The following is a 56,032-nucleotide window of genomic DNA, read 5'->3' on the forward strand; positions in this document are numbered from 1 at the left end:
GCCGGTCGCCGCCCGCCGGACGCCTTGCGCTTCCGGCCGCCCCCTGTGCTGCTCAAAAGGCCTAATCCGATTCCTACGCTTTATATAAAGAGATAAGCCCTTGCCGGCCGCAACTCTAGGACGCATTTTGCAACCCTTGGGATATAAACTCCACAGCTTGGCGCCTCCCTTCAATATCTGGCGATTTGACAGGGACCGCCCCAGCACCCATGTTCGCCCCGACACGGCGGGCCGCGAGTCTAGCGGAACCCACCTTCAAGTTTTCCCGTAAGCTATTGGAATGACATGAATATCGTCATTGTGGAGTCGCCGGCCAAGGCCAAGACGATCAACAAATATCTGGGGTCCTCCTACGAGGTCCTGGCGTCGTTCGGCCATGTTCGCGACCTCCCGGCCAAGAATGGTTCCGTCGATCCCGACGCCAATTTCCAGATGATCTGGGAGGTCGATGCCAAGGCCGCGAGCCGGCTCAACGACATCGCCAAGGCGCTCAAAGGTGCCGACCGTCTGATCCTCGCAACCGACCCCGATCGCGAGGGCGAGGCAATCTCCTGGCACGTGCTGGAGGTGATGAAGGAGAAGCGCGCGCTGAAGGACCAGAAGGTCGAGCGCGTGGTGTTCAACGCCATCACCAAGCAGGCCGTCTCCGAGGCGATGAAGGCGCCGCGCCAGATCGATGGCGCGCTGGTCGACGCCTATATGGCGCGCCGCGCGCTGGACTATCTGGTGGGCTTCACCCTCTCCCCCGTGCTGTGGCGCAAGCTGCCCGGCGCCCGCTCCGCCGGCCGCGTACAATCGGTCGCGCTGCGGCTGGTCTGCGACCGCGAGCTCGAGATCGAGAAGTTCGTGCCGAAGGAGTACTGGTCGCTGGTCGCGACGTTGCTGACGCCGCGCGGCGATGCCTTCGAGGCGCGGCTGGTCGGCGCCGACGGCAAGAAGATCGCACGGCTCGACATCGGCTCCGGCGCGGAAGCCGAGGATTTCAAGAAGGCGATCGAGGCGGCCCTGTTCAAGGTTGCGACCGTCGAGGCCAAGCCGGCGCGGCGCAATCCGCAGGCGCCTTTCACCACCTCGACCCTGCAGCAGGAAGCGAGCCGCAAGCTCGGTTTCGCGCCGGCGCACACCATGCGCATCGCGCAGCGGCTCTATGAGGGCATCGACATCGGCGGCGAGACCACCGGCCTCATCACCTATATGCGAACCGACGGCGTGCAGATCGCACCCGAAGCGATCACGCAGGCGCGCAAGGTGATCGGCGAGGACTATGGCAACGCCTACGTGCCGGACGCCCCGCGCCAGTACCAGGCCAAGGCCAAGAACGCGCAGGAAGCGCACGAAGCGATCCGCCCGACCGATCTGTCGCGTCGCCCGGCCACCATCGGCCGACGGCTCGATGCCGATCAGGCGCGGCTTTATGAATTGATCTGGAAGCGCACCATTGCGAGCCAGATGGAGTCGGCCGAGCTCGAGCGCACCACCGTCGACATCGAGGCCAAGGCCGGCTCCCGCGTGCTGGAATTGCGCGCCTCCGGCCAGGTCATCAAGTTCGATGGTTTCCTCGCGCTCTATCAGGAAAGCCGCGACGACGAGGAGGACGAGGATTCGCGCCGCCTGCCCGCGATGAGTGAGGGCGAGGCCGTGAAGCGCCAGAGCCTCGCCGTCACCCAGCATTTCACCGAGCCGCCGCCACGCTTCTCGGAAGCATCATTGGTGAAGCGGATGGAAGAGCTCGGCATCGGCCGCCCCTCGACCTACGCCTCGATCCTGCAGGTCCTGAAGGACCGCGGCTATGTCAAGCTCGAGAAGAAGCGGCTGCACGGCGAAGACAAGGGCCGCGTCGTGGTCGCGTTCCTGGAGAACTTCTTCTCGCGCTACGTCGAATACGACTTCACCGCCGATCTCGAGGAGCAGCTCGACCGCATCTCCAACAATGAGATCGCCTGGCAGCAGGTGTTGCAGGACTTCTGGCGCGGCTTCATCGGCGCGGTCAACGACATCAAGGACCTGCGCGTCGCCGAGGTGCTCGACGCGCTCGACGAGATGCTCGGCCCGCATATCTATCCGCCGCGCGCGCGGATGGCGGCGACGTCAGGCAATGCCCGACCTGCGGCACCGGCCGGCTCAACCTCAAGGCCGGCAAGTTCGGCGCCTTCGTCGGCTGCTCGAATTATCCGGAATGCCGCTACACCCGTCCGCTCGCGGCCGACAGCGCCGAGAGCGCCGACCGCGTGCTCGGCACCGATCCCGACACCGGCTTCGATGTCACGGTGAAGGCCGGCCGCTTCGGCCCCTACATCCAGCTCGGCGAGCAGAAGGATTACGCCGAAGGCGAGAAGCCGAAGCGCGCGGGCATTCCAAAGGGCACCTCACCGGCTGATGTCGATCTCGAACTGGCACTGAAACTGCTGTCGCTGCCGCGCGAGATCGGGAAGCATCCGGAAACCGGACAGCCGATCACCGCCGGCCTCGGCCGGTTCGGGCCGTTCGTCAAGCACGAGAAGACTTATGCGAGCCTCGAGGCCGGCGACGAGGTCTTCGACATCGGGTTGAACCGTGCCGTCACGCTGATCGCGGAGAAGATCGCGAAGGGCCCGAGCGGCCGCCGCTTCGGTGCCGATCCCGGCAAGCCGCTCGGCGATCATCCGACGCTCGGCGCGGTCGCGCTGAAGAACGGCCGCTACGGCGCCTATGTCGCGGCGGGCGGCGTCAACGCGACGATCCCGAGCGACCGCACCCCCGACCAGATCACGCTCGCGGAGGCGATCGCGCTGATCGACGAGCGCGCGGCCAAGGGCGGCGGCAAGAAGGCCAAGAAGGCCAAGGCGGAAAAGCCCGCCAAGGCCACGAAGGCCAAGGCAGCAAAGGCTGAAGATGCCGACGGTGACGCCGACGCCAAGCCCGCCAAGAAGGCTGCGTCGAAGAAAGCCGCGGCGAAGCCGAAAACGGATGCGACCAGCAAGGCGCGCGCGCCGGTCGCCTCCGGTGCCAAGACGTCGCCTGCAAAATCATCGGCACCAGCGAAAGCGCCCGCGAAGAAAAGCGCCGGCAAGGCACGAGGATAAGTGAAACGAAAACCCGACCATGGCTTTCCGGGCCGGGACGCCATCGTCGCCTTCATCCGCGCCAATCCAGGCAAGGTCGGCACCCGCGAGATCGCGCGCGAGTTCGGCCTGAAGAACGCCGACCGCGTCGAGCTGAAGCGGATCCTCCGTGAGCTCGCCGACGACGGCACGATTGCCAAGCGCGGCCGCAAGATCCACGAGCCGGCGGCGCTGCCACCGACCCTGCTCGCCGACATCACCGGCCGCGACAGCGACGGCGAGCTGATCGCCACGCCCGCCGAGTGGGACTCGGACGAGAACGGCACCGCCCCGAAAATCCGTATCGAGACGCCGCGGCGGCCGAAGCCCGGCACCACCGCCGGCGTCGGCGACCGCGCGCTGCTGCGCGTCGAAGTCACGGATGAGCAAGACGGCACACCCTATCGCGGCCGCGTCATCAAGGTGATCGATCACGGGCGCACCCGGATCCTCGGCATCTTCCGTGGCAATCCCGATGGCGGCGGGCGCCTGATCCCGGTCGACAAGAAGCAGGCCGGCCGCGAGCTCAACATCGCCAAGGCCGACAGCGGCGGCGCCGAAGACGGCGATCTCGTCAGCGTCGACCTGATCCGCACCCGCGGCTACGGCCTCGCCTCCGCCCGCGTCAAGGAGCGGCTCGGTTCGATCGCCAGTGAGAAGGCGATCAGCCTGATCGCGATCAACACCCACGATATCCCGCAGGTGTTCTCCACTTCTGCGCTGCGCGAAGCTGAAGACGCCAAGCCCGCAACCTTGCAGGGCCGCGAGGACTGGCGTGACGTGCCGCTCGTCACCATCGATCCGCCGGATGCCAAGGATCACGACGACGCGGTGCATGCGGAAGTCGATCCCGATCCGAACAACAAGGGCGGCTTCATCGTCCATGTCGCGATCGCCGACGTCGCCTTCTATGTGCGGCCCGGCTCGGCGCTCGACCGCGACGCGCTGCAGCGCGGCAACTCGGTGTATTTCCCTGATCGCGTCGTGCCGATGCTGCCCGAGCGGATCTCCAACGATCTCTGCTCGCTGGTGCCGGGCGAGCCGCGCGGCGCGCTCGCGGTGCGCATGGTGATCGGCGCCGACGGCCGCAAGCGCTCGCATACCTTCCACCGCGTGCTCATGCGCTCGGCTGCGAAGCTCCATTACGCGCAGGCACAGGCTGCTATCGACGGACGGCCCGACGACATCACCGGCCCCATCCTCGATCCGGTCCTCAAACCGCTGTGGTCGGCCTACGAGCTGGTCAAGCTTGCACGCAACGAGCGCGACCCGCTCGATCTCGATCTGCCCGAGCGCAAGATCCTGCTGAAAGCCGACGGCACCGTCGATCGCGTGATCGTGCCGCAGCGGCTCGACGCGCACCGGCTGATCGAGGAGTTCATGATCCTCGCCAACGTCGCCGCGGCCGAGATGCTGGAGAAGAAGGCGCTGCCGCTGATCTACCGCGTGCACGACGAGCCGAGCCAGGAGAAGGTGCACAACCTGCAGGAATTCCTGAAGACGCTCGACCTGCCCTTCACCAAGCAGGGCGCGCTGCGTCCCACGCAATTCAACCGCGTGCTGGCGCAGGTTGCCGGCGAGGACTACGAGCCGCTGGTCAACGAGGTGGTGCTGCGTTCGCAGGCGCAGGCGGAATACTCCGCCGAGAACTACGGCCATTTCGGCTTGAACCTGCGCCGCTACGCGCACTTCACCTCGCCGATCCGCCGCTATGCCGATCTGATCGTGCATCGCGCGCTGATCCGCGCGCTCGGGCTTGGCGAAGGCGCGTTGCCGACCGATGAAACCGTGGAGACGCTCGCCGAGATCGCCGCGCAGATTTCCGTCACCGAGCGCCGCGCGATGAAGGCGGAGCGTGAGACCACCGACCGCCTGATCGCGCATTTCCTTGCCGATAAGGTCGGCGCCTCGTTCCAGGGCCGCATTTCCGGCGTGACGCGATCCGGCCTGTTCGTGAAGCTCGACGACACCGGCGCCGACGGTCTGATCCCGATCCGCACCATCGGCAGCGAATATTTCAACTACGACGAAACTCGCCACGCGCTGATCGGCACGCGCAGCGGCACCATGTATCGGCTCGGCGACGTCGTCGATGTGCGTCTGGTGGAAGCCGCGCCGATAGCCGGCGCGCTGCGATTTGAGTTATTATCCGATGGTCAGGCAATTCCGCGCGGCAGAAAACGCGACAGCGTAAGGGCCGAGCGCCGTGCCGCCGGATTTGACAAGGGACCAAAACGATCAGGCAAGAAGGCGCACAAGGAGCGGAAATCGCGCAAGAAGGATCGCAAGCCGGCGCAGCAGAAGTCCGGCAAATCAAAGCGAGGCAAGTCATGGAAGTGACACCACCGACAGTGGTCTGGACTCGCGAGGCGGCCGAGCCCGAGAAGCGCGACGTGTGGAGCGCGATGAAGCGCGGGTTCCGCTGCCGCTGTCCGCGCTGCGGAAAAGGCAGACTGTTCCGCAAGTTTCTCAAATGCGACGGCCATTGCCCGGTCTGCGACCTCGACTTCACGCCGCATCGCGCGGACGATCTGCCTGCCTATCTCGTCATCGTTATCGTCGGCCATATCGTGGTACCGATGGCGCTGTGGATCGAGACCAATTATTCTCCGCCGGTGTGGCTGCAACTTGCGATCTATCTGCCGTTCACGCTGTTCGCATCGCTGGCGCTGTTGCAGCCGGTGAAGGGAGCCGTGATCGGCTTGCAATGGGCCCTGCGCATGCATGGCTTTGACGAGAATCCCCCTAGCGACATCCCGCCGGTCTAGCTAAACCGGGCCGCAAGAAGAAATGAAAGGGATGAAATGACTGAAGCTGCCGCGCCCGCCGCTGTCGTCCACCAGGGCGAAAAAGAAGCCGACCATCATGCGTATTTCCGGCCGAAGGATGCGGCGACGCTGATCCTGATCGATCGCTCCGGCGCCAAGCCGAAGGTGCTGGTCGGCAAGCGTCACGACAAGGTCGTGTTCATGCCCGGCAAATTCGTTTTCCCCGGCGGCCGCGTCGACAAGGCCGACAACCGCGTGCCGGTCGCAGCGCCGATCACGCCGGAGCTCGAAGCCAATCTGTTGAAGGGCAGCCCGAAGATCACGCCCGGCCGCGCGCGTGCGCTTGCCAACGCCGCGATCCGCGAGGCCTGCGAAGAGACCGGGCTCTGCCTCGGCCGCAAGGTCGAGAAGCGGCACAAGCTCGACGGGCCCTGGGCACCGTTCGCCGACGCGGGTCTCTTGCCCGATCCGTCCGGCCTGTTCCTGATCGCGCGCGCGATCACCCCGCCCGGCCGCGTCCGCCGCTTCGACACGCGCTTCTTCACTGCCGACGCGTCGACCATCGCGCATCGTGTCGAGGGCGTGGTGCATGCCGACGCCGAGCTGGTCGAGCTGGTCTGGGTCGAGATCGGCTCCGAGCCGCTCGCCGACGCGCATGCCATGACCAAGAACGTGCTCGCCGAGCTCGACCGCCGTCTCGCCACCGGCCCGCTCCACCACGACGCGCCGGTGCCGTTCTTCCATTTCTACGGCGGCAAGATGCAGAAGGACGTGCTGGGGGTGTAGTATGATCCTCGTCATTCCGAGGCGATGCGCAGCATCGAACCCGGAATCCCGAGATTGCGGCGCGAGATTCCGGGTTCATCGCTGCGCGATGCCCCGGAATGACACTGTCGAGAGAGCGGCCAAAAACAAAATAATCTTCCCGATGGCGCGCCGCGAAACGCCTCCCTATCTGTTCCGCTAACGACATCAAGGACGGAACGGGGCAATGGCGAAGCGTCAACTCAAGCTCGGCGCGTTCATGCGGCCGATCAGCATTCACACCGGTGCCTGGCGCTATCCCGGGGCCTGGCCCGACGCCAATTTCAACTTCGACCACATCAAGACGCTGATCCGCAAGCTCGAGGCCGGCAAATTCGACGCCTTCTTCATGGCCGACCATCTTGCCGTGCTGAACATGCCGATCAACGCGCTGAAGCGCAGCCACACCGTGACCTCGTTCGAGCCGTTCACGCTGCTATCGGCGCTCGCCGCCGTGACGGAGAATATCGGCCTGATCGCGACCGGTTCGACCACCTTCGACGAGCCCTATCACGTCGCGCGGCGCTTCGCCTCGCTCGACCACATCTCGGGCGGCCGCGCCGGCTGGAATATCGTCACCACGTCCAATCCGGACGCGGCGCTGAATTTCGGCCTCGACGATCACATGGAGCACGCCGAGCGCTACAGGCGCGCCCGCGAGTTCTACGACGTCGTCACCGGCCTGTGGGATTCCTTCGCCGATGACGCGTTCGTGCGCGACGTCGAGTCCGGACTGTTCGTCGATCCCGACAAGATGCATGTGCTCAATCACAAGGGCAAATATCTCTCGGTGCGCGGCCCGCTGAACATCGCCCGCCCCGTGCAGGGCTGGCCTGTCATCGTGCAGGCCGGCGCTTCCGATGACGGCAGGCAGCTTGCGGCCGAGACCGCGGAAGCCGTGTTCACCGGCGGCGGCAGCCTGGCCGACGGACAGAAGCTCTATGCCGACATCAAGGGCCGCATGGAGAAGATCGGCCGCGATCCCGAGCATCTGAAGATCTTGCCCGGCGCCTTCGTCGTGGTCGGTGACAGCGTCGAAGAAGCAAAAGAGAAGCGCGCGCTGCTCGACAGCCGCGTGCATTACGACAGCGCGATCGCCTCGCTGTCGGTGATCCTCGGCACCGATGCGTCCGGCTTCGATCCCGACGGACAGTTGCCGCCGATCCCCGAAACCAATGCAAGCAAAAGCGGCCGGCAGCGCCTCGTCGATGTCGCGGCGCGCGACAAGCTCACCGTGCGCCAGCTCGCGCAGCGCGTCGGCGGCTATGGCGGGCTCGCCTTCGTCGGCACGCCGCAGACCATCGCCGACCAGATGGAGGAATGGCTGACCGGCCGGGGCAGCGACGGCTTCAACATCATGTTCCCCTATCTGCCGCAGGGCCTGTTCGAGTTCGTCGACAAGGTGGTGCCGGAACTGCAAAAGCGCGGGATTTTCCGCACTGAGTACGAAGGTCGGACCCTGCGCGAGAATTTGGGCCTGCCGCGGCCGAAAAATCAGTTCTTCGAGGGGTAATAGGCCCGGAATCGGGGTGATCTTGGCTCAGAAATCCTTGACTTTGGGCTGTTTCTGGCTAGTTTCCCGGCCAAACGCGGGCCGATTTGGCCGGCTCCCGAATTCCCCCGATTTTCGAGGTTTTGCACATGGCCAAGGCGGTCACCATCAAGGTCAAGCTCGTGTCGACGGCCGACACCGGCTTCTATTACGTTGCCAAGAAGAATTCGCGCACCATGACCGACAAGCTGGTCAAGAAGAAGTACGACCCGGTCGCGCGCAAGCACGTCGAGTTCAAGGAAGCCAAGATCAAGTAAGATCGGCTGCTTCCGACGTTTCAAACGGGGCCCTCGCGGCCCCGTTTTTGCTTTCTAGGCTTGCGTCATCCCTCATGATTCCCGGAGCAGTCCCGGGCGCAGGGCTCAGATGATCGCAACCTTGGACGAGGGAAACGTCGGCGGCTACTCGGTCGCTTACGGCCGCGAGGACATCTACTTTCCGGTCTATGTCACGGCAGCCCTCGCCGCGATCTTCCTGACCGCGACCTGGATCACGGGCGCGATCTATTGGCTGGCGCCGGCAGCGGCAGCGGGCGGCTTCACCTATTACAACATCCCCCTGCTGGAGGCTGGTCGTCCGACGATCGGGGCCAACCAGTACGGCATCTTCATCCAGGCCTTCGGGCTGATCCGCTGGCGCGCCATCACGCGCATCGACCTCGTCGAGATCGCTGAGCGCGCGATGACGGTTCACGAGTTGCAGATCGCGCTTAACGGACCGCTCGGCAGCGCGCTGGTGGCCGATTGGCGCAAGCGGCCGGCCTACCGGCTGTTGATGCGCCTGCCGTGGCGCATGGACCATCGTGGCGTAGTCCGCGTCAATCTGGAGCCATTCGACCGGACACCCGACGAGATCCACCGGACGTTCCTCAGGATGTGGCGTTACTACCGGAGCTAACCCTTGAACGCCTCGTCACGCAGATGCGCGTCTGCGATCTCTGCATCCGGATTGTGTGTGATCGTCATGAACCAAATGAGGCTGAAGAACAGCGACCACGCTGTGTTCCAATAGAACCAGTTCATCGGATCACCTCGAACAGCTTAAATCCGCGCCAGCGGGCGAAGATCGCCGGCTGCGCGGAATGCCGCCAAAGTCTACTGCACGACCTCGCCGTGCAGTGCCAGATCCAACCCTTCGCGCTCGATGTCCCGCGTCACTCGAAGCCCGACGAAGAGATTGATCACGAACAGGATGATCAGGCTCACCACGGCATCATACACGAAAACCGTCGCGACGCCGATGCATTGATTGAGGAACTGCCCGGGATTTCCTTCCAGAACACCTGCCGTTCCACCATACTGCTCGACCGCGAACACCCCGGTCAGCAGCGCTCCGACGATGCCGCCAAGGGCATGGACACCGAAGCAGTCCAGCGCATCATCGTAGCTGAACATGCGCTTCAAGCCGGTGCATCCCCAGTAGCAGCAGACGCCGGCGGCGATGCCGATCGCGAAAGCGCCGACCGGCCCGACGAAACCGGAGGCCGGCGTGATCGCGACGAGGCCCGCCACGGCACCCGAGCAGATTCCGACGACGGTCGGCTTGCCCTTCAACGCCCATTCCACCAGCATCCAGGTGAAGCCCGCCACCGCCGTGGCGATCTGAGTCACCAGCATGGCCATGCCCGCCTGCATTCCGGCCGTGACAGCGGAGCCGGCGTTGAACCCGAACCAGCCGACCCACAACAGCGAGGCGCCAATGAAGGTCAGCACCATATTGTGCGCCGGCCCCGTCTCGACGCGCTTGCCGAGCATGATGGCGCACATCAGGCCCGCGACGCCGGCGTTGATGTGCACAACGGTGCCGCCGGCGAAATCGAGAACCTTGACATACGCAGCGTCGTTGCCGGCCGAGAATATGCCGTCAGGGCCCCAGACCCAGTGCGCGATCGGCGCATAGACGAAGATCGCCCACAGCCCGATGAACCAGAGCATCGCGGAGAACTTCATCCGCTCGGCAAACGCGCCGGCAATCAGCGCCGGCGTGATGATGGCGAACGTCATCTGGAAGCAGATGTAAACGGACTCGGGGATCGTCGCAGCGAGCGGATTGGGATTGCCGATGCCTCCCTTGCCGATGTCGCTCAGGATGTCCTTGAGGAACAGGCGATCGAGGCCGCCGATGAACGGCGTGCCGGCACGAAACGCCAGACTGTAGGTAAGGACGGCAAACAGGATCGTGACCAGGCAGGTGACCGCGAAGCTGGTCATCACGGTATCGCCGACATTCTTCTTGCGCACCATGCCGCCATAGAACAGGCCGAGCCCCGGGATCGTCATCATCAGGACGAGCGCGACTGACGTGAGCATCCAGGCGGTGTCGCCGGAATTCGGCGTGCACTTCTCGAGAATCTTGCCGCCACAGGCAGGCGGCGCCGCCGCATCCTCGGCCAGCGCGAGATCGCCGAACAGCAGGCAAAGGAACGCCACGCCCAACAAGGCAACCACGATTCTCACGAGCTTCTGGCGCGTGTGTGTCGCAGACTCCATCATCGACCTCCCATCACAAGAGAAATGCTGGCGTTCGGAATGGGCGCGGCGCGTTCGCAGCGTGAGCGCCGAAGGACAGCGCGCGTCCGGTTATCGGGATGTCTCGAAGTGCCGCGGTGCGGGTGGCGGGATGCAGCGAAGTCGCAGCGGCATCAGGCCCGACGCAGGGCACAAGGGCCTCCTGCTCGGCGGCGCGGCAAAGGCCGTGGTGCGCGGATGGCTGGAGAATGACGGCGACTAGCCCCATCGCGGCCAGCCCTTCCCAAAGTCCCCAGGCCGGAACCCTCAGCGAGGGTTTCCGGCACGATTTCTAGCCAAATTGAAACAAGATTCGTGCCACCACTGCGCGCCGCGTAACACGTTGAAAACGCTATCGCTTCGATCCGCGGCCGGAACAGCATCGCGCTCCATTGCACGCTCTTGCGGCAAGTGGCCGGTCAAAAACTAGGCAGAATCTGGCGACTGCCCTCGCAAGGAGCAGCCGCCAGCTTCGCAGGGATTCTGCTAAGCGGCCTTCAGCAGCGGCGGCTGCGTCGGCCGGATCAGCGCGAAGGCGAGCTGGATGATGCCGCCGGCAAGGCCCAGCGCGACGCCGATGCGCCAGGCCATGGTGTAGGAGCCGAGCGAGTCGTAGATCAGCCCTCCTCCGTAAGCGCCGAGGAAGCTGCCGACCTGGTGGCTCATGAAGGCGAGGCCCTGGATCATCGCCTGCCAGCGCAAGCCGAACATCTCGGCCACCGCGCCCGCGACCAGCGGACCGACACCCATCCAGAGGAAGCCCATGATCGCGCCGAACAGCAGCGTCGAGCCGGGCGTTGCCGGCAGCATGAAGTACCAGGCGAGCGCCAGCGAGCGCAGGATGTAGATCGCGCCGAGCAGCGCCAGCTTGTTCCAGCGCTGGCCGGCCCAGCCGAAGAACAGCGAGCCCAGCACATTGAAGCCGCCGATCATGCCGAGCGTCTGCGCGCTCAGCATCGGATCGAGCCCGCAGATCGCGAGATACGACGGCAGATGCGTGGTGAGGAAGACGAGCTGCATGCCGCAGACCATGTAGGCGCAGGTCATCACCACGAAGGCTGCGTTGCCGAACGCGGTCTTCGCCGCCGTCGCCGCGGTGGCGTTGCCGATGTCGTCGCCAGCGGGCTTCGGCAGCGGAATCTTGTCGACGCGCCCGGCGTACAACGCCGCCGGGATCATGAAGATCGAGAGAATGACAAAGCCGGCAAGTCCGACGCGCCAACCGAAACCCTCATTGAGCATCTGGCCGATCGGCGCCGACAGCAGCGCGCCGAGCGAGCCCGCGGCGGAGACCATGCCGAGCACTGTCGAGCGTACCGTCTCCGGCACCGCGCGCGCCGAGACCGACATCGCGATCGCATTCGCGGTGCAGGCGAGCGAAAGGCCGATCAGGACACCGGCGCCGATCATGATGGCAACGAGCCCATGCGCCGTCGTCATCAGCACGAGGCCCGCGATGTAGGCCAGCGCGCCGACCACCATGATCGGGCGAAAGCCGTAACGCACCGTCATCGCGCCGGCGACCGGCTGCAGAAAACCCCAGGCGAGGTTCTGCACCGCGAGCGCCAGCGTGAAGTGGGATATCGAGATGCCGATGTCGTGCGTCAGCGGCTGCATGAAGATGCCGAGGCTCTGCCGCAGCCCCATGCTCAGCGTGAGCATGATGGAGGCGCCGATCAGGATGGGAAGGGTGGGACGCAGGACCTGCAACAGGGGCATTGTTCTTATTCTCCCATAACGGCACGGCACGCGTGCCATGGCCTGCGATTCATGCATGTTTTGGTTACACAGACCTGTGTACTTAGGCTATACAGGAGGCTGACTGTCAAGCGAAGAGGATCACGGCTGGCGCATGGCTTACCCGCCTCCCAAACAGACCATGAAGGAGCGGATCCTCGAGACCGCCGACAAGCTCTTCTACCTGCAGGGCATTCGCGCCATCGGCGTCGACACCATCGCGGCCGAGATCGGCATCAGCAAGCGCACGCTCTACAACCACTTCCCGTCGAAGGACGCGCTGATAGAAGCCTATCTGCAACGCCGCTTCGTGCAGCCGCGTCCCTCCGACAAGCCGCCGGCCGAGCAGATTCTCGCAACCTTCGATTCGCTGGAGCGGCGCTTCTCGGCGAAGGACTTTCGCGGCTGCCCGTTCGTGAACGCGGTGGCCGAGCTCGGGCCGGAGGACGAGGATCGCACCTTCAGGAACATCGCAATCGCCTTCAAGGAAAGCCGCCGGCTCTGGTTTCGCGATCTGCTGCGGCGGCTCGGCGTCGCCGATGCCGAGGGACTTGCGACCCAGCTCACGCTGCTGGTCGATGGCTCGATCGCGCAGGATCTGGTGCGCGACGATCCGGCGATGGCGCGCGCGGCCAAGGAAGCCGCACGCGTGTTGCTGGCAAATGCAGGCGTCAAGGTCGGCAGCCCCGCCCCCGCCGGCAAGAAACGCGCCGGATAAATCCGGTTGCGTGCGGAAGTCAGGTTTGGTTGTTAACACCGACCGCAGGCCACGGCATTCCCGGCTGGATATTCCGTCCCGCGAGATTGGCCGCGACCGCGCGAAGACCTGCTACTTAGAAGACTTGCGGCACAACAGGGGAAACGACCATGGAAGATCTGAAGGTGACGGCCATCGGCTATGATTTCGCGCCGGCGCGCGCGGCCATGCAGCGCTACATCGACAACGATCTCCTGTCCGGCGTCTCCTGGACGGTTCTGGTCGGGCGCGACATCGCTGACACGGGCTGCGTCGGATGGGCCGACAAGGAAGCGCAGATTCCGCTACGCACCGATCACATCTTCCGCGTCTTCTCCAACACCAAGCTGATCACCTCCTGCGCGGCGCTGCTGCTGGTCGAGGAAGGCCGCTTCCGGCTCGACGATCCGATCGAGACCTTCATCCCGCAACTCAGAAACCGCAAGGTGCTGCGGCCGGGCGCGACGTCGATCGACGACACCGAACCGGCGCAGCGGTCGATCACCATTCGCCATCTGCTGAGCCACTCGGCCGGCCTCAGCTACGGCCTGTTCGATCCGGGCACACCGATCTTCAAGGCCTACAACGAGCGCAAGATCCTCAATCCGATGACGACGCTCGCCGACATGGTCGACGGTCTGTCCGATCTGCCGCTGGTGTTCCATCCCGGCTCGTCGTGGGAATATTCCGTTGCCATCGACGTGGTCGCACGGCTGGTCGAGGTGGTGAGCGGCCAGCCGTTCGACAAGTTCGTCAAGGCGCGGATCCTCGATCCGCTCGGCATGGTCGACACCGGCTTCCATGTTCCGGAGAAGGATCACAACCGGCTCGTCGCCTATTACGCCGGCACCGATCTGATGGACCCGATGAAGCCCGGGCTGACGCGCACCGACAACGCGCCCTATCCTGGCGCCTATCTGCGCCCGGTGCCGCGCTTCAATGGCGGCGGCGGCCTCGTCTCGACGCTGCATGACATGGTCGCGCTGATCCGCAGCCTCTTGCCCGGCGGGCCGACGCTGCTGAAGCCGGAGACGATCGCAGAGGCGATGACCAACCAGCTCACGCCGGGCCAATGGATCCGCTTCGCGATGATGGGCGAGCAGCCCGGCAAGACCTATGGTCTTACCGGCGGACTGATCCTCAACCCCTCCTCGATCGATCATCCCGACGCCGCCGGCGAACTCTATTGGGGCGGTGTCGCAGGCACGCAGTGGTGGATTTCGCCCAAAACGGGCATCGCCGGCGTCATGATGGCGCAGCGCCAGATGGCGTTCGTCCATCCGTTCTCGTTCGAGTTCAAGCGGATGGCCTATGACGCGGTGAGACGCGGCCGCTAAGGGCACTTCGTAGCCCGGATGGAGCGCAGCGAAATCCGGGAAGCTGGTGCAAGCGGCGCGATACCCCGGATTGCGCTTCGCTGCATCCGGGCTGCGAGATCGCGCTACGCTGCCGCAGACACCACGCGGTTGCGGCCGTCGTGCTTGGCGCGATAGAGCGCGGTGTCGGCGCGCTTGAGCACATCGGTGACCTGCTCGCCCTTGCGCTCCAGCGTGGTGAGACCGATCGAGATCGTGACGGTGATCCGCTTGCCGCCCTTGTCGACGGTGAAGGGCTCGCCCGCGATCGAGCGGCGCAGCCGCTCGGCGACCATGCCGGCGACATGCAGGTCGGTCTCGGGCATCACGATGACGAACTCCTCGCCGCCATAGCGGCAGGCCAGATCAATGCCGCGGATCGACTTGCGGATGCGGACGGCGAATTCGCGCAGCACGTCGTCGCCGGCATCGTGGCCGTAGGTGTCGTTGATCGCCTTGAAGTAGTCGATGTCGAGGATCATCAGCGCCAGCGGCTTGCCGCGGATCGAGGCCTGCTCCGCCAGCGTCGCGAGGTGGCTTTCCATGTAGCGTCGGTTATTGAGACCGGTCAGCGCATCCGTGATCGCCATCTCGATCGAGTTCTGCACATTGTCGCGCAGATGATCGGTGTAGCGGCGGCGGCGGATCTGCGTGCGCGCACGCGCCAAGAGCTCGTTCTTGTCGACCGGACGCAGCAGATAGTCGTTGACGCCGATCTCGAGCCCGCGCATGAGCCGCGTGTTGTTGTCGGCATCCGAGATGGCGAGGATCGGGACCTGGCGCGTGCGCTCCAGCGAGCGGGCCTGGCTGCACAGCCGCAGGCCGTCATAATTGTCGAGGCTGAGCGACACGATCAGCAAGTCGTAATTGCCCTCGGCGGCGTGGAACAAGGCTTCCGACGGATTGATCTCGACGTCGACGGTGTGTTCGGCCGAGAGGATCGGCGCCAGCTTCTCGTAGGACGACGGCCGGTCGTCGACGAGGAGAATGCGGCCGCCGGTGCCCTTGTCGGCGATCGCGCTGCGCTCGGGCGCCTGCATGCCGATCTCGAGCGAGGTGATGGCGCGCATGCGCAGCTCATCGGTCATCATCTTCAGCCGCGTCAGCGAGCGCACGCGCGCGATCAGCACGACGTCGGACACCGGCTTGGTCAGGAAGTCATCGGCGCCGGCTTCAAGGCCGCGCACGCGATCGGCCGGGCTGTCGAGCGCGGTGACGATGACGACCGGAATGAAATGGGTCGCCGGATTCGACTTCAGCCGGCGGCAGACCTCGAAGCCGTCCATGTCGGGCATCATGACATCGAGCAGGATGATGTCGCATTCGGCGCGTGCGCAAATTTCCAGTGCCTCGGTCCCGTTGGAGGCAGTCAACACATCGAAATATTCGGCTGACAGACGGGCTTCCAACAACTTGACGTTCGCCGGAACGTCATCGACCACGAGGATACGCGCGGACATTGCACCACAACTCCCCTATCCGATAAAGCGTCGGACAGTCTCAATAAATTTGCCGACCGAGATCGGCTTGGACAAATAGGCTTCGCAGCCGCCCTCGCGGATACGTTCTTCGTCGCCCTTCATGGCGAAGGCGGTGACCGCGACCACCGGAATTGCGCGCAGATCGGGATCGTCCTTGATCCAGCGCGTGACCTCCAGGCCGGAAACCTGGGGTAGCTGGATGTCCATCAGGATGAGGTCGGGGCGCAGCTTGCGGACAAGGTCGAGCGCTTCGAAGCCATTGCTGGTGCCCGAAGTCTGATAGCCGTGCGCTTCCAACAGATCGCGAAAGAGCTTCATGTTGAGCTCGTTGTCCTCCACGATCAGGACGGTTTTGGCCATCCCGTCCCTCCCAAACCCAGGAGACGGGCCCGGCTGCGGTACCTCACGCACCGCGCTCGGGGCGCGTCGAAAATGTGAATTCAAACTAGCGCCAGAATCGCTCTAACCCGTTAACCCGAAGTCCAACTTCCGCAGCGTGGTTTCCGTTGCTTGAACACATGAGGAAGACTCGGGCATGATGAGCCTCTCAATAGAGACCATAAGTTAACGGAAAGGCAAACCGGCGCGTTGAAAAAGCCTGTTCACAACCCCCGGGAAGTTGCTGAAATCGTTGCGATTCAGGCGCTCGGCTTCATTGCCGGCGATCCCGAGCGGCTGGGCCTGTTCCTGGCTGAAACCGGAATCGGTCCAGAGACGCTGCGGAACGCCGCGTCCAACCCTCAATTTCTTGCGAGCGTGCTCGATTTCGTGATGCGCGACGACGCCACCGTGAAGGCGTTTGCCAGGGCCTCGGAACTGCACCCGACCAATATCGCCGCCGCCCATCAGGCGCTGGGCGACCCGAAATGGGAGCGCGACGTGCCGTGACGACGGCAGCGGCAGCTTCCGACGGCCCCCTCAGTTTCTGCCGAGACTGCCTCGGCGACCTCGATATCAAGGTGAAGCGATGCAGCCATTGCGGCTCGCCGCGGCTGGTGCGTCATCGCGCCCTGCCCGCGCTGGCGCTGGCGCACATCGACTGCGACGCGTTCTATGCCACCGTCGAGAAGCGCGACAATCCCGAGATCGCCGACCGCCCGGTCATCATCGGCGGCGGCAAGCGCGGCGTCGTGTCGGCCGCCTGTTACATCGCCCGCACCTATGGCGTCCGCTCGGCGATGCCGATGTTCAAGGCGCTGGAACTCTGCCCGGATGCGACCGTAATTCCGCCGGACATGGCGAAGTATGTCCGGGTCGGGCGCGAGGTGCGGCAGGCGATGCAGGCGCTGACGCCGCTGGTCGAGCCGCTGTCGATCGACGAAGCCTTCCTCGATCTCGCCGGCACGCAGCGCGTCCACGGCATGATCCCGGCCAAGGTGCTCGCCAAATTCGCCCGCGATGTCGAGCGCGACATCGGCATCACGGTGTCGGTCGGGCTGTCCTGCAACAAGTTCCTCGCCAAGATCGCCTCCGACCTCGACAAGCCGAGGGGCTTTGCCGCGCTCGACCAGGACGAGGCGCGCGAGATGCTCGCCAGCAAACCGGTCGGCTTCATCTACGGCGTCGGCCCTGCGACCCAGGAGAAGCTGGTGCAGCGCGGCTTCCGCATCATCGCCGACCTGCAGCGCGCCGACGAGAACGAATTGATGAAGCAGTTCGCGAGCGAAGGCCGCCGGCTGTGGCGGCTCGCGCGCGGCATCGACGACCGCAGCGTGGTGGCCGATCGCGGCGCCAAGACGATCTCGAGCGAGACCACCTTCGAGACCGACATCCGCGACTTCGCAACGCTGGAAAGACTGCTCTGGAAACTGTCCGAGAAAGTCTCGGCGCGGCTGAAGACCAGCGAGCTCTCGGGCTGTACCATCACGCTGAAGCTGAAGACCGCGGACTTCCGCCAGCGTACCCGTTCGCAATCGATCCAGACCCCGACCCAGCTTGCCGCCAAGATCTTTGCGGTGTCGCGCGAGATGCTCGCGAAGGAAGTCGACGGCACCGCCTTCCGCCTGATGGGCACCGGCGTCAGCGCGCTGCGCCCGGGCGCGCAGGCCAACGATTCCGACATGCTCGACCGCCGCTCGGCGCACGCCGAACGCGCGATGGACAATCTGCGCAGGAAATTCGGCAATGCCGCCGTGATCAGGGGCATTGCCTATGAGGGGCCGCAGAAGAGCGAGGGGGAGTAATTCATCGTTGACGTCGTCCCCGCGCAAAGGCCTCGCCTTTGTCGCTGGAGGCGCGAGCGGAGCGAGCCTTGAAGGATGACCGGAAAGCCTCGGGCCGTCGCCCTTCGAGACGCGCGCGATGCGCGCTCCTCAGGGTGACGGTACTCAGCGTCACGATGCCCTTCTCAATCCGCGACCGCAACCGCCTCGATCTCAATCAGCCATTCCGGCGCCGCGAGCGCGGTGACGCCGACCAGCGTAGAGGCCGGCGGCTCCATGCCCTCAAAGAACGCCGAACGTGCCTTGCCGATGATGGGACGGAGCTCCGGCTTGTAGCCGACGACGAAGGTCGTGATCTTCACGATATTGGAATAGCTGGCTCCGGCGGCCTTCAGCGCCATGCCGAGGTTCTGCATCACCTGCGTCGTCTGCGCGGCGAGATCGCCGGCGCCGACCACGCGGCCCTCCTCGTCGACGGAGACCTGTCCCGAAATGTAGATCGTGCGCGCGCCGGAGGCGACGACGACGTGGGAGTAAGCCGGATTGTGATGCAGGCCGCTGGGGCGAAGGTGGTTGAGCTCGCTCATGAGGTGCCTCCCTGACACGTGCGTTTTGGGAAGCGTACTCGTGTCGGACGGTTCCGGCCAGTGCGGTGTCGTGGAGTGCTCGGGCTTGCTCCGCCGTCGTCCCGACGAAAGCCGGGACCCATCCACCGAAGGTGATTGTTGTGCGACGCTGGGGCCACAGCCCCCTTCAACAACTCACCCCTGTGGTGATGGGTCCCGCTTCGCTTGCCCGGGACGACGCTGAGTGGGTGGCGATAGCCAGCCCTCACTTGCAGGGCTTGGAATCCCTGACGTCGAACTTGTCCAGCGCGCCCGAGATCACGAAATCGTTGTAGTCCAGCACCAGCGCACGGGAGACGCCGTTCTCGTACAGCTCGAACGACATCGCGTAGACCGGCGTCTGCTCGCCGTCCTTCGCGCGCGCGTCGCTGTCGTAATAGCTCACCGTCACCGGCCAGCGCGTCATGGCCTTCATCGCATTGCTCGCCGTCGACGGATCGGGCGATGACGGCGCGCGGTCGCCTGTGATCGGCCGGCCGATCACGGTCAGCGTGTTGTAGATCTTCTCGCCGTTGTCGGAGCCGTCATAGACGGTCTGCTCGAGCACCGACTTGCCGTCGCGGGCGGCAGCGATGATGTGCTGGATCTGCTCGGTCGGGAACACGATCTTGCCGTCGATATTGAACGTCTTCTTCACCGGCTGGGTCAGCTTCACGGTGATATGATCGCCGACCCGCTCGGCGATGCCGTCGACCGGCGACGATTCGCTGTCGTTCATCCGCGTGTCGATCTTGAAGCGGTAGCTTTTGCCCGACGCGTCCTCCCAGGACGTGGAGCGAAGATCGGACAGCGTCACCTTGCCCTCGCCGCTGTCGAGCTCGGACACCTGGCGGAATTCGGAGGTGTAGCCTTCGCAGGAGTTGCCGGAGAAATTGTAGAGGATGCGCCCGCGCGCATCGCTGACCGAGTTGGAGCCGCGCGATTTCACCAGGCTGAGGTCGTAGAGCGCCTGATGCGCGAGAAACGGCCCGCTTGCCGCAGCGACCGCGGGCCCCTGAACCAGGCCGGATCCTGCGGCAACGGCGATCGCAAACACCAGGGCACGCGACGGAGTCCGGAACGGCAGGGTCATGTGGTTTCCTCAAGGAGGCAGGGATTCGCCACAATAGTGACGGTGGTATTGCGCCGCAACTGGGGCAAGTCTGACAAAATGGCAATGTATGCAGCGAAATTGCCGTCATTTTCGGCAGCTTTCCGTGCGATTCGGCACGTCATGGCCGCGTTGTCCTCACCTTACCGTCGCTTGCAACCGGCGGCACGATGCGCGAAACAATCGAAACAAACTTGGCCCTGACCGCGTTTCAGGCTTCGTGCAATCCAATTGGGGGACCAAAAATGGCGGGTACCGTCGAACAAAAACTGGCGTCACAGGGCATCACACTTCCGGAGCCGACCTCCCCGGTCGCAAACTATGTCCCCTTCGTCCGCAGCGGAAACCTGCTGTTCGTGTCCGGCCAGGTCTGCTTCAACGCCGAGGGCAAGCTGATCGCCAAGGGCAAGCTCGGCGCCGGCGTCACGCTCGAACAGGGCGCCGCTGCCGCGCGCGGCTGCGCAATCAATCTGCTGGCCCAGATCAAGGCCGCGCTCGGCGACCTCGACAAGGTCGTGCGCGTGGTGCGGCTCGGCGGATTCATCAATTCGGCGCCCGACTTCTTTGACGGGCCGAAGGTGCTGAACGGCGCCTCCGACCTGATGGTCGAGGCGTTCGGCGACAAGGGCCGCCATGCCCGTACCACCGTGGGCGTCGCCTCGCTGCCCGCGGACGCTGCGGTCGAAGTCGAAGGCGTGTTCGAAGTCGCCTGATCGATGCGCGCTCCTGATTGGCTGACGAAACGGCCGGTTGCCCATCGCGGCCTGCACGATGCCGCACGCGGCATCATCGAGAACATGCCGGCCGCGGCCACCGCCGCGGTAGCCGGCAACTTCGCCATCGAGTGCGATATCCAGCTCACCGCCGACGGCGAGGCCATGGTGCATCACGACGATGCGCTCGGCCGCCTCACCGAGGGGGCGGGGCTGCTGGCAACCAGGACGGCGGCCGAGCTGAAGGCCGTCAAGTTCAAGGACACCGCCGAGCAGATGATGACGCTCGGCGATCTCTGCGCGCTGGTCGCCGGCCGCGTGCCGCTGGTGGTCGAGGTGAAGAGCCATTTCGACGGCGACCGCAAGCTGGTGCGGCGGATGGCCGAGGTGCTGGCGTCCTATTCCGGCCCGGTGGTCGGCATGTCCTTCGATCCCGACCAGGTGCTGGCGCTGCGCGAGATCATGCCGAACCTGCCGCGCGGCATCACCGCCCAGCGCACCTATGACGACGGCCATTGGGACAAGCTGACGCCAGCACAGCGCGACAGCATGCTATACCTGCGGCACGGCTTTACGACCGAGCCGCATTTCGTCGCCTATTGGGTCAACCAGCTGCCGGCACCGGAGCCGTGGATCGCCCGCAACGTGTTCGGCTGTGCGCTGCTGGCCTGGACCGTGCGGACGGTGGAACAGCGCGAGCGCGCGGCGCGCTACGCCGACCAGATGATTTTCGAGGGGTTCGTGCCGGGAACCTGACATGTCCGAGACATGCCCTTGCAGTCTTGAACTCGTCGCTGCGACGCACGATGTTGGCGAGGGTTGGTCGTCATCGGCGATGGCGCAATGCGGGGCATGATCCGGAAGTGGAGGCAGCTGTTCCGGAAAGATCATGCTCAAACGAGGCACCGGTCTTCATTCTCGATGGCGTCTTCTGAAATCACCTTAGAAGCTGTAGCCGACATCGGCGGCATTCCGGCCGCCGAATGGGACGCCTGCGCCAATCCCAAGGCGGATGCGGACAGCATCCATCACCTCGACACGCTTGCCTCGCCCGGTTCCGCAAAGGATTGCCAGACCGCCGCAAGTTCGGGCTATAACCCATTCGTTTCCCATGCCTTTTTTGCTGCCGCCGAAGCCTCCAATTCGGCCTGCGCGCGGACCGGCTGGGGTCCGCGGCATCTGATCGCAAAGCTCGATGGCCGGATCGTCGGCGTCGTGCCCTGCTATCTGAAATCGCATTCGCAGGGCGAATACGTGTTCGACCGCGGCTGGGCCGAGGCCTATCACCGCGCCGGCGGCAGCTATTACCCGAAGCTGCAGGTGTCCGTCCCCTTCACGCCCGCGACCGGGCCGCGGCTGTTGATCCGCGACGGCGTCGACCGCGAGGTGATCGGCTCGGCGCTGGCGCGGGGCCTCCGGGCGCTCTGCAACGCCACCGAGGCGTCCTCCGTGCATGTGACGTTCGCCCGCGAGGACGAGGCCAGGTTCCTCGGCGCCCACGGTTTCCTGCAGCGGACCGACCAGCAGTTCCACTGGCACAATGACGGCTACAAGACCTTCGACGACTTTCTCGGTTCGCTGAACTCCCGCCATCGCAAGGGCATCAAGCGCGAGCGCCGCGAGGCGGTCGCCGCCGGGATCACCATCCACTGGCTGACCGGCTCAGACATCACCGAGGACGCCTGGGATGCGTTCTTCGAATTTTACATGGAGACCGGCTCGCGCAAATGGGGCCGGCCTTATCTGACCCGAGAATTCTTCTCGCTGATCGGCCAGACGATGAGCCGGGACGTGCTGCTGGTGATGGCCAAGCGCAACGGCCGCTGGATCGCCGGTGCGATCAACTTCATCGGCTCCGACACGCTGTTCGGCCGCAACTGGGGCGCGATCGAGCACCACCCGTTCCTGCATTTCGAGGTCTGCTACTACCAGGCGATCGATTTCGCGGTTCAGCGCGGGCCTCAAGGTGGTCGAGGCCGGCGCGCAGGGCGAGCACAAGCTGGCGCGCGGCTACCTGCCGCAGACCACCTATTCGGCGCATTTCATCGCCGATCCCGGGCTGCGCCGTGCGATCGCCGATTACCTCAAGCGCGAGCGCGACTATGTCGCCGAGGTCGGCCGCGAGCTCACCGAGGCCGGCCCGTTCCGCAAGACGGTCGACGACGACGCTTGACGTCTCCGCCGCCACCTAGGCAATAAATCAGCATCATCGAGGAGCCGCCGCCATGCCCGCCGCCTACGACAACAACAACATCTTCGCGAAGATCCTGCGCGGCGAGCTGCCCTGCTACAAGGTCTATGAGGACGAGCACGTGTTCGCGTTCCTCGACATCATGCCGCGCTCGCCGGGGCACACGCTCGTGATCCCGAAGGCCCCTGCTCGCAACATCCTCGACATCAAGCCCGACGACTACGCCCATGTCGCGCGCGCCTCGCACAAGATCGCCGCCGCCGCGATGAAGGCGTTCGAAGCCGACGGCATCACGGTGCAGCAATTCAACGAGCCGGCCGGTGGCCAGGTCGTCTTCCATCTGCACATGCACGTCATGCCACGCAAGGACGGCGTCGCACTGCTGCCGCCCGCGAGCCACAAGGAAGACGGCAAGGTGCTGGAGGCCAGCGCGGCGAAGCTGATCGCAGCGTTGAAGTAATTCCACCGCTGTCATTCCGGGGCGCGCGGAGCGCGAACCCGGAATCTCGAGATTCCGGGTTCGATGCTTCGCATCGCCCCGGAGACGGTTGAGAGATTCTACTCCGTCTCGAAGTCCCCGGCCTGCGGCGGGGCGAGCGGGGTGAACTCGCAACGGTCGGGCTTGACGTCGATCAGCGGCGTTTCGTCGAGGCAGTCGAGGCCGCGCACCAAAATGACGTTGCGCTCGACGCCGACCAGCTTGACGATCGCGGTGCCGATCGGATTGGGGCGCACCGGCGAGCGCAGCGAGAAGGTGCCGCGGGTGTTGCCGTTGTTCTTCGGGCTTTGCAGCACGATGTCGCGGCGCGACTGGTGCAGCCAGTACAGCACCTCGAGATTTGAATAGAAATCGACGCCCTTGATCGCGGCGACCCAGGGCTCGAAAATCTCGAGCCGGCACACCGGTCCGTCATGCCGCCCCTGCCGCGGCGTCGCCAGCCGCGAGGTCCAGGGCGTGCGGATGCGGCCGATGAAGACAAGCGCGGCATCGCGCGCCGTCGGCATGTCGACGGCGACCTCGCCCTGGCGCAGTTCCATTTCACGTACCATGTCTCAATCCAGCGATATGTTCAGCGCCTTGACCACGCCCGCCCATCGCGCGCGATCGGTATTCACGAACTTGTCGATCTCGGCCTGGCTCTTCGCGCGCAGCGGCGGGAAACCGATCTTGAGCAGCGAAGCGCGGAACGCTTCGTCGTTCAAGGCCCGGTCGAGGCTCGCCTTGATCTTGTCGGCGATGTCGTCAGGCACCCTCGACGGCGCTGCGATACCATACCAGACGCTGACCGCATAATCGGGATAGCCGCTCTCGGCGATCGTCGGCAGATCGGGCAAATCGGGGATGCGCTCCGTCGAGCTGACGCCGAGCGGCCGCAGCATGCCCGATTTGACCGGCGGCAGCGCGGTGCCGAGCGTGTCGAACATCAGCTGGATGTTGCCGGACAGCAGATCGGTCAGCGCGGGTCCTGCGCCCTTGTACGGCACGTGGGTCATCTCGACGCCGGCCATCTGCTTGAACATCTCGCCGGCGAGATGAACCGTGCCGCCGGTGCCCGCCGATCCGAAATTGAGTTTTCCGGGATTCTTCTTCGCGTAAGCGACGAACTCCGCGATCGTCCTCGCCGGCACCGACGGGTGCACCTCCATGATCATCGGCGCGTCCGTGATGACGGACAGCAGGCGAAAATCCCTGGCCGGATCGTAGGGCAGCTTCTTGTAGAGCATCGGATTGAGCACGAAGATCGAGGCGGCCGTCACGAAGAGCGTGTAGCCGTCAGGATCGGAGCGCGCCACGGCCTCGGCGCCGATCGCGCCCTGCGCACCGGCCTTGTTCTCGACCACGACCACCTGTTTGAGATCGCGCCCGAGATATTCGCCGACGATGCGGCCGAGCACGTCGGTCGGCCCGCCCGCGGCATAGGGCACCACGAGCTTGATCGGTCGCGTCGGATAATCCGCGGCACGCGCCGGCAGCGTCGCCACCAGCAACGCCGTCAGAGCAACAATGATTAGCGATGATGCGCGCCGCTGCATGCCGTTTCCCCGTTGTCTTGTTCTTGGGGAGCGAGACTAGCGGATAATGCGGACGTCGCAATCAGGCGAGCCAGTATTTGCCAGCGATCATGACGACTTCGCCTGCGATCACGCCGGCGAAGATCGATTTCCTCGCCAGCATGAACACGACAAAGCCGGCGGCGACGGCGCCGTAGCGCAGCCAGTCCGGCACGCTGGCGAGCGCGCCCGGCGGTTGCACCACGATCTGCGCGATGATACCGGCGAGGATCGCGGTGGCGACCGCCCTCACCCAGACCAACAGTTCGGAGTTCTCGTCGATGCCGCCGCCGAACCACAGGCCGAGCATGCGCCAGATCTGGTTGGGGATGACGCCCGCGACGAACAGGATCGCCAGCGCGTGCCATTCGCCGATGAAACCGCTCATGCGCGCGCCCCGACGATGCCTGCCCTCGCGCGGTGCAGGGCATAGGCGATGGTGCCGGCGACGACGCCGCTGACCAGGATGTCGACGCCGCTGTTCAGCATCGCCGCCAGCGGGAACAGCAATAGGCCGAGCACCAGCGCGATGACATCGGCGAGCTCGCGGCAGTTGCGCGCCGTGGAGAACAGGAAGGCGAGCGGCGTCAGCATCAGCATGCCGGCGGCGAACAGCGGCGTGAGGTTGGCCGCGAGCATGTAGCCGATCGTGTTGGCGATCAGGCAGACCGTGACCAGGCCGCAGCCGAGCCCGTGGATGAAGACGATCCGCCGGTTGCGCGGCACCTGCGGCAGGAAGCGGAAGCATTCGACCCACAGCGTCACGGCGGTGAGATGCGCCACCAGGATCAGATGCCGGCGCTTGGTCTGTTCGGTCCGCATCATCGGCAACACCGACACCACCATCGGAAACAGGCGGATCGCGCTGACGGTGACCGCGATCGCCGATTGCAGCACGGTGGCGCCGGAGCCGAGTGTCGTGATCACGATGATCTGCGCAGGGCCAGCCCAGACGAACGCCGTGCTCGCCAGCGTCCAGCCCAGCGAGAAGCCGGAATCATGCGCCAACGCGCCGATGCCGAGATATGTCGCAAACAGCACCAGGGTCAGCACGGTCGCGCCGATCGACCGCGCGCCCCATAGGAAGGCGCGGAATGAGGTGTGCCATTGCGGAGAATCGAGCGGAGGAAGCGCCACGGGGAACCGGATGGTTTGCAATCGCGGCGGCTTAGGGCGCTGACAACGCAGGGTCAAGCAAGAGACGGCACAGGGCGGGTATGCGCCTTGGTAGCCCGGATGAAGCACCAGCGAAATCCGGGGCCGCTCTTGCAACCGGCGAGAGCTGTCCCGGATTGCGCTTCGCTTCATCCGGGCTACCGATCCACGCAATCACGCCCTGTTCTTCAGCACGAAGCACGCCCCGCCCGCCTTGCGGATGCGGTTGCACAGGCCGTCGGCCTCGGGGCGCGTGTCGGCGCCGATGCGCACCTGGTAGAAGGTCGCGCTGCCGCGGGTGCGAAGCCGTGAGCTCAGCAAACTCGGATCCTGATCGCCGATCGCGTTGGCAAGGCGCTTGATGGCGCGGGCATACATCGCGAGCGCCTTGTCGCGGCTGAAGCCGGCGGCAAGCTGCACGCCCCAGACCTTGGCGGCCGACAGCGTGATGTGCTGCTCGAGCCCAGCGACGAACGGATTCGGCGCGCGCTTGAGCAACGCCATCAGCTCGCGGCAGCTCTTGGTCGGCGCGCGCTGCGGCATCTTGCCGTTGCGACCGGCGGCGGCCCAGTCATCGACGCTGGAGCCGGTGATCGCGGAGACGTAATTGCGCGTCTCCTGCGGCACGTATCCGGAGCCGGCGAGCCAGTCCTGGATCCGGCGCGGGCCAGCATTGTAGGCCGCGGCCGCGAGGCCGAGATTGCCGAACTGGTTGCGCAGCTCACTGAGGAATTCGGCCGACTTCGGCAGCGCCTGCACCGGATTGAACGGATCGAGCAGCCCGCGCTCGTTCGCGGTGCCCGGCATGAATTGCGCGATGCCCTGCGCGCGCTGGCCGTTGCGGGTCATCGGACCAACCGCATCGGCCTGGAAGCGGCTCTCCTGCCAGATCACGCGCGCGAAGAATTCGAGCGGCAGATCGTTGGCCCGCGCCGCCGACTCGATCATCAGGCACATCGCCTCGCGGGTATCGCTCTCGCGCGCATCATCCGCGGGCTTGTCAGTTGCCGCCGCGGGCGTATCCGCCGGGGGCGCGGCAGGTTTCTCGGCCGATGGCGCGGCCTGCTCTCCCGGCGGTGGCGCAGGCGGCTCCCCCGGCGCGGCCGCAGGCTTCTCAGCGGGCTTGTCCGGGGGCGGCGCTGCCGGCTGCTCGGTGCCTGGCGGCGGCGCCGGAGCCGCGGCCGGAGCGTTCTCCGCGCCGACGCGGGCCGGCGGCACCAGCAGCACAAGCATGACCAATGCGGCGCAACGACCGGTTCGCATGGCAATTCTGTTCCCGTGCGGGCGCGGCTTGACACCGCAAGCTCGTGGTCTAGCTATGGACTGAAATGATGGCGCGCAAAAGGGAGCGCAAAATGGCCGCAGCATCCGACGATCAACTCGGCTTTGCCCCCGATGACGACGCCCCGATCGGCTATATGAAGCGAACCCGCGATTATTACGCGGCTATCGGTTACACCACCCCCTACCGCTGGGCGCATTACACCTCCGCCCCGTTCCAGCCCCTGAAGAAGCCGCTGAACCAGTCCCGGGTCGCCATCATCACGACCGCGGCGCCGTTCGATCCGGCACGGGGCGACCAGGGTCCCGGCGCGAAATACAACGGCGGGGCCAAGTTCTATGCGGTCTATGACGGCGACACGTCAAAGCAGCACGATCTGCGGATTTCGCACATCGCCTATGACCGCACCCACACCACGGCGACCGACAACGGCACCTGGTTCCCGCTGGCACAGCTCAAGCGCCTCGCCGCGGCCGGCACGATCGGCGACGTCGCGCCGCGCTTCTTCGGCGCCCCGACCAACCGCAGCCACCGCGTCACCATCGAGACCGACGCGCCCGAAATCCTCAAGCGTTGCCGTGACGACAAGGTCGACGCCGCGGTGCTGGTGCCGAACTGCCCGGTCTGCCACCAGACCGTCAGCCTGGTGGCGCGGCATCTCGAGGCCAACGGGATTTCCACGGTCGTGATGGGCTGCGCCAAGGATATCGTCGAGCATGCCGCGGTGCCGCGTTTCCTGTTCTCCGATTTCCCGCTCGGCAATTCCGCCGGCAAGCCGCAGGACGTCGCCTCGCAGGCGTTCACGCTGGAGCTGGCGCTGCGCGTGCTTGAGCAGGCGCCCGGTCCGCAGACTACCGTGCAGTCACCGCTGCGCTGGAGCGAGGATGCTTCCTGGAAGCGCGACTACAGCAACGCCGATGCGCTCAGCGCCGAGGAGCTGGCCCGCCTGCGCCGCGAGTTCGACGCGCAGAAGGAAGTCGCCAAGGGCCTGCGCGAGCGCGTGGCGTAAGGCTCGGCGCTAGACACGAGCACTTAGCCAACTCAAGGCGTCGTCGCTCGGCTCGACCGGGCGATCCGGTATTCCAGAGACACCAGTCAGTCACGGAGAAGCCGCGGCGTGCTGGCATGGCGCGGACAAGCCCGGCCATGACGGAGCAATGTTGAGGCGAGCTCTCAGGCGGATGGCGCCGCCGCAACCTGTATGGCGGTGAGCATGCCGGTCCGTTCATGGCAGCCGAGATATTCGAAGAACTGCTCGTCGGCGCCTGCCACCGTGACCTCGTGATACAGCCTGAGCTTGGCGTTCGGCCCCAAGGTCGAGAGATACTTCATCGCCGCGCCAAAAATCCTGACATGGGTCGGGTGCGATTCCGCCCAGCGCTCGAGTGCCGCAAGGCTCTTCCACCAGCTCTGGCCGTAGGACTTTTCGGTTGGCCTGCCCTCCGCATCGACAACGCGCATATAGCGGTTGGCATAGCAGCCGATCGGCACACCGTCGTCGCGCAGGAAATCCATGCCCTCGCGCAGCACCGGTTCGACATCGTCGAGATACATCTTGCGTTCCGCTGCCTCGGTATCGCTCCAGTCCTGTCCGGAACGGATCAGGCAGAGATTGTCATGCGCGACCACACGGATGCGTGCGCCGTCGCGGATCACGCGCGGCTCGCCGCCCGGCGTCATCGCGTCGGTCTGCGACAGCGGGATACGGTCGCGCATACCGCCCCAATAGGCGTGCTCCTGCACCTCGCCGCTCATGCCGTCGGCAAGCACCGCGACGCCCTCCGGACGGCCGAGCGACGAGAACAGCGTCTCGTAGCGCGCAACATGCGGCCGCAGCACCTCGATGAAGCGACCGACGCCATCGCCGGCGCCGCTGCCGGTCCAGGCCTCGCGCGCGCCGTCGAACCAGGCGTCGAAACGCCCGGCGTCGTCCCAATAGGCGACCGAGACGACGTTGGTGAAGCCGGCCTGGTCGACATATTGCGCGCGGTCCCAATGCGTCGGACTGTTTTCTCTGGCAAAGCGCGTGGCGATCTGCGCCAGCGCGTCGGTCGCCGCCGCGCTCCTCTCACCGCGATATTGCACGCCGAAATAGGCCATGATCACGCGCATGACCGCGGGCTTGTGGCGCGCGACGAAGGATGGATAAGGCGGCGCGTAGTCGTCGGGCACACGCCGATGACGCGATCGGACTGTCTGCAAATGAGATGGAATGGCGGATTCCATGGCAGTCGCCTCCCGTTGGATGTCGTGCTTTCAGCTCGCGGCCGCGTCGATCTCCTCAAGGCTGTCGAGCGGAAGCGCGAAATGCTCGACGCGCTTCGAGGGCTTCTTGTTCAGCAGCAGACGCGTGACATCGGGGCGCGAATAGTGCCCGGCCGGATCGGCGGCATTCTTGGCGATCCCGATCGCGCCGAGATCGATATCGGCGAGCAGCAGGCCCTCCTGCTCGGGCGGCAGCTTCTCGGCGATCGAGCTGCCGTCCGGCCCGTAGATCGCGGCATGTCCGCCGCCGACATGCAGCAGCGCGTGCTTGTCGTCGCGGTCGCACATCTCGTCGACCATCGCCTGCGAGACCGTGGCGCAGGGCGCCAGCACGAAGCACGAGCCTTCGACCGCATAGACCCGCGAGGCCGCGTTGTTGACCTCCCAGCCGAGCGCCGGCGCGAACGGATCGTACAGCGAGAAGCTCGGCCAAGCCGCGACATGGACCTGCTCGTTCTGGGCGTACATCGCGTATTTCGACAGCGGCTGCAGATGCTCCCAGCAGCACAGCGCGCCGAGCCGGCCGATGCCGGGACGGTCATGCACCGCAAGGTCGCTGCCGTCGCCCTCGCCATAGACGGTGCGCTCGGCATGGGTCGGCCGCAGCTTGCGCCGCTTCGCGATGGTCTCGCCGTCGGGCCCGATCAGCCATTGCGCGAGGTAGAGGCTGCCGCCGTCGCGCTCGGACAGGCCGAGCACCGCGGTCATGCCGGCCTTCTTGACCGCGAGCCGCAGCTTCTCGGCCTGCGGGCTGTCGTAGCTCAGCGAGTTGTCGAAATAGCGCTGCACGAAGCCGCGCCCGATCGCCCAGGCCGGCGAGTCCAGCCAGATGTACCAGGGATAGCCGGGGATGAAGGCTTCGGGAAACGCGATCAGCTTCGCCCCTTTAGCGGCGGCCTCCTCGATCAGCGCGATGGACTTGGCGATGGAGGCGTCGAGGTCGAGCCAGGCAGGTGCGGCCTGCACCACCGCAACGCGGTATTTCGGATGTTCGATGCCCATGATGTCCTCCTCGCGGCCGACGCTTGCGGCCGGTTCGTGCTTGATCGGCCATGGCGGCCTCTGACATCATGCTGCCCCGAGACCGGGCACGCCGTTCGACCGGGACGGAAGGAAAATTCGACTGCGGAGGAGATTCCCCGGCCGTCCCCGGTATGAAGCTTGCTTTGTTTGCGTGGCCAGCGTTTGCACTCGTGAGGGGAGGAAATCATGCCGGCCCTGTTCACCACGGAAGACGCGCCCACCCATCGGCGCCTTGCGCTCTGGCAGGACATCGTCTGCGACGTGTTCGTGCAGCTCGACTGCAAGTCGGACCTCGGCACCGCCTTCCACGGCGCCATCACCAGCGCGCAGCTGGGCGCGGTGAAATGCTCCGTTGTCTCGTCGAGCCAGCAACGGGTGCTGCGCACGCCGTCGCGGATCGCACGCGCCAGCGAGGATTTTGTTCTGTTCGCCCTCGGCCGGAGTGGCGCGGGCGCCGTGCTGCAGGACGGCCGCGAGACCGTGATCCAGCCGGGCGAGTTCGCATTCTACGACACCACCCGGCCCTATGAATTGCGCTTCAACGCCGACTTCACGCAGACCATCTTCCAGGTGCCGCGCGCCATCCTGCACCGGCGCTTTGCCGGCACCCAGGGCTTAACTGCGACCACGTTCACATCGGATCGTCCCGTGCAGCGGCTCGCCTGGCAGTTCATCGCGGGGCTCTCCGAGATCGCCGACAAGCTCGATCCTGACAACGCGATCCGCCTCGCCGACCAGGCCGCCGACCTGCTGGCGATGGCAATGAGCGAGCGACTCGGCGGCACCGCGCTGCCCGCCTCGACCCACCGCTCCGCGCTGCTCTACCGCCTGAAGGCGCATGTGCTTGCGCATCTGCCGAACCCCGAGCTCAACCTCACCGAGACCGCCGCCGCGCTCGGCATCTCGCCGCGCTACGTCAACAGCCTTTTGGCCGACGAGGACACCTCGTTCCAGCGCTTCGTGCTGGCGCAGCGGCTGGAGCGCTGCAAGCGCGACCTCGCCTCACCGGCGCACGCGCATCGCCACATCGGCGAGATTGCATTCGCCTGGGGCTTTAACGATCTCTCGCATTTCGGCCGCGTGTTCCGCGACCATTACGGCCTGTCGCCGCGCGACTGGCGGCAAAGCCGGCTGCCGAACTAAAGCTTCGAGGGAAGCCATAGGTCTGTTGCGGCGCAAAATAGCCGGGAATCCGCGCCCTCACGGATGCAAATATTTACGCTAACTGCAACGGTTCCCCCGGCGCCCTTCTTTTCGCTGGGGCGGACCGGTACAGTCGTGCCGTTCATTTGGAGGATTTCCCGTGCAGGACCGGCGCCAGAGCGTACGCGAGAAGGTGTTCTATGGTGCGGTTGCGGAGATCGATGAACGCGGCTCGACGATGGATTGCGTCGTCCGCAACATCAGCGAAGGCGGTGCCTGCGTTGAATTTAGCGATGCCGCGCACTTGCCCGAAGAGATGAATCTCAGCGTCGCACGCAAGGGCCGCTCGTTCCTGGCCCGCCTGATCTGGCGCCAGGCTAACAAGGTCGGCCTCGCCTTCCGGATCATGACCTCCGACACGCCGGTCAGCGATCTCGACGAACGGGTCCGCCGCAGCGAGATCAAGAAGCGGCAGCTGCAGCGGCGCATCAATGAATTGCTCGGCCAGGGCTGAGCCATCTCGGCTCGGAGCCCTCGTTTCGTTCGCGGCCGGCATCCGGCATTCGGGGTTGCAAAGGCCGGGCTAATCCAGCATGCGGTAATCCCCGCAACGCCGGAACCGAGAGCCACTCCACGACATGTCGTCCGCGATGACAGAGCATCCCGACGGGCTGCCGCAGCCGCAGCGCAATTGGGCCATTCTCACGATCGCGCTCGGCCTCGTGATGGCCGTCGTCGACGGCTCGATCGCCAACGTTGCGCTGCCGACCATTGCCCGGGATCTGAACGCGAGCCCCGCGTTCTCGATCTGGATCGTCAACGGCTATCAATTGGCGATCACGATCTCGCTGCTGCCGCTGGCCTCGCTCGGCGAAATCATCGGCTATCGCCGCGTCTATCTGGCGGGGCTGTTGCTGTTCACGCTGGCCTCGCTGTTCTGCGCGCTGTCGCATACGCTGCCGCTTCTGACGGTCGCCCGCATCCTGCAGGGGTTTGGCGCTGCCGGAATCCTCAGCGTCAACACCGCGCTGGTCCGCTTCATCTATCCGCATTCGCTGCTCGGCCGCGGCATCGGCGTCAACGCGCTGGTGGTCGCGATCTCTGCCGCGGTCGGTCCGACCATCGCCTCGTTCATCCTGGCGGTGGGGACCTGGCCGTATCTGTTCGCAATCAATGTCCCGCTCGGCATTGTCACGCTGGCGCTGGGTTGGTGCTTCCTGCCGCACACCAGGCCGGCGGTTCACGCCTTCGACTGGCAGAGCGCCGCGATGAGCGCCATCGCGTTCGGGTTCGGCATCAGCGCGATCGACAGCGCCGGCCATGGCGGGTCGCTGTATCTCTGCGCATTGGAGTTCGCGGTCGCCGCGGTCGCCTCGCATTTGCTGTACCGGCGGCAGCAGCATCTGCCCTCGCCGCTGCTGCCCGTCGACCTGCTGCGGATTCCGATCTTCGCACTCTCGATCGGCACCTCGATCGCCTCGTTCTGCGGCCAGATGCTAGCCTTTGTCGCGATGCCGTTCTATCTGGAAAACCATTTCGGATATTCGGCGGTTCAGATCGGCCTGTTGATCACGCCGTGGCCGATCGCGGTCGCGTTCGCCGCCCCGCTCGCGGGCTGGCTGGTGGAACGCTATCCGGCCGGCCTGCTCGGCGGCATCGGCCTGCTGCTGTTCGCGACGGGATTGGGCACGCTGGCCTTGATGCCGGCCAACGCGACGCCGGTCGACGTGATCTGGCGCATGGCGCTCGCCGGTGCCGGCTTCGGCCTGTTCCAGACCCCTAACAACCGCACCATGATCGCCGCCGCCCCGCGCGAGCGCTCGGGCGGCGCCAGCGGCATGTTAGGGACCGCGCGCCTGCTCGGACAGACCATCGGCGCCGCTTTGGTGGCGCTGCTGCTGGCGCGCTATCCGGCTGACGGCACCCGGATCTCGCTGATGGTCGGCGTCGGCTTTGCCGTCGTGGGAGCTGTGCTCAGCACGCTCCGGCTGTCCTCGGCCGGCAGCCGCGGCGCCGACCGGGTGCGGGTCCAGGAGGGCCAGCGGCTGAAGGGCGAGTGACGGCGCGGAGACGCGCCTCCCACCGCCAGAAACAAAAAGGCCGGCTGTTCAGCCGGCCTTTTCGTTTGGTTGTTCGCTCGCGCCTCAGACCTTGACCATCGGTCCCTTTGAGGCCGGCCCCTTGGTGCCGCCTCCGCCGCCGTTGGGACCGCCCTTCGGCGGCTTGCGCTTGCGCGGCGGCAGGTTCTCGGGCTTCGGCGTGACCGGGCCCTCGACATATTCGAAGCCGATCTTGTCCTTGGCAGTCGCCTCGTCCTTGACCAGGATGACGCGGACGTGTCCGCCGCCCTTGAGCTGACCGAACAGCACCTCATCCGCGAGCGGCTTCTTGATGTGTTCCTGGATGATGCGCGCCATCGGACGTGCGCCCATCTGCTCGTCATAGCCGTGCTCGATCAGCCAGGCCTTTGCAGGCTCGGACAGCTCGATCGTGACGTCGCGGTCGGCGAGTTGCGCCTCAAGCTGCAGCACGAACTTCTCGACCACCATGCCGATCACCTCGGCATTGAGGTGCGCGAACGAGACGATCGCATCCAGCCGGTTGCGGAACTCCGGCGCGAACTGGCGATTGATCGCTTCGTGATCGTCGCCTTCCCGCTTCGAGCGGGTGAAGCCGAAGGCCTGCCGCGCAAGATCGGCCGCGCCGGCATTCGTGGTCATGATCAGGATCACGTTGCGGAAGTTGACCTGCTTGCCGTTGTGGTCGGTGAGCCGGCCATGATCCATGATCTGCAGCAGCACGTTGTAGAGATCCGGGTGCGCCTTCTCGATTTCGTCGAGCAGCACGACGCAATGCGGATGCTGGTCCACGCCATCGGTGAGCAGGCCGCCCTGGTCGAAACCGACATAGCCGGGAGGCGCGCCGATCAGGCGCGACACGGTGTGCCGCTCCATATATTCGGACATGTCGAAGCGCAGCAGCTCGACACCGAGCGACGCCGCCAGTTGCTTCGCCACCTCGGTCTTGCCGACGCCGGTCGGACCCGAGAACAAATAGCTGCCGATCGGCTTCTCCGGCTCGCGCAGGCCGGCTCGCGCCAGCTTGATCGACGCCGCCAGCGACTCGATCGCCTTGTCCTGGCCGAACACCGTGCGCTTCAGGGTCTGCTCGAGATGCTTCAGCACCTCGGCATCGTCCTTCGACACGCTCTTCGGCGGGATCCGCGCCATGGTCGCGATCGTGGTCTCGATCTCCTTGATGCCGATCGTCTTCTTGCGCTTGCTCTCGGCGACCAGCATCTGCGCCGCGCCGGACTCGTCGATCACGTCGATCGCCTTGTCGGGCAGCTTGCGGTCGTGGATGTAGCGCGACGACAGCTGCACCGCAGCCTCGATCGCCTCGTTGGTGTATTTCAGCCGATGGTAATCCTCGAAATAGGGCTTCAGGCCCTTGAGGATCGCGATTGCGTCTTCCACCGTCGGCTCGTTGACGTCGATCTTCTGGAAGCGCCGCACCAGCGCGCGGTCCTTCTCGAAGTGCTGACGGTATTCCTTGTAGGTGGTCGAGCCCATGCAGCGGATCGTGCCCGAAGCCAGCGCGGGCTTCAGCAGATTGGACGCATCCATCGCGCCGCCGGAGGTGGCGCCGGCGCCGATCACGGTGTGGATCTCGTCGATGAACAGGATGGCGTTCGGATGCGCCTCCAGCTCCTTCAGGACCTGCTTGAGCCGCTCCTCGAAATCACCGCGATAGCGGGTGCCCGCAAGCAGCGTGCCCATGTCGAGCGAGAACACGGTCGCGGCCGCCAGCACTTCCGGCACATCGCTGTCGACGATGCGCTTGGCGAGGCCTTCGGCAATCGCGGTCTTGCCGACGCCGGCTTCGCCGACGAACAGCGGGTTGTTCTTCTGGCGGCGGCACAGCACCTGGATCGCACGGTTGATCTCGGCATTGCGGCCAATCACCGGATCGATCTTGCCGTCGCGCGCCTTCTTGTTGAGGTTGACGCAATAGGTCTCGAGCGCCTCGCCCTTCTTCTTGGCGTCCTCGTTGCCCTTGGTCTCGGTTTCCTCGTCGACGCCGCGCACCGGCCGCGCCTCGGACACGCCGGGCCGCTTGGCGATGCCGTGGCTGATGTAGTTGACGGCGTCGTAGCGCGTCATGTCCTGCTCCTGCAGGAAGTACGCGGCGTGGCTCTCGCGCTCGGCGAAGATCGCGATCAGGACGTTGGCGCCGGTCACTTCCTCGCGACCGGACGACTGGACGTGAATCACCGCGCGCTGGATCACGCGCTGGAACCCGGCGGTCGGCTTCGCGTCATCGGCGCCGTCAGTCACCAGGTTTTCGAATTCGGTCTCGAGATAATTAACGAGGCTGGTCCTGAGCTTGTCGAGATCGACGCTGCAGGCCCGCATCACAGCCGCCGCATCCGAGTCATCGATCAGCGACAGCAGCAGATGTTCGAGCGTCGCGTATTGATGGTGACGCTCGTTTGCGATCGCCAATGCACGGTGCAGCGACTGTTCAAGGCTTTGGGAAAAAGTTGGCATTCGCGTCCTCTATGGCCCCCTGCCATCATGATCGCCATTACCGGGTCAGGCAATAACAACCTTCGTGATCGCCTTTGATATAGTTACGACGGATCGTGGCGAAAGACCGGTCCCGCGATGATGGTTTTCTTCTAAATTCGGGGCATCGGGGCGTCGCGCGGCGACGCCCGTGATCGTACGGGAACGCCGTTCACCACCATCAAAAACCGCGATGCAAGACCCGTTCCGCGCCTCGCGGCGGGTCAGTCGTTCCAGCGACCTATTTCTTTTCCATCACGCACTGCAGTGGATGCTGGTGCTTGCGCGCGAAGTCCATGACTTGCGTCACCTTGGTCTCGGCGATCTCGTAGGTAAAAACGCCGCACTCGCCGATCCCGTGGTGATGAACGTGCAGCATGATCTTGGTCGCCGCCTCGGCGTCCTTGTTGAAGAATCGTTCCAGCACGTGAACGACGAACTCCATCGGCGTGTAGTCGTCGTTCAGGATCAGGACTCGGTACAGGTTCGGACGCTTGGTCTTCGGCTTGACCTTGGTGATGACCGAGGTCGAGGGGCCGTTGCCCGTCCCATTGCGGTTGTCATCATTGTTCATTTTCGGCGCCGGCGCGGCGGCCACCGCCGGCATCGACGAAACCGGCTCGGAAATCGGGACTGTCAACGTGGATCGCAACATGGCTCAGGCGTTCGAATTCCCCAAGGGAAACCGGATGGCGGGAAACCGGATGGCAATTGGATGGTGGTCGCGATTGCCGCAAGACTGATCGCGGAACCCCCAGCAATGCTTTCCAGATTGCCGCTCCCGGTCCGATCCGGCGGCCGGATCGACTTCCCGAATATGGGCCTCGCGAGGCCCAGCCGCAAGCGCAGACCCGGCGCGGCCCACCGGTCCGATTCCGGGCGCGGCAACCCTCGGAAGGTTAATCATTTCTGCCCGATTTGACAAAGGAGTCGGGCGGCCAATTTAGACGTCATTGAGGATAGCGAGCGCTTTTGCCCGGCTTTTGAGCCTCCCCCGCGCCGCCCTGCCGGGTTTCCCGCGCCCGATTCACCATCTGTTTAGCGGCGCCGGTCGAGATGCCACCGCAATCCATTTCGACGAGAGTGCCATGCTTGGTTCAGCCATTTCCGATCGCGTCTGCGCGGTTGCTCGCCGGTTTTCCAGGGCAAATAACGGCAATGTCGCGGTGATCTTCACCTTCGCAATGCTGCCGCTCCTCGCTTTCGTGGGAGCCGCGATCGACTATACCCGCGCCAACAACGCCCGCTCCGCGATGCAGGCAGCCCTCGATTCGACCGCGCTGATGCTGTCCAAGGATCTGACCATGGGCAACATCACGGCTGCGGATATCCCGAGCAAGGCGCAGACCTATTTCACCGCGCTTTACACCAATAAGGACGGCCAGGGCATTTCCGTCACGGCGAACTACACCACCCCGACCTCGAGCGCGGCGGCCACCATCCTGCTGGGCGGATCCGGCCACATCAAATCCGATTTCATGCAGCTGGCCGGTTTTCCGACGCTGGGTTTCAAGAGCTCGACGACCACCACCTGGGGCAACGTCAAGATGCGCGTCGCCCTCGCCCTCGACAACACGGGATCGATGTCGGACGACAACAAGATCACCGCGCTGCGCAACGCGGTGGCCGGAACCGGCGGGCTGATCGACCAGCTCAGCGCGCTGAGCAAGAACAATGGTGACGTCTATATCTCCGTCATTCCGTTCGAGAAGGTCGTCAATGTCGGCACCAGCAATGTCGGTCAGAGCTGGATCGACTGGACCGACTGGCTCAATCCCCCGACCACGCAGCCCGCCAACGGCACCATGCAGGCAAGCCTGCCGATGAACTGGCACGCGGTCGGACCCGGTGCGCGATGCCCGTGGACCAACAACAACGGCGGCTTCACCTGCCAGAAGAGCCCGACAAATACGGGCAGCGCGAACTACATCCCCTCGAGCGGGACCTATTCAGGCTACATCTGCCCCAGCGTCGATGCGAACTCCTACACGCGCTACAATGGCTGCTGGGTGAGCACGCAGGTCGGCACCGGCGTGTTCTGCAGCGGCTCGACGTCGTGCAGCTGTCCGAAGAATTCGTCGGGTAACGATGTCTCCGGCTGCAGTTGCGGCACCTCCGGCGGCGTCTATCAATGCACCGGCAAGCTGTATACCCACGACTGGACGCAGCCCGGCCCCAACGACACGGCCGACAATCAGGGCCAGCCCCGGGTCAGCGCCGTCGTCGGATGGACCAACAATCAATGGACCTCGACCAACCAGATCCCCACCGTGAAAAACGACTGGCGGCAAGCGTCCACCAACCCGATCGGCAACTGGACGGGCTGCATCGCCGACCGCACCCAGCCGAATGATGCGACCGGCGTGCTGCCGGCGTCATCCGACGTCACCACGCTTTTCCCGGCCAACGAGCTCTTTGAGAACGGCTACTCCTACTGCAGCAGCAACTCCTCGCCGCAGCTCGAGCCGATCATTCCGTTGAGCTACAACTGGACCGCGCTCAAAAATGCGGTCAACGCGATGCAGCCGACCGGCGGCACCAACCAGGCGGTCGGCCTGGCGTGGGCATGGCAGTCGCTACTGGTGGGCGGCCCGTTGAACACGCCGGCGGAGGACTCCAACACCACCTACAACCGGGTCATCATTCTCTTGTCCGACGGTCTGAACACCGAGGACCGCTGGCCCGAATACGGCGACGGCCGCACGCAGGCCTCCGGCAACCCGATCGACGCCAGGCAGGCCCTGCTGTGCCAGAATCTGCAGGCCGCGAAGGACTCCAGCGGCCAGCCGCTGTACACGATCTACACGATCCAGGTGAACACGCACTCGCCCGCCGATCCGACCTCGACCGTCCTGAAGAACTGCGCCAGCACGCCCGACAAATTCTTCATGCTCACCAGCTCGACCCAGATCCTGACGACGTTCAACACGATCGGAACCGCCCTCAGCAAGCTGCGGCTGGCCAAATAGTCCCCGCTTCAGGCACAACAAAAAAGCCCGGCCAAACGGCCGGGCTTTTCGTTTGTCTTGGACGGCAACGCTTACTGAGCGGCGGGCGCGAACTTGGAGACCAGACCCTCATAGGGCTTGAAGGTCTGCTTGGCGCAGTCGCTGTACAGGCCGGCGATCTTCTGCGATTCCGCAACGAAGGTCTCGTAGGACGAGCGCAGGTACTCGGTCTGCGCCTCGAGCGCCTTGTCCAGCGACTTCACGCCCGACAGCTTCTCGACGAACGACTTGGTGTCCTCAAAGGACTTCTTGGCATAGTCGCCATAGGCGGTGGCGATGGCCTGAACGCCGCTCTGCAGGTTGTTCGCCGACGCGGTGACCGACTCGAAATGCTCTTTGCCGTAGTTCTGAATGTCTTCGATCTTGACCATGGATGGAATTCCTTTTCCCAGACTTGAAGGCGCAAATTCCCATTGCCGGGAAGCTCCCGGCCCCCTGACGCCGATAGCCATATCGCATCGCACAATAGAGTCAACGAATATTGTGCGTCGCACAATCCCACAACCCCGAATCTCCGGCATTCGCGATAAACCCCGGGGGACTACGCAACGGTTGCTTAATCTTTTGGAAACTCGGTCCGCCTAACCTGATTCCCGGACTTTGTTCGCCTTCCGACAGACAGCCTCGAAAGCTGTTTGTGAACAACACCTTAGCTAGAAGAGCGACCTGAGCCGCCACGTGGGCCGATGGTTCTGCCCGAAGTGGTTTGTTGCGCAGGCAAGGATCGATGGCCGCCGGGCACAATTTCGCCTCACGAGCCAGTGATCTAGATAGAAATTGGGACGGGGAAGTAGATGCTTCGAACAACCTTGGCCTCCTCGCGGGCGCTGCGAGTTGGCGTTCTTGGGCTCGTGACCGTCACGACGGCGATCCTGATCACGAGTGATAGCGCCGAGGCGCGCCGTCACCGGCGCCACTACGCCCGTCACCACCACAGCCAGGAAGCGCGCGAGAGCTACAGCCCGCAATTCGCGTCGATCATCGTCGACGGCAACACCGGTTCGGTGCTCACCGCCACCAGTCCCGACGGCTTGCGCCACCCGGCCTCGCTGACCAAGATCATGACGCTCTATCTGCTGTTCGAGCGCCTCGATTCCGGGAAGATGAAGCTCGACACCGAAATGCCGGTGTCCGAGCACGCCTCCGAACAGGACCCGACCAAGCTCGGCCTGCGGCCCGGCTCGACCATCAAGGTCGAAGACGCCATCAAGGGCCTGGTCACCCGCTCGGCCAATGACGCCGCGGTCGTGATCGCCGAGGCGATCGGCGGCAGCGAAGACGATTTCGCCCGGATGATGACCCGCAAGGCCCGTGCGCTCGGCATGAGCCGGACCGTTTATCGCAACGCCTCCGGCCTGCCCAACGATGAGCAGGTGACGACGGCGCGCGATCAATCGACTCTCGGCCGCGCGATCCAGGACCGCTTCCCGCGCTACTACCGCTACTTCTCGACCTCGGTGTTTAACTTCCGCGGCCAATCGATCCGCAACCACAACCATCTGCTCGGCAACGTCGAGGGCGTTGACGGTATCAAGACCGGCTACACCCGCGCGTCCGGCTTCAACCTCGTGACCTCGATGCGCCGCGGCAATCGCTTCCTGGTCGGCGTGGTGCTTGGCGGCCGCAGCGGCGGCTCGCGTGACGCCATCATGCGCAACCTGCTCGCCGAGAACGTCGGGAAGGCCGCGACCACCCGCACTGCCGCAGCGATCACCGAACGCAATCCGGCCGACGCCAATGTGGAGGTCGCCGACGCGGATAATGCGCGCGCGCCGGACACCTCGCCCGTCGCGGCATCGGAGCCCGCCGCTGCAGCTGCCGCGATCCAGGCGCCGCGCCCGGCCAGCAAGCCCTCGCTGATGGCGGCCGCCGCCGCCGCGCTGCCGCCGCTTCCGGCCAAGCCGGAGCCGCAGGCCAAGCCCGAGCCGGCGCCGCTGACCTCAGGCGTGATCCAGACCCAGCCGATCGCCGCGATCCCCGGCTCGGCTGAACCGATGAAGCCGGTCAAGGTGAAGACGGTGCAGGTCAAAGCCGGCCAGATCAAGCTCGCCGCGGCCGGCCCGGCGCAGTCCGCGCCTCCGATCACCAACACGATCCCCTCGCGCGGCGAGGTCCCCGAGACCTCCAATGCGATGATGGCGCGGGCCGCCGAGACCTCGAGGCCGGAAATGCCGCCGCAGCCGGCCAATTTCGGCACCGGCAATGGCATCCTCGGCGTGCTGCCGGCCTCGGCCGTCCATGCACCCGCTACCCCGGCGCCACAGGCCGTTGCGTCGATCGAGCCCGCAACCCGCAGCGTGCAGGCCGCTCCGCCGACCAGCTCAGCAAAGCCGAGCGCCGCGCATACCGGCTGGATCATCCAGGTTGGCGCGCTGGAGTCCGAGGGCGAAGCCAACAAGCGCATCGACCTGGCGCGCAGCTCGGCCCGCGGCCTGCTCAGCAAGGCGGACCCGTTTACCGAGGTGGTCGCCAAGGATAATCGCAAGCTCTATCGCGCCCGTTTTGCCGGCCTCGAGCGCGATCAGGCCGAGGCGGCTTGCAAGACGCTGAAGCGCGCTGAGATCTCCTGCATCACCGTTCGCAACTGATCGTCAGCATCTGCTGATTTCGAACGGCCGGCGCCGCAAGCGCCGGCCGTTTTGCTTTTGCCGCCGCGAAAACAGCCGGCCGTCCGCGAGCGGCGCAACCATGAAACTTCTCGTCAAGATTTTACGGTTAAGTTTTCCCGAAAGAGCGATCGGCCACGCCGGACAGCGGCGGGCCAGACGGGGCATCAATCAGAAACGGAAGGCAGCTCTCGGCTGTGGCGTTGGTAGCGTAGCCGGAGTTAGAGATGCGTGCGAAGCAGAGTGTCCTTGGCCTCGTTCACACGGGCCGCGAGGTACGTCGAGCCCCCCTGGTCGGGATGGAGTTTCTTCATCAGGGTTCGGTGAGCCCGGCTGATGTCGTCGCGCGACGCTCCCGGCTGCAGGCCAAGGATCTGATAGGCCTCCTCGTTCGTCATTTTGCCGCCCGACGCCGCACGGCCCTGCCCCCGTGCCCGGTCGCCCTGTGCGTCCTGACGCCAGGCGGGAAAGCGGCGGTCCAGATAGCTTTCAAGTAGCGCGACGCTCTCGGCGTCGAAGCTCGGGACCATCGCCAATAGCTGCGACAGGTCGAACTCATCGAGCATGCGGCCGGCCTGCGGTCCGGCCACGATCTGGCCCCTGAGCACGCCGCTGCCGTGATCGAGGGTCATATCGAGATATTGCGAGCGCACCCGCGAGCTTTGTCCCTGGCTGCGCGAACCGCCGAACATACCGCCGAGATTGGGAAATCCGGTGCTTCCGAACGGCGACCAGCCGAGCAGTCCGGCGCCGAAAATGCCGAGCGGAATTGCCACCGCCAGTTCGCCCCGCACGCCGGTAAAGGCCGCGACCGCCAGCGCGAGCACCCCGCCACCGATCTTGATCGCGCGCGCAAGCACGGCGGGATTGGCCGCACGAAACATCTGCAGCGCGGAATAAAGGACGACAACGGCGACGACGCCGGCGATCAGGGTTGGCATATCCGGAATATAGGCGGCCCGGCGGCAAAAAGCATGCGAAGCTTCGTCTCACCGGCGTCAGGCGGAGCCTGACGCGACGCGGCGCTATTTCATCTGGCCGATCAGCTTCGCCGCACCGCTCGCGGTCTTGGCCAGCTGCAGCAGCGCCTCGCGGCCGCCGGCGGCATAGGCTGCGGCGGCACGCAGCAATTCGCGGAGCTGCGCGGCCGCGCCGGGATCGAACCTGCACCATGCCCCGCCGGTCAGCCGCGCGATCTCGCGAAACGTCAGCTCGGCGGTCGCATCCCTGCCCTCCTGGAACATGAAGACCGGCACCTTGAGCAGGCCGAGCTCACCGGCTTTGGCGCAGAGATCGTCGGCGCTCTCCTCCATCGCGTCGCCGACGAACACCAAGGCGCGCACCCCTGCCTCGACCGCTTCGCGACGCGTCTCGGACAGCACCTTGCCGATCTGGGTGTTGCCGCCCTGGCAATCGATCTTGCTCATCAGCCGCGCGAGCTGCGCGCTGTCGGAGATCCAGCCCGACGCACGGCATTCATTGAAGCCGCGATAATAGACGAGGCGGATATCGAGACTGCCGAGCGCGCCGGCCTCGCGGAACATGTCCGCCTGCAGCGTGCACGCCATGTCCCATGTCGGCTGCCGGCTCATCGTGGCGTCGAGCGCGAACACCAGCCTGCCGTGGGCGCCGGCGCGATGCGGCGACATCGCCCGCGCCTTGGCGACGAATGCCGCGATGTCGTTCGCGCTGGATGCCGGCACGCCAGGCGCATGGGCCGGGCGTACATCGCTTCCGGATGTCGGTTTGATCGTCTTGCCGGCCATCAGCGCTTGCCTCGTACAGCAAACACTATGTGGGCCGCGGCAGTGGATTGGTCAACGTGAGAGGCCAGCCTGGACCGCGAGCCGCCCGGTCAATTCGTGACCGACGGATCCTTCTTCGTCTCGGTCTTGGTCAGCGAGAGCGACTTCTTGAGCTTATCGGTCAAGGTCTGAGGTTTCTCGACCGGCACGTAGAGCGAGACGGGACCGGGCTCCAGAATCTTCGGCGGCGCATTCCTGGTGTCGACCGGCGCGACAGCGCTGTCGGTGTCGGCGAGGAATTTATCGAGCATGGCCTGGATCGAGTCCTTGGCCTTCTCGGGCCCGGTGTCACGCATGTCGTTGTGCTGGAAGTTGGTGTTCACCACGGTGATGCCGGCCTTCTCGCATTCGTCGGCATCGGGAACGACACCCGGATCCGGCTTGAACTGCGAGTCACGCGAACGGAATGACAGGATCTTGAACTTGCCGTCGGTCATGAACGGCACGCGCAGATTGTCCAGCGTCACCACCTTCTTGATCTCGTCCGGATATTGCTTGGCGAAATACATCGCGATGTCGCCGCCATTGGAATGGCCGACCATCGTCAGCTTGCTGTAGTCCGCGTTCGGCTGGCGCTTCTTCATCTCCTCGATCGCGAACTTGATGTTGGTGATGCCGCGCTGGTACTGCGGCAGGCGGCCGACATAGAGCTCACCGACCTTGGTCACCATCGGTCCGTCCGACGGCAGGTCGTTCTGAATGCTGATGGTCAGATAGCCGCGCGCCGCGAACACGTTCGCGAGGAAGGAATATTCGGTGAATTTGACGGTATTGCCATGATTGAGGATCGCAACCGGCAGCGTGATCATGCCAGCGTCGGCCTGCATCTCCTTGTCGAAGCGCACGGCAACGTCGACCGCGACCGGCCGCTCATCGCGCGTCGGGTCCTTGAACATGAGAGTTTCATGACGGATCGCCCACTTGCTCGCGGTGAAATAGGCCGCCGTGATCACCACGGAGAGAGAAAGCAGAACGAGAATTCCACGCTTCATGACGTCCTCGAGGTGCCCGCCTTTTCAGGGCTATTCTTGGCCGGAGACTCTTCGGCCTCCTTTTGAGAATATATGTCACAGCGCTGTGACAGGAAGTCTAAAAGTTGGGACTTCGCAGCACGTTCATTGTGCGGTGCACACAACCTTTGTGCATTCGCTTCTGGCGCCATGGCTCTGCGGCACGATAATACCTCAAGACCAACCAACGAGGAGCGGAAACGCGGCTGGCTTTGGGAAAACCGGATCTGGCCAGCTTTGTTCCGGCATATTGGCGACGGAGTGGCCGAAAACCCCGCAAGACTACCGTGCTTCTGGACGGGCCAGGAAGTGACGATAGTCACTTCCTGGACGCCCGACGCCCTGGAACCTGCCAGAAGGAGTGCCCGGCGGTCTAGCCGCCGATGATGTCGTCGACTTCCAGCGGCTTGTCGACCTGGCTGAACCATTCGGCCCGGTTGGCGGCCCTGCGGCGGCCGCGCTCGTCGAGCGGCAGCTTGAGCTGGCGCAGCAGGCTCATCACCTCCTCGCGGGCGGTGACGTGACCGAGGCTCGGGCGGGTGCCGAGCGTCGCCTCGTCGATGTCGTCGAGCGCCGTCAGCCCGCGCGGGAAGAATTCGCGATAGACCACCCGCTCGGCAAAGCCGTCGACCGCACGGAACCCGAGCCGCAGCGAGAGCTGTTTCAAGCCGTCGGCCACCAGCTGCTTGTTGCGCGAGCCGAGCATCGAGAGCCGGTTGCGCACCACGATCCAGTCGGTCGAGGCGCCATCGAGCTGGCGGCGCTTGCGTCTGGTGTCGCGCACCATCTCCGCATAATGGCTCTCGCCGGTCACCGCGTAAGTCGCGGGATCGACGGTGCCGAGCACGTCGAAATCGAGGAAGCTGTCGTTGATCGGGGTTACCAAAGTGTCGGCCATCGAATGCGCGAGCCGCATCAGGTAGCTGTCCGCGCCCGGGGTATCGATGACGATGAAATCACAGGCGCGTTCCACCGCGCTCACAGCGGCCATGAACTGCTGGAATTCCGCGTTCTCGTTCTCCTCAATCTGCATCGTCTCGCCGTACTTGATGCAGTGGTGTGCCGGGAGCTCGAGGTCGAGCCCGGTGCGTCGCGCCCAGGCCTGGCGATTGCTGATGTAGCGGGTGAAGCTCTGCTGGCGGCAGTCGAGATCGATGCTGGCGACGCGTTGCCCGGCCTTCAGCAGCGCGACGGCGATATGCAGGGCGGTGGTCGACTTTCCCGATCCACCCTTCTCGTTGCCCAGCACGATGACATGTGCGGAGCCGGATTGACCCTGACGAGCCTGCACCAACATGATTCAAATCCCCGCAATGATCTTCAAAGCGAGCGCCGCTGCGGTCAAGTGAAATGCATCGCTGCGACAGGAAATCGATTGCGGCCGTGCTGATGAATCGATCAAGCAAGACTGCTGCGTCGATCGGCGGCTTTGATCCGCGCACGTTCGAGATCGTGTAAGGCTTATCGGCCGGTTTGCCGATCGTGGTTCGGACTTGGTAAGCTGCGTGACCTGCCGAACGCCAACCCGTCCCGCCCAGATTCGTTCCCACCCGGATTGCCCCACGAGCCGAGACCAGATGCCGAGAAATCCCACCGTCGTCCGTACCGTCCCCGCCCTTCGTCGCGCCGTCGACACGCTGCGCGTCAAGAAGGCAACCGTCGCGCTGGTCCCAACCATGGGAGCGCTCCATGATGGCCATGTGTCGCTGGTGCGGCTCGCCAAGCGCCGCGCCAAGCGGGTCGTCGTCTCGATCTTCGTCAACCCGACCCAGTTCGCGCCGACCGAAGATTTCGGCTCCTATCCGCGCACCTGGAAAGCCGACGTCGCCAAGCTCGCCGCCGAGGGCGTCGACCTGATCTGGCATCCCGAGGTGAAGGCGATGTACCCGGACGGCTTCGCCACCAGGATCGTGCCGGAGGGGCCGGCCACCGCCGGGCTCGAGGATCGCTTCCGGCCGCATTTCTTCGGCGGCGTCGCCACCGTGGTCGGCAAGCTGTTCACCCAGGTCCGGCCCGACGTCGCGATCTTTGGCGAGAAGGACTTTCAGCAGCTCCGGGTCGTCACCCAGATGGCCGCGGACCTCGACCTCGGGGTCAAGGTGATCGGATCCAAAACGGTGCGCGAGCGCGACGGTCTCGCGATGTCGTCACGCAACGTCTACCTCTCGCCGGAGGAACGGCGCGCCGCCCCTGAGCTTCACCGGGTGATGAAGCAAACGGCCGGCCGCCTGCGCGCCGGCGAGGATACCGCGACCGCAATGGCTGACGGCGCCGCGGCGATCACCAGGGCCGGCTTCGTGCTCGATTATCTCGAAGTGCGCCACGCCGCCTCCCTGGCGCCGATCGGCTCGCCGAAGGACGGCCCGATGCGGATGCTGGTGGCGGCAAAGCTCGGCAGCACGCGCCTGATCGACAATATCGCGGTCTGAGACCGGACCGGAAAAGTGTGAAACGGTTCATGCGCAGAGAGGATGCGAGCCTGTAATGAGGGCTCGGCCTCATCTGTGCGGCCGGGTGCTTGCGCCACGCTCGCGACGCATGGATGATCGCGCCTTTCAAGGGCGATCGGAATGAACCATTACTTCAGGCAAGGCATTGTTCTTGGCATCGCGCTGCTGGCCGCGGCTGGGGCGCAGGCACAGACCCGGCCGCCGGTCGGCGGCGTCAATTCGGCGCCCGGCGCCATGATCTTCTACGTCGCGCATGGTGCGCCTGATGCCTGCGGCCCCGGCTGCTCGAACTGGATCGCGGCCGAAGGCGCGGTGCAATGGGACACCTACAAGCGCCTGCTAGCGATCCTCGACCGGCAGAACGGACGCAAGCTGCCGGTGGTGATCAATGTCAAACCGGGCTCCGACCTCACCGTCGCTGCCAGCCTCGGTCGCATCCTGCGCGGTCGCGGCATCGATGCGGCGGTGGCGGCAACCGAGGTCGAGGCATGCAACGGAAAACCCGAGGAGGAATGCTTTGCACTGAAGCGGCCTGGCGGCCCGCTGGATGCGAAGGAAAAGCTCTCCGGTGTGCCCTGCGAGCTTGCATGTGTATTGATGCTTGCGGGCGGCGTGCATCGTAACCTGCCGCCCGGCAACCGCGTCATCCTGACCGCAAGGATGCAGATCTACGACCGGCTCGCACCCAACGTCTCTGCCGAGCACCGCGAAAGCCTTACCACAATCTTCACCGATCAGTTCCGGAGATATCTCAGCGAGATGGGGATCGGCCATGAACTGTTCGACGTCACCGCCGACAGGGCGGGTGGCCGTTATGTCGAGGTCCCGGCCTCAGAATGGGCTCGGCTGCATCTCGTAACCCAGTGATCCCGGATCGCTGCCGTTCGATTGCTCAGAGCAACCCGATTGCTTACAGCAAGCCGAGGTCGCGCAACTCGCGGCGCATCGGCTCGGGCATCGATGCCACGCTGGCGGCGCTCGACTTGGTGAGATCGGCCGGCGCGGAGTCTGCGGTCAGGTAGCGCCAGCCCTGGAACGGCCGCATCGGCCGCGGCGAGACCGCGATCACCTTGGGCTGCATCACCAGCCGGCAGCGTCCGATGCCGTCCTTGTCGCGGAACGGCTCGATGGCGATGATCTTCTCGCGCGCGGCGATCTCGCCGCGGATCACCCAATAGAGCGAGCCGCCGGCAAGGATCTCCTCCTCGCGCTTCGGCGTCATCCGCGTGATGTGGACGTGACGGAGCGGCAGGCCCTTTTTCTTCGCGGTCGCCATCCGTTCGGCAACCCAGCCCTTGAGTTCCTTGACGGAATCGCAACCGACGGCGAGCTTGATGAGATGAAGCGGCATGCGCCGGATGTAGCGGCCGGCGAGCGCTTTGAAAAGGGAGCGCTCTCCGCGGCGGTGGATATCGGGACTAGAGCGCTTTTCGAGCCAAACGAAGCCGGAACGGCGCAACGACGGCGGCTCAAGCCGCCGTCATCACGCTCATTGCTCGTTCGCAGCCGCCGGTGCGCTGGCGGCGGCAGGAGGCGACGCCGGCGCGGCCGGGGCCGGCGCGATCTGGACCGGGCGCTTCGCCGCCGGCGGACGCTTCGGGGCTGCGGCGGGCGGCGCGGCGGCAGCGCGCGCGGCCGGCGCTGGTGCGGCGGCGGCCGGCTTTGCCGGCTCGGGCGTCATGATGCTGACCGGCGGCGTGTTCGCTGAGCTCGGAAACTCCGCATTGGTCGGCTTGCCGGTGGGCAACGACTGCGGCAGCGCCGCGACCAGGCCGGAGGCAGCCGATGCCTGGGCGCCGGCCGGCGCGTTCCACGACCCTGCGTAGCGCGTGATCAGGTTCTCGTAGGTCCGCTCGTTCATGTTGGCGATGATCTGATGGTTGTCGCCGAGCGAGCGGAACGCGGGGCACGCGGTCGGCGTGCAGTGGTCGCGCGCCATCAGCGCATAGGCGACCAGGCCATAGCGGTCATGCTCGATGGCGCGGCGCAGCGCCTGCAACTCGGTGGTCGAATTGCGCTCGGCGGTCGCGAGGTCGCCCAGCGCGGTCAGGCGCGAGACCTGCGCCGCCGCGTAGCTGACCGCCGCCGCCGCCGTATCCGATGAACCGAACAGCACCTTCTCGCAGGCGTTGAGAACGGCGTCTCCGGCGAGGTCGTCGACGCAGGCCAGCGCCGGCACCGTCTGGCTGGCCAGTTGCGCCGTCCGTGTCTCGGCCGGCACCGCCTGCCCGCCCGAGCCGAAGCCACGGATCGTCGCGGCGACCGCAACCGCGATCGACAGCAGCGTGATCACGGTCAGCGCGCCGTTGGCGACGGATTTTTCCGCACGCAGCAGCGTGACCAGAACGACGATCCCAAAGAACCCCGCAGCGGCCAGCGTCAGCCACATCGGGAAGGTCGGTGAGCGCCAGATCTGATCCAGCGAGGAAGCCCAGTTCATGCGCGATGTCCCTCAACGCAGCGTAAGCACAATCGGCGACGGCGAACGCCGCCACCCCGACGTCCAACCTTCAGCACAATGGGTCTGCGAACAGGGCCTTTTGACGGCGGCGGCGCGGAACCCGCTCCAGCCGCCGGCTTGCGCACAACACTCCTTCAGGACAGCGCGAGCTGACTCTCCTTGGCCACCCGTTCGAAAGCTTCGGTCGAGCTCTTGATGCGATATTGGCAATCGTCACCGTCGGTCGGCAGCAGACGGATCACTTGATAGGTGCCGCTCGCGGCGGGGCGCGCCACGTTGCTGGCCGTGAAATAGACGGTCTCGCCAATCGAGTACTTATGCTTCAACGCCCTCTCCATTTTCTTAGAGATTGCTGGCTGAGCTGACAGTCCCGATAGCTCAGGCCGGCATTTTGAGAACCCTGCGGCAAGCTAGCACATCGCACCTCCCCAAATCCAGCAAGATTGGGGCATAGCGAAGGTGCGATTTTGCAGGTTTTTCAGGGCGATAGGCAGCAATTTGCGTGCCAGCCGGAAATTGCCCGCCGAGCCCGGTTGGAACCCTGATTCCACCGGCTCAAGCGGTCTGCGGCAGCTTGCCGCCCGGGCTCGCGCCGTCGACCGCAGCCGGAAGTTGCTGGGCGAGCACCTTGGACAGCTGGTCCACCGGAATGTTGAACCTGGCGGCGAGCTGCTTGACCGTGTCGCTGCCGAGCACCTGCTGGAGCTGCTCAGCGGTGATCGGCAGGTTCTGACCGGTACCGATCCAGGATCTGACCTGCTCGCCAAGCCCGGCCTGCTCGAGCTTGGCGACGATCGCGGACAAGCCGCCCTGCCCGCCATTGCCCAGGACCTCGCCGAGCACGACGGGGATCACCGCCGCGCCAAGCTGGCCAAGCATGCCTTTCAGCTCCGGCGAATTCTCCAGGGAATCGAGAATGCCCATGGTCTAAGTCCTTTCACGACTTGCAAAACCAGCCTTTCGGGATTCGACGCCTTCGGCCCCGCGGCGTCAAGCCGCGATCTTTGCGACCGCTGTCACAATTCGGAAGCGCAGCAACCGTCAGACATCCTCGAATCGGGCGATCCGCAGCGTCTCGGCAACGCCGTCGCGGGTCCATTCCTGGAATGCCGGAAGCTGCATCATGGCATCGACATAGTGCTGCGCCTCGGCCTTCACCGGGATCGCGTAGGTGCAGAAGCGATGCACCACGGGCGCGTACATCGCATCGGCGGCAGAGAATGCGCCGAACAGGAACGGACCCTGCTTGCCGTAGCGCGCATGGCACTCGGCCCAGATATCCTGGATCCGCGCCACGTTGGCGCGCGCATCATCCGACAGCGCGACAGCGCGGATCGGCCGGTGCAGGTTCATGCCGCATTCGTTGCGCAGCGGCATGAAACCGGAATGCATCTCCGCCGAGATCGCGCGGGCATGCGCGCGCGCGGCACGATCCGCAGGCCAGAGCTTCGCCTCGGGAAATCTCTCGGCGAGATATTCGATGATCGCCAGCGAATCCCACACCGTGACGTCGCCATCGATCAGCGTCGGCACCTTGCCGGCCTTGCTGAAAGATAGGATGCGTTCCTTGTCGGCCTGGTCCGTGTAGAGCGGAATGAAGACCTCTTCGAACGGGATGTTGTTGGCGCGCAACGCCAGCCAGGGCCGCATCGACCATGACGAATAGTTCTTGTTGCCGATGACGAGCTTGAGCATGTCCGGGAATCCTGTTGCCTCGGTAGTTTGCCATAGTGCATTGCACGCGTTCAACCTGTACATGACGCGGATGCGGCCCGGCGCGGACAGTCAGCCGCGCGCTCACGAAGGAAGGCAACATGACCGGCTATTGGACCGACATCCTGGCCGTCGGCTTCTTTGCGCTGGAATGGCTGGTCTACGCCATCACGCTGGAGCACACCGCGTATGGACGCGACAGCCTGTCGGCGCGGATGCACGTCTATCGCGAGATCTGGGTGCGGAATCTGCTCAACCGCGACGCACGGATGGTCGACATGCAGATCATGGCGAGCCTGCAGAACGGCACCGCGTTCTTTGCCTCCACCAGCCTGATCGCCATCGGCGGCGGGCTGGCGCTCTTGCGTGCCACCAATGACGCGCTCGCTGTGCTCGGCGCGCTGCCGGTCAACCTCACGCCCTCGCCCGCTTTGTGGGAGGTCAAGTGCATCGGGCTGATCCTGATCTTCATCTACACCTTCTTCAAATTCGCCTGGGCCTATCGCCTGTTCAACTATGTGGCGATCCTGTTCGGCGCGATGCCGCCGGCCGACCAGCGCGATACGCCGGAGGCCGAGGCCCATGTGATCCGCACCACGCGGCTGTTCGAGACGGCGGGCCGGCACTTCAACCGCGGCCAGCGCGCGTTTTTCTTCGCCCTCGGCTATCTCGGCTGGTTCGTCAGCCCCTGGGTGCTGTTCGTCACGACAGCCGCCGTCGTGATCGTGATCTGGCGCCGGCAGTTCGCCTCGAATGCCTGGCAGGCGATGGGAAGCTGACGCGATGGTCGAGGCCGTGCTGCGCTCCCTCTCCCCGTTCTTACGGGGAGAGGGTTGGGGTGAGGGGCTGTTTCCGCATCGACGGAGAGAGACGCGTTCGCGGAGACTCCCCCGGATTGCATCTGGCGATGCAATCCGGCCTCTCCCCGCACGCGGCAGGGGTGTCCGGGGAATGATTCACTGTGTCGCGGTGCATGCTCGGCAGGACCGAGGCAAATCGGTCTTTTCTGGTTGTCGAGACACAGAGGGCCGAGCATGCGATATCGCGGTAGCATTTTTGGAAGGCTGCTTGAACCGATCAATCGACGGCAGTTTCAGACGGTTGTGGATCGTCTGGACGGGGATGCCTACGACAAGTCGTTCAGGAGCTGGGATCATCTGGTGGCGCTGATCTATGCCCAGCTTAGCGGCAACAGCAGTCTGCGCGGGGTGGTGACTGGCTTCAACGCCAATTCGCAGCATCACTATCACTTGGGAACCGGCAAGCTGTCGCGCTCGACGTTGTCCGATGCCAATGCCCGCCGTCCGATCGGCATTTTCGCGCAAACCTTTGCGGCGCTGTCGGCGATGGCGCGTCGCCAGCTGCGGAGTGAAGGCATGGAGATGGTGCGTCTGATCGACGCCAGTCCGATCCCGCTCGGCAAGGTCTGCAGTTGGGCGACGTGGAACGGCCGCATCCGCGGCATGAAGCTGCATGTCGTCTACGACCCAAGGAGCGATGTCCCGACCTGCGTCGAGATGACGGCCGCGAACGTCAATGACATCGAGATCGGCCGACAGACCCCAATCCAGCCCGCCACCACCTATGTGTTTGACAAGGGCTATTGCCGTTTCGACTGGTGGCAGAAGATCAATGATAGCAAGGCTTTCTTCGTTACCCGGGCGAAGACGAGCATCCGTCTTCGCTCGCTCAGGCATCGCGCCATCCGCAAGCGTAACGGGGATGGCTTCGAAATCCTTGCCGATGACGAGGTGAAGCTCACCAGCAAGGGCGATTCGCGCCTTCCAATCCCGCTCCGCCGCATCAAGATCAGACGCGAGAAAGGCGGCAAGATCACACTCCTGACCAACGACCTTGCCCGTAGCGCCGTCGAGATCGCCGCCCTCTACAAGAGCCGATGGCAAATCGAGCTGCTGTTCCGCTGGATCAAGCAGCATCTCGATATTCGCAAGTTCCTCGGCGCCAACGACAACGCGATCCGCCTTCAGGTGCTCGCTGCGATGATTGCCTACCTGCTGCTGCGCATCGCCGCTCACACCAACTGCATCAAAATGCTCCCGCTCAGGTTCGCCGAACTCGTCGGCCAGCTCCTGCTCACGCGTCGATCCCTCGCTGCCATCGACAAACCTCCGCCCATCAACCCCAGCCGTCGGAAATCAACCATCTCACCTGACCAGATGGAGCTCCGCTATGCCTGAATTTCCCCGGACACCCCTGCGCACGCGGGGGCGAGGCCGAGTACGCCGCTCGTCCCTGGTCTACGACGCGAAATCGCGCGGGCTGAAATCGAGGTCGAGCACCTTCCATTCGCCATAGCGATCCCGCGGCAGCATCGCATAGGGCTGGCAGGCCTGCAGCGCATCGGTCGCGCTCTTCAGCAACAGCGGCCCCTTTTCCGAGGCGGTGGCTTCGATCAGCAAGGGTGACGCGGCGAGCTTGCCGTCAGGCTTCATGAACACCCTGAGCTTGATCTTCACGTCGTCGCCCGCGCTCAGCGTCGGCGGGAGCTTCAGGCAGGTCTTCAGGTGACGGCGGAATTCGGCAACCACGCTCGAGCCGACATCGGCCTGCTCGGTGGCGGCCGCGTCGAAATTGTCCTTGCCGGGTCCGAGGCCGGACGGCGCGCTGGCTGGCGGTTTCACGGAGATATCGGGCGGCAGGCCGAGCATGACGTTGTATTTGACCGAAAGATCAGGCTCGGGCTGCGCATAGGCAGGCGGCGACGCTGCCGCCTGTTGCTGCGCCGTTGGCTGGGGCATCGGTGGCGTTTGCTGTGCCGGCGTGGGCAGCGGCTCGGCCGCGGCACGTTGCGGCGCCGGGCTGGGCTTGGGCGCCGGCGGCGTCGCCTGCTTCTGCTGCGGTTGCTGTTGCGCGTTCTGCTGCGGCGCGGGCGCCTGTGCCGATGGTTCGGGCTTGGCCGAATCCACCGGCTTATCGAGCGACGGCAACTGCAACTCGGGCGTTGGCGACGGGCTCGGTGCCGGTTCGGGCTTGGTCTCGACCTCGGACTTGGCGACCTCCTGCGGCGTCACGATCTCGACCGGCACCGTGTCAGCGGCGACGGGATCGAATTGATGGACCTCCGAATAAAGGAAAATCAGCGCGAGCAGCATCAGGTGCACGAACACCGACGCCATCAGATCCGCGTTTGGCCGAAACTTCATCCCACTCGATCACATCAGTGACGTCTCTTCCCGCCCGGCCACAATACCGGCCGGAACCCGCCTGCCTCAATCCCCATTCGGTCCAAAGCTGCAATCGGCCAGCGGGGCATTAGCATGATCCGGATCAGGACCCAGCCATTTTTCCAAGACTTGATGCTTTCCAAGACTTGATGCTCAGGCAAAGAGCCCATGCGTCGCGGGGCTCATCATCGCGCGTCAGCGCCCCCGATCGCCGAGATCTCGCGCATGTCGTCAACCGACAGCTCGAAATCAAAGATGTCGATATTCTCCTGAAGGCGTTCGAGCTTCGAGGTGCGCGGGATCGCGGAGACATTCTGCTGCACCAGCCAGCGCAGGCTGACCTGGGCCGCGGTCTTGCGATAGCGGTCGCCGATCCGCGCCAGCGCGCGGTCGCCCTTGACCCGTCCCTTCGCGATCGGGCTGTAGGCAACGAACGCCATGCCGTGGCGTCGACAGGCCTCGATCACATTGGCCTGGTCGAGATAGGGATGGTACTCGACCTGGTCGCACGCCAGCGGCTCGGGACATGCCGCCACCGCCTCCTCGATCAGCGCCACGTTGAAATTCGAGACGCCGATATGCCGCGCCAGGCCCGCCTGCCTGACCCGCGCCAGCGCGCCGAGCGTCTCGGCAAGCGGCACCTGTGCATTGGGCCAGTGCAGCAGCAACAGATCGACCTCGGTCAGGCGCAGCCGCGCCAGGCTCTCCTTCGCCGACCGCTCGAGATCCTTGGCCATGAAATGCGTGGTCCAGACCTTGGTGGTGACGAACACGTCGTCGCGCTTGATGCCGGAGGCACGCAGCCCCTCGCCGACTTCGCGCTCATTGTCATAGATCTGGGCGGTGTCGATGTGGCGATAGCCGAGCCGCAACGCCTGCTCGACGATGCGCGCGCAGGTCCGCCCGCGCAACTCCCATGTGCCGAGCCCGATTGCCGCGATTCTGGCACCGTTGCCTTCGAGGACATTCATGCGCCCATTATGCGCGCATGACGAAGCCCTGCCAACTCGCAGTTCGGTTCCGCGATGGAACGTCGCGACGTCTCACTGCTCCGGCTGGTAGCCGTCGGTTAGCGTCTCCAGGAAGGCGATAATGTCGGCCTCGTCCTGCGCCGTCATCGCGGGCGTGTCGCCAAGATGGCGCTCGAACGGCGGATCGTTGACGTCGACATTGCCGTGATATTTTTCCGGCAGGTCATCGTACTTGCGCACCGTGCCGTCGGCGCTGCGCGGAAAGACCTTCTCCGGATTGGTATCGCGGAAGTTATAGAAGTCGAGCACCTGCTCGAGGCTGGTGAAGACGCCATTGTGGAAGAACACGCGACGCGTTGCCGTGTTGCGCAAGGTCGGCGTCAGAAACATCCCGCAATATTGCGTTTGCTCGGCAATGTCGGTGCGGTACGGACCGCAGACCCCGAGATCAAAATGATCGGGATCGCGGTTGCCGGCTAGCGCGGCGTTGCGCGGGGCGCCGAGCGCCTCATATTGGTGATCGGTGAACAGCG

At 64.9% G+C, this 56,032-nt stretch carries 53 protein-coding genes and 2 pseudogenes (1 of these 55 running past the window's edge); 26 read left to right on the plus strand and 29 right to left on the minus strand.

The window, feature by feature from the left end; genetic code table 11:
- The first annotated feature begins 285 nt into the window (after window positions 1–285).
- From topA to ACVMDN_RS19385, 7 genes and pseudogenes are all read left to right on the plus strand, one after another.
- Window positions 286–3,062, plus strand: a pseudogene (gene topA, locus ACVMDN_RS19355) (type I DNA topoisomerase).
- Entirely contained in the window at window positions 3,063–5,420 is a 2,358-nt protein-coding gene (gene rnr / locus ACVMDN_RS19360) for a ribonuclease R (RefSeq protein ID WP_076834476.1), read from the plus strand.
- The gene (locus tag ACVMDN_RS19365) at window positions 5,411–5,848 is read left to right on the plus strand and encodes a DUF983 domain-containing protein (protein WP_018271985.1); all 438 of its coding nucleotides are present in this window, start codon (window positions 5,411–5,413) and stop codon (window positions 5,846–5,848) included. The genes rnr and ACVMDN_RS19365 overlap by 10 nt, the downstream gene beginning before the upstream one ends.
- 36 nt (window positions 5,849–5,884) lie before the next feature.
- Window positions 5,885–6,634: an NUDIX hydrolase gene (locus tag ACVMDN_RS19370; RefSeq protein ID WP_076834478.1), complete on the plus strand. Its 750-nt coding sequence runs from the start codon at window positions 5,885–5,887 to the stop codon at window positions 6,632–6,634.
- Window positions 6,635–6,839: 205 nt separating this feature from the next.
- Window positions 6,840–8,165 carry an LLM class flavin-dependent oxidoreductase gene (locus ACVMDN_RS19375; RefSeq protein ID WP_076834480.1) on the plus strand — a complete coding sequence of 442 codons (1,326 nt, stop codon included), beginning with the start codon at window positions 6,840–6,842 and terminating at the stop codon, window positions 8,163–8,165.
- Between the two features lie 128 nt (window positions 8,166–8,293).
- Window positions 8,294–8,461, plus strand: coding sequence for a 50S ribosomal protein L33 (gene rpmG, locus ACVMDN_RS19380; protein ID WP_018271988.1), 168 nt, complete (start codon window positions 8,294–8,296; stop codon window positions 8,459–8,461).
- Window positions 8,462–8,570: 109 nt separating this feature from the next.
- The gene (locus ACVMDN_RS19385; protein WP_076834482.1) at window positions 8,571–9,101 is read left to right on the plus strand and encodes a hypothetical protein; all 531 of its coding nucleotides are present in this window, start codon (window positions 8,571–8,573) and stop codon (window positions 9,099–9,101) included.
- Here the strand turns inward: ACVMDN_RS19385 and ACVMDN_RS19390 are convergent.
- The 3 genes from ACVMDN_RS19390 to ACVMDN_RS19400 form a co-directional block, all read right to left on the minus strand.
- Complete coding sequence (locus ACVMDN_RS19390; protein WP_256527872.1) at window positions 9,098–9,226, minus strand: hypothetical protein; 129 nt, start codon at window positions 9,224–9,226, stop codon at window positions 9,098–9,100. The two genes, ACVMDN_RS19385 and ACVMDN_RS19390, sit on opposite strands and share 4 nt — an antisense overlap.
- 72 nt (window positions 9,227–9,298) lie before the next feature.
- The gene (locus ACVMDN_RS19395) at window positions 9,299–10,696 is read right to left on the minus strand and encodes an ammonium transporter (protein WP_076834484.1); all 1,398 of its coding nucleotides are present in this window, start codon (window positions 10,694–10,696) and stop codon (window positions 9,299–9,301) included.
- 501 nt (window positions 10,697–11,197) lie between these two features.
- Window positions 11,198–12,430, minus strand: a complete 1,233-nt coding sequence (locus tag ACVMDN_RS19400) for an MFS transporter (protein ID WP_456835060.1) — start codon at window positions 12,428–12,430, stop codon at window positions 11,198–11,200.
- 133 nt (window positions 12,431–12,563) lie between these two features.
- Here ACVMDN_RS19400 and ACVMDN_RS19405 point away from each other — a divergent pair, with 133 nt between their 5' ends.
- Window positions 12,564–13,166, plus strand: a complete 603-nt coding sequence (locus ACVMDN_RS19405; RefSeq protein ID WP_076834486.1) for a TetR/AcrR family transcriptional regulator — start codon at window positions 12,564–12,566, stop codon at window positions 13,164–13,166.
- A 149-nt stretch (window positions 13,167–13,315) separates the two neighbouring features.
- Window positions 13,316–14,521 (plus strand): serine hydrolase domain-containing protein, encoded by a 1,206-nt coding sequence (locus ACVMDN_RS19410; protein WP_456835059.1) that lies wholly within the window; start codon window positions 13,316–13,318, stop codon window positions 14,519–14,521.
- Between the two features lie 104 nt (window positions 14,522–14,625).
- On the opposite strand, the gene ACVMDN_RS19415 is transcribed toward ACVMDN_RS19410, so the two are convergent.
- Window positions 14,626–15,999 (minus strand): PleD family two-component system response regulator, encoded by a 1,374-nt coding sequence (locus ACVMDN_RS19415; protein WP_028336389.1) that lies wholly within the window; start codon window positions 15,997–15,999, stop codon window positions 14,626–14,628.
- A gap of 15 nt (window positions 16,000–16,014) precedes the next feature.
- Window positions 16,015–16,380, minus strand: a complete 366-nt coding sequence (locus ACVMDN_RS19420; protein WP_028336390.1) for a response regulator — start codon at window positions 16,378–16,380, stop codon at window positions 16,015–16,017.
- A gap of 228 nt (window positions 16,381–16,608) precedes the next feature.
- Between ACVMDN_RS19420 and ACVMDN_RS19425 the strand changes: the two genes are divergently transcribed.
- Together ACVMDN_RS19425 and ACVMDN_RS19430 are read left to right on the plus strand one after the other, a co-directional pair.
- The gene (locus tag ACVMDN_RS19425; RefSeq protein ID WP_076834488.1) at window positions 16,609–16,908 is read left to right on the plus strand and encodes a DUF3572 domain-containing protein; all 300 of its coding nucleotides are present in this window, start codon (window positions 16,609–16,611) and stop codon (window positions 16,906–16,908) included.
- The gene (locus tag ACVMDN_RS19430; RefSeq protein WP_076834490.1) at window positions 16,887–18,203 is read left to right on the plus strand and encodes a DNA polymerase IV; all 1,317 of its coding nucleotides are present in this window, start codon (window positions 16,887–16,889) and stop codon (window positions 18,201–18,203) included. Before ACVMDN_RS19425 ends, ACVMDN_RS19430 begins: the two co-directional genes overlap by 22 nt.
- Before the next feature lie 164 nt (window positions 18,204–18,367).
- On the opposite strand, the gene ACVMDN_RS19435 is transcribed toward ACVMDN_RS19430, so the two are convergent.
- Together ACVMDN_RS19435 and ACVMDN_RS19440 are read right to left on the minus strand one after the other, a co-directional pair.
- The gene (locus ACVMDN_RS19435) at window positions 18,368–18,769 is read right to left on the minus strand and encodes a RidA family protein (RefSeq protein ID WP_038388572.1); all 402 of its coding nucleotides are present in this window, start codon (window positions 18,767–18,769) and stop codon (window positions 18,368–18,370) included.
- Between the two features lie 244 nt (window positions 18,770–19,013).
- On the minus strand, window positions 19,014–19,880 hold the full coding sequence (locus tag ACVMDN_RS19440; protein ID WP_057020803.1) for a cell envelope integrity EipB family protein: 867 nt from the start codon (window positions 19,878–19,880) through the stop codon (window positions 19,014–19,016).
- A 263-nt stretch (window positions 19,881–20,143) separates the two neighbouring features.
- Here ACVMDN_RS19440 and ACVMDN_RS19445 point away from each other — a divergent pair, with 263 nt between their 5' ends.
- The 4 genes and pseudogenes from ACVMDN_RS19445 to ACVMDN_RS19460 all read left to right on the plus strand — a co-directional run bounded on the left by ACVMDN_RS19445 (window position 20,144) and on the right by ACVMDN_RS19460 (window position 23,262).
- Entirely contained in the window at window positions 20,144–20,611 is a 468-nt protein-coding gene (locus tag ACVMDN_RS19445; protein ID WP_016845428.1) for a RidA family protein, read from the plus strand.
- Between the two features lie 3 nt (window positions 20,612–20,614).
- Window positions 20,615–21,367, plus strand: a complete 753-nt coding sequence (locus ACVMDN_RS19450; protein ID WP_076834494.1) for a glycerophosphodiester phosphodiesterase — start codon at window positions 20,615–20,617, stop codon at window positions 21,365–21,367.
- A 165-nt stretch (window positions 21,368–21,532) separates the two neighbouring features.
- Window positions 21,533–22,784 (plus strand): annotated as a pseudogene (locus tag ACVMDN_RS19455) (GNAT family N-acetyltransferase).
- 52 nt (window positions 22,785–22,836) lie between these two features.
- Window positions 22,837–23,262, plus strand: a complete 426-nt coding sequence (locus ACVMDN_RS19460; protein WP_057020806.1) for an HIT family protein — start codon at window positions 22,837–22,839, stop codon at window positions 23,260–23,262.
- 98 nt (window positions 23,263–23,360) lie between these two features.
- On the opposite strand, the gene tsaA is transcribed toward ACVMDN_RS19460, so the two are convergent.
- The 5 genes from tsaA to ACVMDN_RS19485 form a co-directional block, all read right to left on the minus strand.
- Window positions 23,361–23,852, minus strand: coding sequence for a tRNA (N6-threonylcarbamoyladenosine(37)-N6)-methyltransferase TrmO (tsaA, locus tag ACVMDN_RS19465; RefSeq protein WP_456835058.1), 492 nt, complete (start codon window positions 23,850–23,852; stop codon window positions 23,361–23,363).
- Between the two features lie 3 nt (window positions 23,853–23,855).
- Entirely contained in the window at window positions 23,856–24,836 is a 981-nt protein-coding gene (locus ACVMDN_RS19470) for a Bug family tripartite tricarboxylate transporter substrate binding protein (protein WP_456835057.1), read from the minus strand.
- 61 nt (window positions 24,837–24,897) lie between these two features.
- On the minus strand, window positions 24,898–25,242 hold the full coding sequence (locus tag ACVMDN_RS19475) for an AzlD domain-containing protein (protein WP_076834502.1): 345 nt from the start codon (window positions 25,240–25,242) through the stop codon (window positions 24,898–24,900).
- Window positions 25,239–25,991, minus strand: coding sequence for an AzlC family ABC transporter permease (locus ACVMDN_RS19480; protein ID WP_456835056.1), 753 nt, complete (start codon window positions 25,989–25,991; stop codon window positions 25,239–25,241). The genes ACVMDN_RS19475 and ACVMDN_RS19480 overlap by 4 nt, the downstream gene beginning before the upstream one ends.
- Window positions 25,992–26,183: 192 nt before the next feature.
- The gene (locus tag ACVMDN_RS19485) at window positions 26,184–27,272 is read right to left on the minus strand and encodes a transglycosylase SLT domain-containing protein (protein ID WP_456835055.1); all 1,089 of its coding nucleotides are present in this window, start codon (window positions 27,270–27,272) and stop codon (window positions 26,184–26,186) included.
- Between the two features lie 92 nt (window positions 27,273–27,364).
- Between ACVMDN_RS19485 and ACVMDN_RS19490 the strand changes: the two genes are divergently transcribed.
- Window positions 27,365–28,300 (plus strand): glycine/sarcosine/betaine reductase selenoprotein B family protein, encoded by a 936-nt coding sequence (locus ACVMDN_RS19490; RefSeq protein WP_038385790.1) that lies wholly within the window; start codon window positions 27,365–27,367, stop codon window positions 28,298–28,300.
- Between the two features lie 164 nt (window positions 28,301–28,464).
- On the opposite strand, the gene ACVMDN_RS19495 is transcribed toward ACVMDN_RS19490, so the two are convergent.
- Both ACVMDN_RS19495 and ACVMDN_RS19500 read right to left on the minus strand, forming a co-directional pair.
- On the minus strand, window positions 28,465–29,517 hold the full coding sequence (locus ACVMDN_RS19495; protein ID WP_456835054.1) for a phenylacetaldoxime dehydratase family protein: 1,053 nt from the start codon (window positions 29,515–29,517) through the stop codon (window positions 28,465–28,467).
- 30 nt (window positions 29,518–29,547) lie between these two features.
- Window positions 29,548–30,558 (minus strand): carbon-nitrogen hydrolase family protein, encoded by a 1,011-nt coding sequence (locus ACVMDN_RS19500; RefSeq protein ID WP_076834510.1) that lies wholly within the window; start codon window positions 30,556–30,558, stop codon window positions 29,548–29,550.
- Window positions 30,559–30,765: 207 nt separating this feature from the next.
- Between ACVMDN_RS19500 and ACVMDN_RS19505 the strand changes: the two genes are divergently transcribed.
- The 3 genes from ACVMDN_RS19505 (at window position 30,766) to ACVMDN_RS19515 (ending at window position 33,782) form a co-directional block, all read left to right on the plus strand.
- A complete protein-coding gene (locus ACVMDN_RS19505; RefSeq protein WP_456835053.1) occupies window positions 30,766–31,722 on the plus strand; it encodes an AraC-like ligand-binding domain-containing protein in 957 nt (318 codons plus the stop codon).
- A gap of 160 nt (window positions 31,723–31,882) precedes the next feature.
- Window positions 31,883–32,236: a PilZ domain-containing protein gene (locus ACVMDN_RS19510; RefSeq protein WP_456835052.1), complete on the plus strand. Its 354-nt coding sequence runs from the start codon at window positions 31,883–31,885 to the stop codon at window positions 32,234–32,236.
- A 124-nt stretch (window positions 32,237–32,360) separates the two neighbouring features.
- Window positions 32,361–33,782, plus strand: coding sequence for an MFS transporter (locus ACVMDN_RS19515; protein WP_456835051.1), 1,422 nt, complete (start codon window positions 32,361–32,363; stop codon window positions 33,780–33,782).
- An 84-nt stretch (window positions 33,783–33,866) separates the two neighbouring features.
- Here ACVMDN_RS19515 and clpA read toward each other — a convergent pair whose 3' ends face one another.
- Window positions 33,867–36,272, minus strand: a complete 2,406-nt coding sequence (gene clpA / locus ACVMDN_RS19520) for an ATP-dependent Clp protease ATP-binding subunit ClpA (protein WP_028336408.1) — start codon at window positions 36,270–36,272, stop codon at window positions 33,867–33,869.
- Window positions 36,273–36,531: 259 nt separating this feature from the next.
- Window positions 36,532–36,864 carry an ATP-dependent Clp protease adapter ClpS gene (clpS, locus tag ACVMDN_RS19525; RefSeq protein WP_038385792.1) on the minus strand — a complete coding sequence of 111 codons (333 nt, stop codon included), beginning with the start codon at window positions 36,862–36,864 and terminating at the stop codon, window positions 36,532–36,534.
- On the opposite strand from clpS, the gene ACVMDN_RS19530 reads away from it, so the two are divergent.
- Together ACVMDN_RS19530 and ACVMDN_RS19535 are read left to right on the plus strand one after the other, a co-directional pair.
- Window positions 36,857–37,033, plus strand: coding sequence for a hypothetical protein (locus ACVMDN_RS19530; protein ID WP_156436563.1), 177 nt, complete (start codon window positions 36,857–36,859; stop codon window positions 37,031–37,033). The two genes, clpS and ACVMDN_RS19530, sit on opposite strands and share 8 nt — an antisense overlap.
- Window positions 37,034–37,378: 345 nt before the next feature.
- Entirely contained in the window at window positions 37,379–39,259 is a 1,881-nt protein-coding gene (locus ACVMDN_RS19535) for a TadE/TadG family type IV pilus assembly protein (protein ID WP_057020815.1), read from the plus strand.
- Window positions 39,260–39,330: 71 nt separating this feature from the next.
- On the opposite strand, the gene ACVMDN_RS19540 is transcribed toward ACVMDN_RS19535, so the two are convergent.
- Window positions 39,331–39,669, minus strand: a complete 339-nt coding sequence (locus ACVMDN_RS19540; protein WP_016844841.1) for a phasin family protein — start codon at window positions 39,667–39,669, stop codon at window positions 39,331–39,333.
- A 423-nt stretch (window positions 39,670–40,092) separates the two neighbouring features.
- On the opposite strand from ACVMDN_RS19540, the gene ACVMDN_RS19545 reads away from it, so the two are divergent.
- Window positions 40,093–41,886, plus strand: coding sequence for a serine hydrolase (locus ACVMDN_RS19545; RefSeq protein WP_253590025.1), 1,794 nt, complete (start codon window positions 40,093–40,095; stop codon window positions 41,884–41,886).
- A gap of 239 nt (window positions 41,887–42,125) precedes the next feature.
- Here the strand turns inward: ACVMDN_RS19545 and ACVMDN_RS19550 are convergent, their stop codons facing one another.
- The 4 genes from ACVMDN_RS19550 to ACVMDN_RS19565 all read right to left on the minus strand — a co-directional run bounded on the left by ACVMDN_RS19550 (window position 42,126) and on the right by ACVMDN_RS19565 (window position 46,016).
- Window positions 42,126–42,845: a DnaJ domain-containing protein gene (locus ACVMDN_RS19550; RefSeq protein WP_016842845.1), complete on the minus strand. Its 720-nt coding sequence runs from the start codon at window positions 42,843–42,845 to the stop codon at window positions 42,126–42,128.
- An 84-nt stretch (window positions 42,846–42,929) separates the two neighbouring features.
- A complete protein-coding gene (locus ACVMDN_RS19555) occupies window positions 42,930–43,670 on the minus strand; it encodes a VWA domain-containing protein (RefSeq protein WP_253590024.1) in 741 nt (246 codons plus the stop codon).
- An 89-nt stretch (window positions 43,671–43,759) separates the two neighbouring features.
- Complete coding sequence (locus ACVMDN_RS19560) at window positions 43,760–44,701, minus strand: alpha/beta hydrolase (protein WP_076834529.1); 942 nt, start codon at window positions 44,699–44,701, stop codon at window positions 43,760–43,762.
- Between the two features lie 391 nt (window positions 44,702–45,092).
- A complete protein-coding gene (locus ACVMDN_RS19565) occupies window positions 45,093–46,016 on the minus strand; it encodes a division plane positioning ATPase MipZ (RefSeq protein WP_076834531.1) in 924 nt (307 codons plus the stop codon).
- Window positions 46,017–46,296: 280 nt separating this feature from the next.
- Between ACVMDN_RS19565 and panC the strand changes: the two genes are divergently transcribed.
- Both panC and ACVMDN_RS19575 read left to right on the plus strand, forming a co-directional pair.
- Window positions 46,297–47,148, plus strand: a complete 852-nt coding sequence (panC, locus tag ACVMDN_RS19570; RefSeq protein ID WP_076834533.1) for a pantoate--beta-alanine ligase — start codon at window positions 46,297–46,299, stop codon at window positions 47,146–47,148.
- A gap of 141 nt (window positions 47,149–47,289) precedes the next feature.
- The gene (locus tag ACVMDN_RS19575; protein WP_076834535.1) at window positions 47,290–48,036 is read left to right on the plus strand and encodes a hypothetical protein; all 747 of its coding nucleotides are present in this window, start codon (window positions 47,290–47,292) and stop codon (window positions 48,034–48,036) included.
- Between the two features lie 43 nt (window positions 48,037–48,079).
- Here ACVMDN_RS19575 and ACVMDN_RS19580 read toward each other — a convergent pair whose 3' ends face one another.
- The 5 genes from ACVMDN_RS19580 to ACVMDN_RS19600 all read right to left on the minus strand — a co-directional run bounded on the left by ACVMDN_RS19580 (window position 48,080) and on the right by ACVMDN_RS19600 (window position 51,325).
- Entirely contained in the window at window positions 48,080–48,520 is a 441-nt protein-coding gene (locus ACVMDN_RS19580) for a DUF1489 family protein (RefSeq protein WP_028336418.1), read from the minus strand.
- A gap of 138 nt (window positions 48,521–48,658) precedes the next feature.
- Entirely contained in the window at window positions 48,659–49,609 is a 951-nt protein-coding gene (locus tag ACVMDN_RS19585; RefSeq protein WP_076834537.1) for a hypothetical protein, read from the minus strand.
- A 155-nt stretch (window positions 49,610–49,764) separates the two neighbouring features.
- Window positions 49,765–49,968: a hypothetical protein gene (locus tag ACVMDN_RS19590; RefSeq protein WP_018272021.1), complete on the minus strand. Its 204-nt coding sequence runs from the start codon at window positions 49,966–49,968 to the stop codon at window positions 49,765–49,767.
- A 217-nt stretch (window positions 49,969–50,185) separates the two neighbouring features.
- Window positions 50,186–50,554: a YidB family protein gene (locus ACVMDN_RS19595; RefSeq protein WP_057020822.1), complete on the minus strand. Its 369-nt coding sequence runs from the start codon at window positions 50,552–50,554 to the stop codon at window positions 50,186–50,188.
- A gap of 117 nt (window positions 50,555–50,671) precedes the next feature.
- The gene (locus ACVMDN_RS19600) at window positions 50,672–51,325 is read right to left on the minus strand and encodes a glutathione S-transferase family protein (protein ID WP_456835050.1); all 654 of its coding nucleotides are present in this window, start codon (window positions 51,323–51,325) and stop codon (window positions 50,672–50,674) included.
- A 119-nt stretch (window positions 51,326–51,444) separates the two neighbouring features.
- Between ACVMDN_RS19600 and ACVMDN_RS19605 the strand changes: the two genes are divergently transcribed.
- A complete protein-coding gene (locus ACVMDN_RS19605) occupies window positions 51,445–52,122 on the plus strand; it encodes a DUF599 domain-containing protein (RefSeq protein WP_076834541.1) in 678 nt (225 codons plus the stop codon).
- Between the two features lie 255 nt (window positions 52,123–52,377).
- On the plus strand, window positions 52,378–53,541 hold the full coding sequence (locus tag ACVMDN_RS19610; protein WP_057015126.1) for an IS4 family transposase: 1,164 nt from the start codon (window positions 52,378–52,380) through the stop codon (window positions 53,539–53,541).
- Window positions 53,542–53,601: 60 nt separating this feature from the next.
- Here the strand turns inward: ACVMDN_RS19610 and ACVMDN_RS19615 are convergent, their stop codons facing one another.
- The 3 genes from ACVMDN_RS19615 to ACVMDN_RS19625 all read right to left on the minus strand — a co-directional run.
- Complete coding sequence (locus ACVMDN_RS19615; protein ID WP_456835049.1) at window positions 53,602–54,507, minus strand: hypothetical protein; 906 nt, start codon at window positions 54,505–54,507, stop codon at window positions 53,602–53,604.
- 206 nt (window positions 54,508–54,713) lie between these two features.
- Window positions 54,714–55,499 carry an aldo/keto reductase gene (locus tag ACVMDN_RS19620; RefSeq protein ID WP_456835048.1) on the minus strand — a complete coding sequence of 262 codons (786 nt, stop codon included), beginning with the start codon at window positions 55,497–55,499 and terminating at the stop codon, window positions 54,714–54,716.
- Between the two features lie 72 nt (window positions 55,500–55,571).
- Window positions 55,572–56,032, minus strand: partial view of a cytochrome-c peroxidase gene (locus tag ACVMDN_RS19625; RefSeq protein ID WP_456835047.1) — the final stretch only. Its footprint extends 871 nt past the window's final position; 461 of the gene's 1,332 nt are visible here — the last part of the coding sequence; the start codon falls outside the window, past its right edge — the gene reads right to left on this strand; it ends in the stop codon at window positions 55,572–55,574.

Source organism: Bradyrhizobium sp. USDA 4510, from assembly GCF_054059095.1.

Coding starts and splice junctions, on each gene's coding strand:
- ACVMDN_RS19365 (WP_018271985.1), top strand. CDS start 5,411: ATGGAAGTGACACCACCGACAGTGGTCTGGACTCGCGAGGCGGCCGAG.
- ACVMDN_RS19370 (WP_076834478.1), top strand. CDS start 5,885: ATGACTGAAGCTGCCGCGCCCGCCGCTGTCGTCCACCAGGGCGAAAAA.
- ACVMDN_RS19375 (WP_076834480.1), top strand. CDS start 6,840: ATGGCGAAGCGTCAACTCAAGCTCGGCGCGTTCATGCGGCCGATCAGC.
- rpmG (WP_018271988.1), top strand. CDS start 8,294: ATGGCCAAGGCGGTCACCATCAAGGTCAAGCTCGTGTCGACGGCCGAC.
- ACVMDN_RS19385 (WP_076834482.1), top strand. CDS start 8,571: ATGATCGCAACCTTGGACGAGGGAAACGTCGGCGGCTACTCGGTCGCT.
- ACVMDN_RS19390 (WP_256527872.1), bottom strand. CDS start 9,226: ATGAACTGGTTCTATTGGAACACAGCGTGGTCGCTGTTCTTCAGCCTC.
- ACVMDN_RS19395 (WP_076834484.1), bottom strand. CDS start 10,696: ATGATGGAGTCTGCGACACACACGCGCCAGAAGCTCGTGAGAATCGTG.
- ACVMDN_RS19400 (WP_456835060.1), bottom strand. CDS start 12,430: ATGCCCCTGTTGCAGGTCCTGCGTCCCACCCTTCCCATCCTGATCGGC.
- ACVMDN_RS19405 (WP_076834486.1), top strand. CDS start 12,564: ATGGCTTACCCGCCTCCCAAACAGACCATGAAGGAGCGGATCCTCGAG.
- ACVMDN_RS19410 (WP_456835059.1), top strand. CDS start 13,316: ATGGAAGATCTGAAGGTGACGGCCATCGGCTATGATTTCGCGCCGGCG.
- ACVMDN_RS19415 (WP_028336389.1), bottom strand. CDS start 15,999: ATGTCCGCGCGTATCCTCGTGGTCGATGACGTTCCGGCGAACGTCAAG.
- ACVMDN_RS19420 (WP_028336390.1), bottom strand. CDS start 16,380: ATGGCCAAAACCGTCCTGATCGTGGAGGACAACGAGCTCAACATGAAG.
- ACVMDN_RS19430 (WP_076834490.1), top strand. CDS start 16,887: ATGGGAGCGCGACGTGCCGTGACGACGGCAGCGGCAGCTTCCGACGGC.
- ACVMDN_RS19435 (WP_038388572.1), bottom strand. CDS start 18,769: ATGAGCGAGCTCAACCACCTTCGCCCCAGCGGCCTGCATCACAATCCG.
- ACVMDN_RS19440 (WP_057020803.1), bottom strand. CDS start 19,880: ATGACCCTGCCGTTCCGGACTCCGTCGCGTGCCCTGGTGTTTGCGATC.
- ACVMDN_RS19445 (WP_016845428.1), top strand. CDS start 20,144: ATGGCGGGTACCGTCGAACAAAAACTGGCGTCACAGGGCATCACACTT.
- ACVMDN_RS19450 (WP_076834494.1), top strand. CDS start 20,615: ATGCGCGCTCCTGATTGGCTGACGAAACGGCCGGTTGCCCATCGCGGC.
- ACVMDN_RS19460 (WP_057020806.1), top strand. CDS start 22,837: ATGCCCGCCGCCTACGACAACAACAACATCTTCGCGAAGATCCTGCGC.
- tsaA (WP_456835058.1), bottom strand. CDS start 23,852: ATGGTACGTGAAATGGAACTGCGCCAGGGCGAGGTCGCCGTCGACATG.
- ACVMDN_RS19470 (WP_456835057.1), bottom strand. CDS start 24,836: ATGCAGCGGCGCGCATCATCGCTAATCATTGTTGCTCTGACGGCGTTG.
- ACVMDN_RS19475 (WP_076834502.1), bottom strand. CDS start 25,242: ATGAGCGGTTTCATCGGCGAATGGCACGCGCTGGCGATCCTGTTCGTC.
- ACVMDN_RS19485 (WP_456835055.1), bottom strand. CDS start 27,272: ATGCGAACCGGTCGTTGCGCCGCATTGGTCATGCTTGTGCTGCTGGTG.
- ACVMDN_RS19490 (WP_038385790.1), top strand. CDS start 27,365: ATGGCCGCAGCATCCGACGATCAACTCGGCTTTGCCCCCGATGACGAC.
- ACVMDN_RS19495 (WP_456835054.1), bottom strand. CDS start 29,517: ATGGAATCCGCCATTCCATCTCATTTGCAGACAGTCCGATCGCGTCAT.
- ACVMDN_RS19500 (WP_076834510.1), bottom strand. CDS start 30,558: ATGGGCATCGAACATCCGAAATACCGCGTTGCGGTGGTGCAGGCCGCA.
- ACVMDN_RS19505 (WP_456835053.1), top strand. CDS start 30,766: ATGCCGGCCCTGTTCACCACGGAAGACGCGCCCACCCATCGGCGCCTT.
- ACVMDN_RS19515 (WP_456835051.1), top strand. CDS start 32,361: ATGTCGTCCGCGATGACAGAGCATCCCGACGGGCTGCCGCAGCCGCAG.
- clpA (WP_028336408.1), bottom strand. CDS start 36,272: ATGCCAACTTTTTCCCAAAGCCTTGAACAGTCGCTGCACCGTGCATTG.
- clpS (WP_038385792.1), bottom strand. CDS start 36,864: ATGAACAATGATGACAACCGCAATGGGACGGGCAACGGCCCCTCGACC.
- ACVMDN_RS19535 (WP_057020815.1), top strand. CDS start 37,379: ATGCTTGGTTCAGCCATTTCCGATCGCGTCTGCGCGGTTGCTCGCCGG.
- ACVMDN_RS19540 (WP_016844841.1), bottom strand. CDS start 39,669: ATGGTCAAGATCGAAGACATTCAGAACTACGGCAAAGAGCATTTCGAG.
- ACVMDN_RS19545 (WP_253590025.1), top strand. CDS start 40,093: ATGCTTCGAACAACCTTGGCCTCCTCGCGGGCGCTGCGAGTTGGCGTT.
- ACVMDN_RS19550 (WP_016842845.1), bottom strand. CDS start 42,845: ATGCCAACCCTGATCGCCGGCGTCGTCGCCGTTGTCGTCCTTTATTCC.
- ACVMDN_RS19555 (WP_253590024.1), bottom strand. CDS start 43,670: ATGGCCGGCAAGACGATCAAACCGACATCCGGAAGCGATGTACGCCCG.
- ACVMDN_RS19560 (WP_076834529.1), bottom strand. CDS start 44,701: ATGAAGCGTGGAATTCTCGTTCTGCTTTCTCTCTCCGTGGTGATCACG.
- ACVMDN_RS19565 (WP_076834531.1), bottom strand. CDS start 46,016: ATGTTGGTGCAGGCTCGTCAGGGTCAATCCGGCTCCGCACATGTCATC.
- panC (WP_076834533.1), top strand. CDS start 46,297: ATGCCGAGAAATCCCACCGTCGTCCGTACCGTCCCCGCCCTTCGTCGC.
- ACVMDN_RS19575 (WP_076834535.1), top strand. CDS start 47,290: ATGAACCATTACTTCAGGCAAGGCATTGTTCTTGGCATCGCGCTGCTG.
- ACVMDN_RS19580 (WP_028336418.1), bottom strand. CDS start 48,520: ATGCCGCTTCATCTCATCAAGCTCGCCGTCGGTTGCGATTCCGTCAAG.
- ACVMDN_RS19585 (WP_076834537.1), bottom strand. CDS start 49,609: ATGAACTGGGCTTCCTCGCTGGATCAGATCTGGCGCTCACCGACCTTC.
- ACVMDN_RS19590 (WP_018272021.1), bottom strand. CDS start 49,968: ATGGAGAGGGCGTTGAAGCATAAGTACTCGATTGGCGAGACCGTCTAT.
- ACVMDN_RS19595 (WP_057020822.1), bottom strand. CDS start 50,554: ATGGGCATTCTCGATTCCCTGGAGAATTCGCCGGAGCTGAAAGGCATG.
- ACVMDN_RS19600 (WP_456835050.1), bottom strand. CDS start 51,325: ATGCTCAAGCTCGTCATCGGCAACAAGAACTATTCGTCATGGTCGATG.
- ACVMDN_RS19605 (WP_076834541.1), top strand. CDS start 51,445: ATGACCGGCTATTGGACCGACATCCTGGCCGTCGGCTTCTTTGCGCTG.
- ACVMDN_RS19610 (WP_057015126.1), top strand. CDS start 52,378: ATGCGATATCGCGGTAGCATTTTTGGAAGGCTGCTTGAACCGATCAAT.
- ACVMDN_RS19615 (WP_456835049.1), bottom strand. CDS start 54,507: ATGAAGTTTCGGCCAAACGCGGATCTGATGGCGTCGGTGTTCGTGCAC.
- ACVMDN_RS19620 (WP_456835048.1), bottom strand. CDS start 55,499: ATGAATGTCCTCGAAGGCAACGGTGCCAGAATCGCGGCAATCGGGCTC.